This window comes from Thalassolituus sp. (assembly GCF_034111725.1).
In the GTDB taxonomy this organism is placed as follows: Bacteria; Pseudomonadota; Gammaproteobacteria; order Pseudomonadales; family Oceanobacteraceae; genus Thalassolituus.
The window spans coordinates 1-57,671 of record NZ_JAWUWR010000043.1 but is presented as its reverse complement, the minus strand read 5'-3'; the positions used below and the strand labels follow the sequence as shown (position 1 = coordinate 57,671).

The window sequence follows — 57,671 nt, the reverse complement described above, 5'->3', positions numbered from 1 at the left end:
TTGTCGACGACGAACCCGCTATCTGCGATCTGATCTGTACCAGCTTAGAAATGGCGGGATTTAAATCTCGTCGATCTGCAAACGGTATGCTGGCGCATCAGATGATCGTAAACGACCGTCCTGATTTAGTCTTACTGGACTGGATGATGCCCATGCTATCTGGCATTGAATTAACACAACGTTTGAAACGTGATCCTCGCACCCAGGATTTACCGGTTATTTTACTGACCGCTCGTGGCGACGAAGATGACCGCGTACGGGGTTTAGAGGCTGGCGCCGACGACTACATCGTCAAACCTTTCTCCCCCCGCGAGATGATTGCTCGCATTCGCTCAGTCTTGCGACGGGCAGGCATTACCGACAACGAACAAGCCCTTACCGCAGCACAGCTAATGCTCATGCCTGCCGAACAAAAGTGCCAAGTCAATAAGCAAGATGTCCCTCTAGGCCCGCTTGAATTCCGCCTGTTAGAATACTTCATGCGCCATCCCAACCGTGTGCACTCGCGTGCGCAATTGCTCGACAGAGTATGGGGCGGCAACGTCTACATTGATGACCGCACCGTTGATGTTCACATTCGGCGTTTGCGTAAGGCCATATCCATCGATGGCCATGAACACTTAATCCAGACGGTTCGCGGTGCAGGCTACCGTTTTGCACCGACCGCCGATCTGAGCGAGGACTAACGTTTGCATCAAAGTGCGTGGCAAAAAGAACTCTTTCGAGTAGGTGCCTTAGTAGGTACCGGACTAGCAGCAGGTTGGTCTGTAGGCTATCCAACCGTCGGGTTACTCACCGGCCTGACAGTTTCCCAGCTGGTCAGCTTACACGCCGCTCAAGCACTCTATCGTTGGAGCTACCGCTTAGGCCCACCGCCACAAGACAGTGGTTATGTCGGTTACAGCGTTGATAAGCTGCTACGACGCGAAAAACAGTTACGCGCGCGACTTGCCAAACAAGCCATGGAATTACAACGCTACAACCAAGGTATTGAATCACTGCAAGACGGCGTCCTCATTCTTGATCAAGAAGGTTTCATTACCACCATCAACGGCGCTGCGATCCGCCTGTTAAGCTTGCGCAAGGACGATGCAGGGCAACACGTTAAGAACCTAATTCGTCACCCATTATTTGTGCGCTATTTCGATCAAGGCGACTTTCGTGAAGCCTTACAATTCGACATGCGCAAATTCAGTCTGCAATTACAAATTACTGAATTTGGTTACGAGCAAAAGGTCATGCTGGTGCGCGATGTGACCGAGCGAAAGCGTGTCGAGTCGATGCGCCAGAACTTCATCGCCGACGTATCGCACGAATTACGAACGCCTCTGACCGTACTCAATGGCTACTTAGAAATGATGAGCGACATGGAACTGCCCAGCTCCATGAACAAAGCCATTTATCAAATGGACAGTCAAAGTAAGCGCATGACCATGCTGGTAAATGATCTTATTGAATTATCGAAACTAGAAAGCGTTAGTAGCGAGCGCAAAGGCGAGTGGTTTAGTTTTACTCAGCTATGCCACGAGGTTATCGATCAGCTACGAGACTTTGCCGAAGGTCATATCACTATGGATGACCGCGCTAAAGCTGAGGTTGAAGGCTTTCCCGATGAGATCCGCTCCATATTAACTAACTTGCTAACCAATGCTCTAAAATACGGCGGTGGCAAAGATGTGACCTTAAAAATTCACACCTCAATGAAAGGTTTAAAAGTAAGCGTTATAGATCAAGGCGATGGTATTCCCGCCGAGCACATCAATCGAATCACAGAACGCTTTTATCGCGTTGATGAATCACGAGAATCTGAAATTGGTGGCTCTGGATTAGGCCTTGCTATTGTTAAGCATGCACTTGAGCACCACGATGCGACATTGCTCATTGATTCAGCCGTAGGTGAAGGCAGCACTTTTAGCTTCATAATTCCAACCTATCGCGTTCGCTGATATCAGCTCAGCGTCGATAAAACCAGTATCCTGAGAGCAATAAAAAAGGCGCCTAATTAATAAGCGCCTTTTTCTACTTCAGTTAGATCTTAGAATTTATATTCTAAGCCACCACCAATGTAAGTCGCATTCAATGACTCATCGTCAGAATCTTCTTGAGTCACGTATACGAAGGTTTTAGCAGTTTTTGCTAGCTTGTAATCCGCACCAAGGCTCATAGTAGAAGCGCCTTTCTCGCGGATATCTGATTGGCCGTACTGAGCATTCAGAGCGATTTTGCTGTCCAGTTTGAACCGTGCAGACGCCAACCAGCCGTCTTCTGAGCTATCAGCGTTATCTTGGTTTTCAGCTAATACGCCTAACTGCAACGCATCAATCGTAATCTGAACAACAGCACGGTAGGCGTCAATTTTTTCGCCTTCGACTTCGTTATCGTAAGCTGCCGCAACATAGATATTTTCTAACGTGTAAGCAACAGAAGTAGACAAACCGTTATTAGTATTTTCGTTTTCAGAGTTGATGTGATCAACCGTAACAACTGCGCCGCCCATATTTGGCGAGGTGTACTGAACGCTATTTTCTTTACGGTTTTCACTGTTACTGATGAAGTTTTTGATATCACCCTGAAGATCATTGAACAAATCAATTTTGTTTTGGGTCGCTTTAAATGGCGTATCAAACATACCAACAATCACTTCACCGAACTCGCCTTTAACGCCCGCAAACGTATTACGTTGAGTCAACGTGTTACCACTTCTGCTCTCGGTACCATCATCCGCATTCACTTCGTATTCAATCTGATAAATACCCGTTAAACCATGATCCAATGCGATTTTACCTTTTAAGCCCAAACGTGATGCATTTGAGTTTAACTGGCTGTAGTTACCGGCATTTTCTGGCTGCACAAACTCTTGGGTCACATTCAACTTGCCATAAAAAGATGGCTTTTCGATCTCAATCGTTTCTGCTTGAGCGATAAAAGGTGCTGCGGCAACAGCCAAAGACAAAGCTAATTTTTTCATTGTGGTAGTTCCATTCTGGTTGTGTAACCGGCGATTATTCGCCCAGTTGGCAATCAAGGTTATTTTTTTCTAATTTCGATCTTCATGACCGAGTGATGACAAATCTATGTCATCTTTATTACAGAAATATGACATGAACACAAAATATGACTGTTCGATGACAATTTCATGAATGCGAAGCCTTGAAATTGTAGCTGGAGATCAAGAATTGAATAGGCGGGGATAAAATAAAAAACGCCACTCAATGAGTGGCGTCAATTCAAACAGGGAAAATTCCAGAATATTACGTCTTCAGCTAAGTGATCGACGCAAAAAGTCTTATTCTTTTGCTTCTTTGTGAGCTTGCTCTTCAATTTCAGTTAATGAACTGTGACGTACGTCAGCGCCGCTCACTAAGTAGATAACTTGCTCTGAAATATTACGTGCATGGTCACCAATACGTTCGATGGCGCGTAAAATCCATAGGATACTGATCGCTTGCCCAATGGAACGTGGATCTTCCATCATATAAGTGATTAACTCACGCAATGCTGAAGCGTATTGCTTATCCACTAACTTATCATTACGAACGACTTCAATGGCACCATCAACATCGTGACGAGCAAAGGCATCTAAAGCCCCAGCAATCATTTTCACAACTTCGGTTCCCATATAGCGCATTGATTGCTGGCACAACTGTGGATTTTTCGCATCGCTAACTTCTAGTGTATGGATCGCAATTTTACTCGCTTCATCGCCCATACGCTCAAGGTCACGCACAACACGAGAAACGGCAAGCACCATACGCAAATCAGAAGCTGCCGGTTGGCGACGCACAAGAATTTGCGTACATTCGCGATCAATCGCTACTTCCATTTTATCGACATCATCTTCACGACGAATTACGTCGTCGGCAATACGAGTATCGCCATTACAAATCGCTTCGATGGCATTTGCTACTTGGCGCTCTACCAATCCACCCATACTCATCATATGACTGCGAATGGCTTCAAGATCAGCATTAAACTGACCTGATATGTGCTGATTAAAATTCATTTCCATGGTATTTCCCCTTACCCAAAGCGGCCGGTTATGTAGGCTTCTGTCAGTGCGTGTTCAGGAGTGGTAAACACCCGATCCGTAGAGTTCACTTCGATCAACTGACCCAAGTGAAAATAAGCGGTGCGCTGTGATACACGAGCAGCTTGCTGCATCGAGTGCGTCACAATCGCGATGGTGTAATTTTCCCGCAACTCGTCAATTAACTCTTCTATCTTAGCAGTTGCAATTGGATCAAGGGCGGAACACGGCTCATCCATTAAAATAACTTCAGGATCAACCGCAATCGTGCGAGCAATACACAAGCGCTGCTGCTGACCGCCCGACAAACCAGTGCCTGGTGAATGCAGCCGATCTTTAACTTCACTCCAAAGACCGGCACGCTGCAAACTTTTTTCGACGATTTCATCGATATCAACCCGCGAACTGGCCAAACCATGAATGCGCGGTCCGTAAGCGACGTTGTCGTAAATAGACTTAGGAAATGGATTCGGCTTTTGAAATACCATGCCGACACGAGCACGCAATGGCACAACATCGATTTTCGGGTCATAAATATTTTCGCTATCCAGTAAGATTTCACCCGTTACTCGACAAATATCAATGGTGTCGTTCATACGATTTAGACAGCGCAAGAATGTCGACTTACCGCAACCCGATGGGCCGATTAGCGCGATAACTTCGTTGGCACCAATATCCAAACTCACATTTTGAATGGCTTTTTTCTCGCCGTAATAAACACAAACATCGCGAGCGCGCAGCTTTGCATCATCGCAATATGGCGTGCCATCGGTCGTGTGGTTTTCAATAAAGCTCATAAGTCATGATCCAATTCTTAATTCGTTCAGTTTGCTCGTTATGCATTATTGGGGAATTCATCCTTAGATGATTACCAGCGACGCTCTAGGCGGCGACGAAGCATAACGGCAGTTGTATTCATGGTGATTAAAAATGCAATTAAAACCATAATTGCGCCGGATGTACGTTCCATAAAGCCACGTTCAGGACTGTCCGACCATAGGAAAATTTGCACTGGCAGCACTGTCGATGGATCGTTAATAAAGGCCGGAACATCCACCACAAATGCCACCATACCAATCATAAGCAAGGGCGCTGTTTCGCCCAATGCTTGCGCCATACCAATAATTGTACCGGTTAACATACCAGGCAATGCCAACGGTAATACATGGTGAAAAACCACCTGCATTTTAGAAGCGCCTAGGCCAAATGCGGCTTCTCGAATCGACGGTGGCACGGCTTTAATGGCTGCACGCCCAGAAATAATAATGGTCGGCAATGTCATTAAGGTTAAAACCAAGCCACCCACAATCGGCGTCGAACGTGCAACACCCACCATGTTAATGAAAATCGCCAAACCCAATAAACCAAACGTGATCGACGGCACTGCAGCCAAGTTGTTGATATTGATTTCAACGATTTCGGTTAAGCGGTTACGCGGCGCAAATTCTTCCAGATAAATTGCGGCAGCCACACCAATTGGAAATGACAACAAAAAGGTAACCACTAAGGTTAGCAAAGTACCCGTAATAGCACCGCGGATGCCCGCCAATTCAGGTTCACGTGAATCACCATTAACAAAGAACTGTTTATTGAAACGAGTGAATAAACGATCTTCTGCAATCCAGTTTTCTAACCAAGAAATCTGTAAATCTGAAAGGCGCGAACTGCCTTCCTGCTCGCCACGATCATGTTTAAACCACTGATCAACATCGTCGTCTACGATTAAGTCGATATTTATTTTCTTGCCGATAACGCTTGAATCAGCAAGCACTAAAGCTTGCAACTGCCAACCAGCACCGACGCTGAGCAAACCGTATAACTGGCTGCGCTCTTTGCGCCCATCAGGCTGAATGGTTTCTTTGAAATGCTGTTTGATTAAGCCTTCAAAGTTAGCGTTCATTATTTCTTTTTCGGTCGATTTTTCATTAAGACCTAAATAACTCGCATCAATCACAATATCGGTATTAAGGACTGTCTGACTAAAAGCCGACGCTCCTTTATAGATAATGTCACTAAAGAGTACGACTAAGCACAACAGACCAAACAATACCGATGCCATACCATAAGCGCGAAAGCGCATTTCGCCAGCACGGCGACGCTTCATGCTCTTTTCTACTTTTTCACGAGTACTTAAATTATTGTTAGTCATATTGCTCTCGGTATTTCTGTACGACTTTCAAAGCGACAAAGTTTAAGGCCAAGGTAACTAAGAAAAGCACCAAGCCTAACGCGAATGCGGCTAATGTTTTCGGTGAATCAAACTCTTGGTCACCAACCAACAAGGTTACAATTTGCACTGTGACCGTGGTTACGCTGTCGAGTGGGTTGGCGGTTAGATTGGCTGCCAAACCTGCCGCCATAGCAACGATCATGGTTTCACCAATGGCACGGGAAACAGCGAGCATTACAGCTCCAACAATGCCCGGCAATGCCGCTGGAATAACCACTTGTTTAACCGTTTCACTGCGCGTAGCACCTAAACCATAGCTACCATCACGCAGTGCCTGCGGCACAGCATTGATCACATCATCAGACAACGACGACACGAACGGAATAATCATAATCCCCATGACTAGACCTGCCGCCAAGGCGCTTTCAGATGAAACGGCCAAACCCATGGATTCACCGACTTCACGAATAAATGGTGCAACGGTTAATGCCGCAAAGAAGCCGTAAACCACAGTCGGAATACCCGCCAGAATTTCTAATGCCGGTTTCGCGTACTGGCGTACTGTTGAGTTGGCATACTCCGACAAGTAAATAGCAGCCATCAAACCGACCGGCACAGCAATAAACATAGCGATCGCAGAAATCAGCAAAGTCCCCGTAAATAACGGAATGGCACCGAAGCTACCCGATGATCCCGATTGATCAGCACGTAAAGCTACTTGTGGCGACCAAACTGTGCCGAATAAAAAGTCTAGGGCATTTACCTTGCCAAAAAACATCCATGCTTCGTACAGCACACTGGCAAGAATACCGACCGTCGTTAGAACGGCGACGGCAGAACTCGCAAACAAAAGACCGCGGACGATGCTTTCGACCTCAGAACGGGCGCGCATTTCCGGCTGAATTCGACGCCAAGTAAGCGCAATACCGATAAACAACATGGCGAGGATTACCCCACCCTGTAATAGATTAATACGCGACTGAAGGTCACGTAGATGATTAACCGCCGGCATCAAAGAAGCATCGGCGGTAACTCCAGCATTAATAGCTAGGTTATGAACCGTACTTAAGGCGAGCTGAATATCAGTAGCACTACCTTCTTGAATGGCTGTTGGTAATTGCGACACCAACAAGGAATCGACGATGCCTGGTTCAACTAAGCTCCAGATCAACAACAACAAAAGTGCTGGAAGACCGGTCCAAAGCGACATCAGGGCGCCATAGTGAGTGGGCAGAGAATGCATTTTCATTCCCTGACTGGCAATAGATCTTGCTCGGTTGCGACCTAAAACATAGGCCCCAACTAAGGCGATCAGTACGGCGATTATCAGGCTACTGTAATTCATGACTCGTCTGTTTTGCTCAGTTGATTAAACACGCAAAAGCCGGAACCCTAGGGCCCGGCCTTTGGCAATGCGCTTGACGCATTGTTCTGTCAGATCTTACTTAGAGATCGTTTTCAGATTCTTCACGGTATCCATTACCTTAGCGGCTTCTTTTTCAGTCATCGGGATCAAACCCTTGTCTGCAAGATAACCATCTTCACCCATCGCTTTCTCAGAGGTGAACTCAGCCAAGTACTCTTGAATACCTGGGATTACACCGATGTGAGCCTTTTTCACGTAGAAGAACAATGAACGGCTAACTGGGTAATCACCAGAAGAGATCGCTTCGAAGGTCGGCAGTTTACCGTCAATCTTCGATCCCTGCACTTTATCTGCGTTCTGTTCTAAGAAGCTGTAGCCGAAAATACCTAGGGCATTTGGATTAGCAACCAATTTTTGTACGATCAGGTTGTCGTTCTCACCCGCTTCGATGTAAGAGCCATCCTCACGCAAACCATGGCAAACTGCCTTGTACTTACTTGAGTCTGCTTTTTCCCATGCCTTAATAAATGGGAATTGTTTACAGCCACCTTCCATACCCAGCTCAACGAATGCGTCGCGAGTACCAGACGTCGGTGGAGGACCTAATACTTCAATTTTATGAGCAGGAAGCGTTGGATTAACGTCTTTCCAAGTCTTGTATGGGTTTTCGATTAGAGTGTCTGTGCCATCAGTATTAGGAACCATTTTAGCTAAAGCTAAGAACACATCTTTACGAGTCAGACTATAGGCTTCAGCTTCTTTCGTATTAGCCAGAACAATACCGTCATAGCCAACCATCACTTCGATGATGTCTTTTATTCCGTTTTGCGCACAAAGTTCAATTTCTGATGATTTGATACCACGAGATGCGTTGGTGATATCAGGAGTCGCTTCACCCACACCTGAACAAAACAACTTTAAACCACCGCCGGTACCGGTTGATTCAACCTTAGGTGTACGGAAGCTAGAAGACTTACCGAAACGCTCCGCCACAACGGTAGAGAACGGGTATACAGTCGATGAACCAACAATGCTGATGTAATCGCGATCTGCGTGTGCTTGTGTGCCCACAATCGATGCCATCATAGCAACGCCAGCTAACAATACTTTTTTCATGTTGAGTTTCCTCTTATGGTTATGCTGTAAACCAGCAACAACTCGTTTGCTTTGTTATGGCGCTATTATTTGCGGTTCATGTTACAGAAATATGACAGAGGCTAAGTTTATTACATTTTGGTGACATCGTAGACCGTTTAAGCGAGGCAATAAGGGACTCATAGCCGCAGCGCCGTCGGGGTTACCCCGCGACGCCAGCACAGCTATAATGCCGCCATCCCATACAGGCACCACCTCATGCAGCAGTTAATCAACATACTTGACGGCATTACCCTAAGAACCGGGCAGGCGATACGCTGGCTAGCACTTCTTATGGTGCTTATTTCATGTGGCGTTGTTTTATTACGTTATTCCTTTGACCAACCATCGATAGCGATGCAAGAAGCCGTCATGTATCTCCATGCGACTATATTTATGCTCGGCTCAGCGTACACCTGGCAGCAGGGAGGACATGTGCGCGTCGATGTTTTTTACCGTGGCTGGTCAAAACAACGGCGACGCTGGGTCGACCGTCTTGGCATTCTCTTTTTAGTGTTACCTACCTGTTTGTTTATGCTGTGGGTAAGTTGGACGTACGTTGGCAATGCTTGGGCGATCCAAGAACGTTCTCAAGAAGCCTCAGGGTTACCTTATATTTATCTTCTCAAGACACTCATTTTAATGCTGCCAATTACCTTAATATTGCAAGCAATTGCCGAGCTGCTGCGCAGTTTGACCGCAACCGATACAGGCGCAGCGCAACATGACTGAATGGATGCCCATCATACTTTTCGCGGTCATCTGTCTAGTTCTTATGGCAGGCTTTCCCGTTGCCTTCACCCTAGCCGGTACATCGTTACTCTTTGCTGGAATAGGCTTACTCACTAATACACTTGATCCGGCTTTTTTGAGTGCCTTTCCCAATCGCTTATTTGGCATCTTGAATAACCAGATTTTAATCGCGGTACCCTTATTCGTATTTATGGGCGTGATGTTAGAAAAGTCTCGAATCGCAGAGCAACTTCTGCGCAATTTAGGCCTACTATTTGGTCCGGTAAGAGGCGGTCTTGGCTTTTCCGTTATATTGGTAGGAATGCTGCTTGCCGCAAGCACTGGTATCGTCGGCGCAACCGTAGTGACAATGGGATTAATCTCATTGCCGGCGATGCTGCGCACGGGTTACAGCCCAGCACTGGCCAGCGGCACTATTTGCGCAACAGGGACCCTAGGGCAAATCATTCCGCCATCAACGGCCTTGATTATCTTAGGCGACGTACTTTCTAGCGCCTATCAGCAAGCTCAGCTCAATATGGGCATATTCACCCCCGATACCGTCTCCGTGGCCGACTTGTTTGTTGGTGCGCTGATACCTGGCCTGTTATTGGTTGTAGCTTATCTACTTTACACCGGCTTAGTGGCGCTCTTTCAACCAGGTGCCGCACCCGCTGTCGCCGATCGCCCAACAATGTCACCGCGCTTTTTACTCGAACTGCTGAACGGCCTATTACCGCCACTAGCTTTGATTATTGCAGTGTTAGGCTCGATTTTAACGGGCATAGCAACACCCACCGAAGCCGCTGGCATTGGCGCTTTAGGCGCTTTGATCTTGGCCATTCTTTATCGCGAGTTTGACTTAAAACGCTTGCGTGAAGTTGTGGATTCAACTCTGCAAGTCACCAGCATGATTTTCTTAATTTTCATCGGTGCCGCATTATTTTCATTGGTATTCCGCGGCTTTGGCGGCGAAGAGCTAGTACATGAAGTTTTTAACGACCTACCCGGCGGCGTCTTCTCCGCGATGCTGCTGGTCATGGTCGTTATCTTCCTGCTCGGCTTTATTCTCGACTTTATTGAAATTACTTTCGTTGTTGTACCCATTGTCGCGCCCGTACTACTAACCATGGGAGTCGATCCCATATGGCTTGGCATTATGATCGCCATCAACTTACAAACCTCGTTCTTAACACCGCCCTTTGGTTTCGCGTTGTTTTATTTACGCGGTGTAGCACCAGCAAATGTGCCAACACGAACCATTTATCGCGGTGTGATTCCATTCATCCTGATTCAACTAGCATTACTCGGATTACTGGCTATATTTCCCGAATTGGCAACTTGGCTACCCCATGAAATCTACGGGTAACATAGGAAATGCTATATTGCCTAACAGACACCTGTAAACGAGCGTAATTTACAGTACACTCGCCCAAAATAATGAATAATCAGGCTAGCTCTATGGATGTAACGGAAGATAACCAACCCACGCCGGATGGTGAACTCGCACTGAAACTTATCCCTAATCGTTCAGACACTAATACCCATGGTGATATTAGTGGCGGTTGGGTAGTTGCTCATATGGACCATGCTGCAGAAAGTGTCGCCAGCAGAATTGCGCAGGGGCGAATTGCCAACGTGGCGCTCGAATCTGTCGTGTTTCTATCCCCAATTCGTATTGGCGCTGCGGTGTGTTTCTACACCAAGTTGTTAGACATTGGTTCGTCGTCTATTCGCATAGGCATTGAAGTTTGGACACAAAATCCGAATGAAAAAGCACGACGTAAAGTCGTTGATGCCATATTTGTTTATGTGGCGATTGATGAGTCAGGGCGCATTCGTAAAGTGCCGCGCTGAGTCGAGCCTACTAATTCAGTAAGCTGATTTTCGAACGCCCATAGAAAAGGCCGCTCATCCTAAGCGGCCTTTTTCATACAACGGGTGCTGCATAAAGCGAATATCAAACCGGTACTAAGTCAGTACTCATGGCATCTTTCAGCTTTTTCATTGCATTCTTTTCTAACTGGCGAATTCGCTCAGCAGATACTTCATAAATAGCAGCTAGATCATGCAGAGTCGACTTCTCTTCTGCCAACCAGCGGTGCTGCAAAATCGCTCGACTACGCTCATCCAGTGAGGCCAAGGCAATATGCAAACGATCGCTAGAATCTTGTTCGCTATTATCAGCTTCAACTTGTAAAGCAGGATCGGCACTGTGATCTTCAAGAAAGTACGCAGGTGCCTTATAGGCGGTTTCGTCGTCATCGTCGGCACCGGCATCAAATGCGGCATCATACGAATTTAGGCGACCTTCCATTTCAAATACGGTCTTCATTTCTACGCCAAGATCATCGGCAATAGACTGAGCTTCAGCTTGGGTCAACCAACCTAAACGCTTCTTTTGGCTGCGCAAATTAAAGAAAAGCTTGCGCTGAGCTTTGGTCGTAGCAATTTTCACGATGCGCCAGTTGCGCAGAATAAATTCGTGAATTTCGGCCTTGATCCAATGCACCGCAAAAGACACAAGGCGTACACCTACTTCGGGATTAAAGCGCTTAACCGCTTTCATCAAACCGACGTTACCTTCTTGGATCAAATCAGACTGGTTCAAACCATAACCCGAGTAACTACGGGCAATGTGAACTACAAAACGCATGTGCGCCATAACCAACTGACGAGCAGCATCAAGATCTTCATGGTAATGAAGACGCTCTGCTAACGATTTCTCCTGCTCGGGAGTTAATACAGGAATAGCATTGACGTTAGCAATGTAGGATTCCAGGTTAGCCCCTGGTGACAAAGCATATGCAGCTTGCAAACCTTTGTTCATCGAACACTCCTAAAAAAATTTCGCCTCTGAGAGGTCTTTAACGCGGATTAGTGTAGCACCGGATTCTTATGACATCCAACCGTTGTGAAAGTTCTATTCTGGAACAATCAAAACCAATTCTGTTGATTATGGTTCAATTTGATCCAAATGCCTGTGAACTGACCACCAAGCCCCCAACCAACCCAAAAACATAGCACTAAAGAGTAAAAATAACGCCGCGCTCGCCGATAATGGCGCCAAAGAGAAGGTGGAGCCGTATAACTGAGCAAGATCTTCGACGGGTCCACTGACCAACAACCAGCAGATTGCCAATAAAACCCACGCCATCAATCCACCGACCATGCCAAACCACAAACCGGTATATAAAAATGGCCGACGCACCCAAGCATTGGTGCCGCCCACCAGTTTAACTACTCGAATTTCATCAACCCGCGCGGCAATCGATAAACGAATGGTATTACCCACCACCAGCACAATAGCCAAAGCGAGCAAGGCACCCATCACCCATATGATGCGCTCACTCAAAGCAAGTAAGGCGAGCAAACGCTCAAGCCATGCGGTATCGAGTTCAACAACATCAACAAAAGGTAATCGCTCTATGCTTTTGCCCAAAGCCAACACTTGAGCTTGTGGCGTACCTAACTGCGGCTCGACCACAATAACCGGCGGCAATGGGTTACTCGGTAACAGATCCAAAGCATCCTTTAAACCGCTCGTCGTGCGAAATTCTTCCAGCGCTGTATCCGCATCAATAAAGCGGGTATAAACCACATGACTTAAACCTGCGATTGTTTTTTGGGTCGTCTGACCATCTTTAATTGCCGTGCCCGGCACTAAGTAAACGGTAATGCTACCTGAGGCCTGAAACCGACCACTTAGCTGACTGAGATTATCGAGCGATATCCACAATGCCCCAGGCAAAGTTAAGGCAATCGCAATCACCAACCAAGTAAGCACACTGCTCATCGGGTTTGCCCACAAGCGCATAAGTGTTTCGACGGCGACTAATTGATGATGCGCAGCGTAAGACGAGACTTGGTCGCGAAACCCCATATTCTGTATCGAAGCGCCAGCATTATTCTTGCCGCCTTTACTACCTGTTGCCGGTGCCATTTTAGCGATGGCACTTTTCTTTGCTGTTGGCGTATTACGCGAAGCACCGGGCTTAGCCATGGTCATCTCCCAGTAAGTCACTGGAATCTGACTTACGCGACTGACGCTCACTGCAATGCAGTTCGCCATGATCAAGAATCAGACGGCGATGACCCATACGCTCGATCAAAGCAATATCGTGGGTGGCGATCAATACGGTTACACCCACTTGCTGGAAGCGTAAAAAGAGATTCATGATTTCTTCGGATAACTCAGGATCGAGGTTGCCGGTTGGCTCATCCGCCAAAAGTAAGGCTGGTTTATTAACAACAGCACGGGCAATGCCAACACGCTGTTGCTCACCGCCCGACAGTTCAATCGGGTTGCGACCTTCCATACCGAGTAAACCCACAGAATCCAATGCAGCGCGCACACGTCGTGCCGCTTCAGCAGGCGTATAACCAGCAATCTGTAAGGGTAAGGCTACGTTTTCAAAGACAGTGCGATCAAATAACAGCTGGTGATTCTGAAACACCACACCGACCTTGCGCCGATGGTAAGGAACTTGCCCTGGGCGCATGGTGGTTAAATCTTGATCATCAACAATGATTTTGCCGCGAGTCGGTCGCTCCATCAGCATCATTAACTTCAACAGCGTACTTTTACCGGCGCCGCTGTGGCCGGTTAAAAAGGCAAATTCGCCCCGAGCAAGCTCAAAGTTAATATTACTGAGCGCGTCTTTACCAGCGCCATAACGCTTACTGACTCGCTCGAAGCGTACCATGGTCATACTACAAGGCCTTGGAAGTTAATCTTCTTTTGTATCGTGACGGAATAAGGCGCGGGTAAATTCATCGGCATTAAATGGCCGTAAATCGTCAATTCCTTCACCGACACCGATATAGCGCACCGGCAAGCCAAACTGTTTTGCTAAGGCAAAAATAATCCCACCTTTGGCGGTACCATCGAGCTTAGTTAAGGTTAAGCCGGTTACACCAACCGACTGTAAGAAATGCTTGGTTTGGTTGATGGCGTTTTGACCCGTTCCGGCATCCAGCACCAACATAACCTCATGAGGTGCGCTCGGATCGAGCTTTTGCATCACACGCACAACCTTCTCTAACTCTTGCATCAGGTTATCTTTGTTGTGCAACCGACCTGCAGTATCAGCAATCAAGACATCGACTTTACGCGCCTGTGCAGCTTGCAAGGCATCAAACAATACCGAAGCAGAGTCCGCTCCTGTGTGCTGGGCAACCACAGGGACATTATTACGCTCGCCCCAAACTTGTAGTTGCTCTACCGCCGCGGCACGGAAAGTATCACCCGCCGCTAGCATCACGCTCTTACCGCGTTTTTGAAATTGTTTGGCCAACTTACCAATGGTGGTGGTTTTACCGACACCATTAATACCCACCATTAAAATAACGTACGGTTTTTTGCTGCTATCAAGCACCAATGGCTTCTGTGATACCGACAACATGTCTTGCAGCTCGTCGATTAAGGCTTCGTAAAGAGCATCGGAATCCTTCAATTCTTTGCGACTCACGCGTGCCGTAAGACGCTTGATGATTTCGGTAGTGGCTTCCACCCCCACATCGGCCATGATGAGCTGAGTTTCGAGATCTTCAATAAGATCATCATCAATCTCTTTTTTGCCCAGCAGTAGCGAGGCAAGGCCATCGGTAAAGCCCGAGCGAGTTTTACTTAAGCCACTGCGAATACGGCCAAAAAATCCCTTTTTCTCTTCTGGCGCTACTTTAATAGGGACATCGACCATAACATCGACATTGATTTCAGCAACTGCACTATTTTGCGTGCTATCCAGCTCGTTTGGAACAACAACCGGTGGAATTTCTGTAGGTGTTGGCTCAACGATAATTTCTTCAACCACAGGCGGTTTAATCATGGCCTTTTCTGGCTCAGTGATCACATCCACTGGCAGTGGCTCAATCTCAGGAATTGCTGGTTCGGGGCTTATTGGCTCAAACTCTTGCTCAAGCTCCGCCGATTCAGGTTTTTCTGATTTGTTTTTGTCTTTCTTACGTTTAAAAAAATCAAACATCGGTCTTCTCAGACTAGCTACAATGGCGATGAAGTAAGATACATTACTGGAACTGATCTTACTTAGGATGCAATATCCTATCATTAAACTAACGCAACGAGCGTATTTCCATGTCTTGTTTTTTGGAGCCCTACAATGCGGCAAGGTTTCAGCAAAACAACCCTCAACGTAATAGTACTCGGTTGTCTTGTTTTGATTGCATGGATCAATTTAGCTCATCAAAATCCGGAAGACACACCACTCGACGCGCTTAATCAAGCACCGCTATCCGAACGCCCTTGGCACTCATGGCAAAGCCTCGAAGGTACTTGGCTTTATTGGCAGAACATTCGTAGCGAGAACGTCGTCGTTAAAGTACGCATGGAGGGCGAGTCATTCTCTGCTCCGGTCGATATCAACAGCGAATTACCGTTAGATCAGTGGGCACAGTTACTGATTGAACAACTGAAAGACGCCCCAACCAATCGTGCAGGTATCTTGTTTATCCAAGGCCCGCTTGATGAACGCAGCCTACAAACCGCTGCTGCGTATGTCATTAGAACGCTGGCCTTGCGCCCGTTAACACAACACCAAACCAATGCCTGTTTAGAACTCTATCCCGCAGGGGGACTCTGGTTTAGTGCTGCACAACTACAATCATGGGCAATAGCGTCTGCTGCTACGAACGCGTTGCCTGATCGCAGTCAATGGCAGGCGTTTCGTATTCAACGAAGCAGCGAGCTGCGCGATTTATGGTTTAGCGATGCAGGGCAAGTCGACATTCAAGCGGATCTTGCCTACCATTCGCTGCCTAATAACTTCTTCAGCTTGCTGTATCGGGATCTGGGTGAAAGCCAAAAGACGGCAGCCTCTGATTACCAAGACTGCATGGCAAAAATGGCGACACCGGAATCATTGTGAGCAAAATTTCGCATCATCAACTTCGTATCATTGGCGGTGAATGGCGCTCTCGTCGTTTACGCTTTCCTGCAATTGATGGCCTACGCCCGACGATGGATCGCGTGCGCGAAACCGTATTCAATTGGTTGCAACATGACGTAGAGGGCTGTCGTGTGTTAGACGCCTTTGCGGGTAGCGGTGCACTTGGATTCGAAGCGCTATCGCGTGGCGCAAAAGAGGTTGTTTTTTTAGAGAAGCACCCTGCAGCCGCAATGCAATTGAAAGAAAACCTACAGACCTTAGGCGCTAGCAATGCACAAGTATGGGCCGGTGACGCATTGATATGGCTGACGCAGAATCCAGAACCCTTTGATTTGGTATTTCTAGACCCCCCCTTCGGTAAGAATCTATTGCAACCGGCAATGGATAGCCTGCAGCTCCTACCGGGCGCTTTGATTTACATCGAACATGAAGCCACCTTAAAACCTCAGTTCCCGTCCCATTGGGATGAATTGAAGTGCAAGAATACCAAGGAGTTTTATTTTCGCTTGTTTGAAGTTGCGGAACATCCAGCAATTACCGTTAAGCCAGATTAAGGGTAACGCACGCGCCTTTTTTCGAGTTGTTAGTCAGCACTACAGAAGCTCCTTGAATAGATGCTTTGTGGTGCTCAACAATGAGTTTTACAAAATACAAACCTAAGCCCGTACCATCGTCATGACTACTATGTTCATCGGCACTCTCGCCCTGAGTTTCTAACATCGTTTTTGAAAACCCAGGGCCATTATCGATCACTTGAATGCACAAACGCCCGGAATCTTGATCAACTTCTTCGGCCTTCAGTGTAATGCTAGTCGCCCCAGCTTGAGCACTATTAGTAATTAATGTCATTAGGGCTAGGTGGATTAGATTTTCGTTATAAAATCCTTGGCAATCTTCATCGATGTCATTGACTAACTTAACGCTAGGAAATTGAATGGCAGCAGCCTCAATTGCGTCGTTAGCGGTGTCTCTAGGCCAAGCATCATCCATAGGAAATGGGCGGTTTTGACCAAGGCGAAACAAAATCACCAGTTGCAAAGCGTCGTCTTTTAAACGGCTGGTGCGCTGCAAAATGGGTTCAACAATACTGCGGTATTGATCAGGCAACTGCTCTAGTGCTAGTTGCTCTTCATCCATCAATGACTGCAACTGGTTTTTCACATCATGGATCACCGCCGCGGCCAATTGCTCAAATTTCATAATTTTCCTTAGGGCCAATCACAATACTTCGCATCACACGCCCGCCCCCTACAAAACACACTCTATAATCCAGCGGCGCGTTTTAACCGAATGCAGGTGGTTTTCAAACGGTCATAACGATCATAGCGCTCATCCAAATGGCCTACGTTCCCAATCCGTTTAAAAAGCGTGTAGCAATCTTTTAACTGGCGTATATCCAACTCAGTACGTTCAATATGACTGACCTTAGCCTGAATCGCGTTCAGTAAGACACTCACGCCAACTTCATCGTACTTCACTGCTTGATCGAAGACCTCGATGGCTTCCATCAATTTGCCTTGCTCGTACAATGACACACCTTCGGCATTTAACTTGGCGGTATGTTCACGAATCGTCATCGCATTAAGTTTATCTTCTAACGCTCGTAATTTATCCAACGCATTTTGCGCTAGGTTACTTGCCTTAGAATCACGCATGGTATTCATCAAGTCTTTAGCTTTTACATGCTGTCCAGTATCAATAAAAGCTTCCGTCATCGATAACCGCTGATCAGGTGTTGGCGTTTGAATTCGAGCTAGCATACTTTCGGCGCGATCAACGGCTTCTTTAGCCTTGTCGCTTTCAGCTACCGCTGTATAGGTTTTGCCTTCAACGATACACGTGTCAAACATAATGGAAACATGGCCCGAGTACTCTTGACGCAACTCATCAATCGCACGCAAAGCTTTATTGCGCAGGTTAATATTATCTCGAGTTTTTTCTGAGGTAAGACCGTGTTGTAGTTCACGGGCAAACTGTAAATAGTTGCCCGAAGCTTTATAGCAGGAGTGACGGCCTAAACGTATCGACTGCTCAAAAGCAACTTCAGCAATTTTGTGGTCACCATTTTGCGATGCTAAATAACCAAGCTCCATTTGCCGCAATACGGCACGCGGCGAGATGGCAGCTGCTAGCTCCAGCTGCTCCTGGGCTTCTTCTGGTTTGCCTAGAGCCAATAAAATACGCGCAGCCCAGTCGTGGCATTGCACATACATCGGGTAATCAACCAAGGTTTGCCGTATTAACGCAAGTGCGCCCAGAGAGTCGCCTAAATAATGCATACAGATGGCCTGGCCTAACCGCGCCCATGACACCATGCGAGTATTGAGCGGTTGCGAATATACATACAGAGCCTCTTCATAACGCTCCTGTCGCATATACAACTTACCTAGAATACGTGACACCGGCAGCAATAAACGTGGCTTACTTTCCAGCAAGAAGTTCGCTATCTCAATAGCTTGACTAATGTCACCGCTCTCAATCGCTTCATTAATCGGACGTAGCTCTTCTTTGGTATGAAAAATACGCTTTAAGCGCTCGCGCAGCATGCTGAGAGTAAATGGCTTGGTAATATAGGCATCCGGTTCATATTCCAATGCGCCCATTACGCGTTCGACCGCATTTTCACCAGTAACTAATATAAATTGTGCCGTTGCCTTTAGCCGATTGGAGAAACGCGCTTCTTCTAGTATTTGCTGACCATCTTTGCCCTTTCCAAGGTTGTAGTCAGACAGCACCAGGTCGTAATCATTTTCTAGAATCAACTCCATAGCCTCACGACCATCGGTGGCAGTATCGATACTCTGCGCGCCAATAATCCCCATCATATTCTTCAGCGACGATCGTGCTTGCACCAGATCATCAACAATGAGAATGCGTTTACTACTGAGCGAGCTTTCGATATTAAGCATATAAAGGCCATGTTTTTGTTCCAATTCAGTGTAGCAGAGCTATATGACACTAACGGGCCAAATGGAAACAGTGGCATACCTTGCGCATTTGTCACCAAACCGTAAACTTCCAGCTCCTGCTAAAGAGACATGCCCGTGAAAAATATAATTGGTTACTTAATGATCGCCGTGATCAAGCTACTCGGACGAGTATCACTACCCACGGCTCAGAAGATTGGTCGTCGAGTCGGGATCTATCTTTGGGGGCGTCGCACTCGTGCCCGAGAAGTTGCACGCGTGAACTTAGGTTTGGCTTACCCAGACAAGTCGGTTGCAGAACGAGACCTACTGGTACAAGAAACCCTAATCCAAAATGGCATGGTCGGCGCCGAAATGGGCCCGATGTGGGGTTATGAAACGGCCAAAGGATTAAAACTGGTTCGTACTGTATACGGAGAGGAATTGGTCGAAGCAGGCATCAAAGATGAGCGCGGGTTACTGATATTGGCTCCACATTTGGGCAACTGGGAAATTCTGAACAATTACATTTCCAGCAAGTGCCCTGTCACTATCATGTACCGTCCAGCTAAAAGCCCAGTTTTTAATGAGTGGATGGTGGAGCGCCGAGAAACCGTTGGTTGTAAGCTTGTTCCCACCACCAGAGACGGCGTTGCGGCCTTGTTTTCTGTGTTAGAACAAGGTGGCACAGTCGGCTTCTTACCTGATCAAGAACCCCGCCTAAAAAGCGGAGTATTCGCGCCATTTATGGGAGTAGAAACCCTGACGCCGAAATTGCCGCATGAAATGATTCAAAAAACGGGTGCACAGGTGATCTACGCGTTTGCCAAGCGACTCCCTAATGCCGAAGGCTTTGATTTGCATTTTACCGCTGCGGAAGACGGTATTTACTCCGACGATGCCCGCACCTGCGCCACATCAATGAACCAATCTATCGAAGAGTTAATTAAGATAGCACCAGCTCAGTATCAATGGACTTACAAACGCTTTAAGCGTCGGCCCGAAGGGCAAAAGAACCCGTATGCGGAAGCAAAAGTACCGTAACAATCCAACTCGATACCAGCAAGCGCTTAGCGCTTTGCTGGTAACACTCCAGCAAACCGCGCAATCCAATAATCAATGCTGGTGTAGCGACCACCACCATTAGTAATCAACACCAACAACATAAGTGCATAAGTAGCGGCGAATTCAATACCGTTATTTAAAATCACCACGCTACCACGACCCGTTAACCAATCGTAATTGCCGTATTCTTGCAGAATATCTTTGGCGCGGCTTAAACGCTCTCCTGCCTCAAGTACGCGATCATTTGCCAACCAACTACTACCATCAGCAATCGCCAACCATCCATTTTCCCAATGCACCGAAAACGCAGCAACCAGCATGGTGAATAGCAAAGGAATACTCACCCAGCGTGTAGCAAGGCCAACCACCAATAAAGCCCCGCCGATTAATTCTGTACCCGTTGCTAGCGCCGCCATCAGCTCAGGAAAAGGCAAACCCAACCCCCAATCTGGATTACCGAACCACGCAGCTGTGTCAGAAAAATGCGACAGCTTATTCCATCCTGCCTGCATCATAATCGGTGCAAGATACAAGCGCAGTAGTAATGGCGGCAAGCCATCCAGGTGCTGTAAACGCTGTCCAACCGCTTGAATATGACGGTACTGCTCAACCAAAAAACTCATAGATATTCCTTATCAATTACGCACGGAGACAGGCCCTGTGCGTAATCATTGACTAAGCCAAATGCTCAATTATTTAGCAGCTCCGCACTTACCTTCGCCGCACTTACCTTCCTTCTTTGCTTTGTCGCCGCCACATTTACCTTCAGCATCAGCTTTGCCTTTCATTTCAGCCTTACCGCCGCATTTGCCTTCAGCTTCTGACTTACCGCCGCACTTGCCTTCGGCTTCCGACTTACCTTTCATTTCTGTTTTACCACCGCACTTGCCTTCCATCTCTGCTTTTTCAGCAACCTGATATCCACTAGTAAGTGATTGAGAAGCAAATGGATTTTCAGCTGCAAACGACGCCGCAGATGCACCAAGAAGAACAGCAGCAGACAAAGCAGACGTTAGGGTACTAGTATTTTTTTTCATGATAAGACTCTCTATTCGGATTAAATGGCCAGACGCACAAGGCGTATTTAGGTTCTGGTACTTACTTAATCGCAAGCGCCTGAAGTTTCTTACAGATTTTTTTATTTTTTTTCTTCCGGCTCATCAGAGCTATCTTTAGTCGCTCGAATAATAGTACGCAATTGCTGCACATGCTGGCCAAATTGACGACAGCCAGAGCAGATCAAAAGATGCATTTTCAGCTCAGCTTGCTCCTTTAACTTTAGCTTTCGTTCCATCCCGACGGATAAAAGCTGAGTGGCTTGTTCGCAATTCATCATGATCTTTTCTCTCCAGCCTTGACCCAGCTATCTTCTAAACATTCACGTAAACGTAAACGTGCACGGTATAGCAACACATGAAGGTTGCTGGTACTTAGCTGCAGCGCAGCGCAAATCTCGTCGCTATCCAGTTCAATAAATTCGCGCATCATAAATACTCGACCTTGCTCTGGCGGCAATCCAGCTAAGCACGTATCAAACACTCGCCAAAATTGCTCATCATGAACCATTCGATCAGCATCTCCCCAGCGCTGAGGCTTTGCGTCCGCATGCCAATGGCCACGATCATCAAACAATTCGTTATTAAATATTTGGTCGTCTGAATGACCACAATTCTTACACTCATCTAATGAGTCTTGCTGTGGCTCACGATATTGGCGGCGCAGGTGATCGGTTATTTTGTGTTTTAGAATGGCAAAGACCCAAGTCTTTAAGTTCGCTTGGCGAGTAAAGGAAGCCGCGTTTTTTAAAGCGCCGGCAAGCGCTTCTTGCACAATGTCTTCAGCAGCGAAATCATTAGCTAATTGCAGCCGAGTAAACGCCAGCATCTGCTGACGCAACTCTACGACTTCGCGCTCGCTCACCTGCAAGAAATCCCCCGTCACCCAAGCTCTCCAACAAGTAAGTTGGCATCAGACACCGAACAAACCATAAAAGTCACCCTCAATAACTGGCGAATTCGATTAACGCAGTAGCAACAGGGGAATTTGGCTTTCGCTCACCATTTTGCGCGTATGACTACCCACAAAGAACTGACGAATACGAGAATGGCCGTAAGCGCCCATCACCATCAAGCCTATATCGTGCTCAGCTTGATAGGCGGCTAATGCCGGCTGAACATCGCCACTTAAGTGCGCCACAGTAACGTCAAAGTCGCGACTACGAAGCAGAACTGCCGCGGACTCTAATTTTTGCTGGTGCGCATCGTCATCATGTCCAACCATAACGAGATGACACGGCAAACCAACCAGTACCGTACTGTTGGCATAAGCATCTAATGCTCGTTGTGCTGTTTCACTACCATCAAAAGCCACCATGAACGATTGTGGTGCTTTGAAATCGTTCATCGCGACTAAAATGGGCTTGTGCAAACTACGAATCACATCATCCAAATGACTACCAATCGTATGCGCTAACGGCTTATGGCTATTACCTTGGCGCCCGATTACCAACAGGCGAATATCATCTTGACCTTCCATTAAAGTATTCAGCAAATGACCGTGGCGCTGTTGCTTAGTTACTTCGATCGCGCCATCAGCTTTACTGCGTATCTCAGCGTCATCTAACAAGTCACGGCCATGCTCAAGCGCTAACTTATTGCGTTTTTCATCTAACTCAGCCAGTTCTAGCAGCAAACTTTCGCGACTACCCAAACCGATATTACCCGCCAAGGTAGCGGCAGCCGGCACGTCGTTTTTTTCCAACACATGCAATAACTTCAGTGGCGCCTGCGCACGTTGACTTGCCCACGCAGCCGCATCACACACTGCACCCGACATTACCGATCCATCAATACACGCTACGATCTGAGTCATTATTGTTATCCTTGTTATTTATGCGATGGCCACGACTTAGTGGCCAGCCAAGAGCTTTTCTACTTCTTCTGGTTTGTCGTGTACACCAAATCGATCAACAATCGTGGCACTGGCTTCATTTAAACCAATTAGCTCGACATCCGCACCTTCGCGACGGAACTTGATCACCACTTTGTCCAGTGCGGATACTGACGTGATATCCCAAAAATGCGCATGCGTTAAATCAATGGTGACGCGGGTAACCACTTCACGGAAATCAAACGACTTAGCAAACGCATCTGACGAAGCAAAGAAAACTTGCCCTACCACACGATAAACACGTTCGTCGGCATTAACTTGCTCCTGCTTAACCACCATAAAGCGGCCAATTTTATTGGCAAAAAACAGTGAGGCCAGTAACACACCCACCAGTACACCTAACGCTAAGTTGTGAGTCGCAACCACCACCACAACCGTTGAAATCATCACGATATTGGTCGATAACGGATGTTGTTTTAGATTACGGAAAGATTCCCAAGAGAAGGTACCAATCGACACCATAATCATTACGGCCACCAAAGCAGCCATAGGAATCTGGCCAATCCAGTCATCTAAGAACACCACCATAATGAGCAATAAGAAACCTGCAAAGAAGGTTGATAAACGCCCGCGACCACCCGATTTAACGTTAATAATCGACTGCCCGATCATGGCGCAACCCGCCATACCACCAAGTAGCGACGAGCCTATGTTAGCGACGCCTTGGCCCTTACACTCACGGTTTTTATCACTTTCAGTGTCGGTTAGTTCATCAACAATCGTCGCCGTCATCATAGACTCCAGCAAACCGACCGCCGCTAGCGCTACAGAATACGGCAGGATAATCCACAAGGTTTCAAGTGTCAGCGGTACATCCGGCCATAGGAATATAGGTAAGGTATCGGGTAGTTCGCCCATATCGGCAACGGTGCGCACGTCAATTCCCCAAATGATGGCAATTGCCGTAATGGCCAAGATGCACACCAGTGGAGATGGCAACCAGCTACCGATTTTCGGTACATACGGAAATAAATAGATAATAGCCAATCCACCTGCCGTCATGGCATAGACGTGCCAAGTAACATCGGTAAGCTCTGGCAGCTGCGCCATAAAAATCAAAATCGCCAGCGCGTTCACAAAACCCGTAACCACCGAACGTGAAACGAAACGCATTAAATCGCCGAGCTTTAAATACCCAGCAAAAATCTGAATAACCCCGGTCAACAAAGACGCAGCCAGTAAATACTCTAGGCCGTGATCTTTAACTAAGGTCACCATTAACAATGACATCGCACCGGTAGCCGCCGAAATCATACCCGGACGACCACCAACAAAAGAGATAATGACTGCGATACAAAATGACGCGTACAAGCCAACTTTCGGATCGACACCGGCAATAATAGAGAAGGCAATGGCCTCAGGAATCAAAGCCAAAGCAACCACAGTGCCGGCCAATAAATCACCGCGAATATTGGCAAGCCAATCGCGTTTGATGCTGTTTAACATGACGTTTGTAACCTAAATGACAAGCGACCAAACGCAATGCAGTGCGCTGGCAACAAGATTACGCCCTCAGTGGGCAAGGATTCGTTATAAAGCGGCATTATACGGGGGTGAGTAGGCATGACAACCAATCACCCTGACCGTGACGAAGCAGTTGTGCTTAACTGCGCCAAAACGTCGGGCTGAGTAGCACCAACAAGGTGAAAATTTCCAAACGGCCTAACAGCATGGTTAATGCGAGCAACCATTTAGCGGTATCACTAATACCACCGTAGTGAATCGCCACATCACCCAAACCTGGACCTAAGTTATTTAAGCAAGAACCTACCGCAGAGAAGGCCGTGACTTGATCCAAACCCGTCGCCATCAGCGCTAACATCATCACCATAAAGGTAACAACATAGAGAGCAAAGAAGCCCCAAACCGATTCCAAAATACGATCACTGACCGGCATGCGACCCAACTTCACCGGTATGATCGCATTCGGGTGAATCAAACGACGAATTTCACGCACACCTTGTTTGTAAACCAAAAGCACACGAATGACCTTCATACCGCCACCGGTAGAACCGGCACAGCCGCCAATAAAGGCCGCCATAAACAACATCACAGGTAAAAATACCGGCCAGCCAGAAAAATCCGCCGTGCCAAATCCAGCGGTTGTAGCAACCGATACCATCTCAAAAATGCCATAGCGAATCGATTCGGTAATGCCATACGTATCGGTAATCCAGAGTGCGGAAATAGTAATGGTGATCCCGCCGACGATAATGAAGGTGAAAAAACGAACCTCTGAGTCGCGCCAATAATGTGTAATCGAGCGATTGCGCCACGCATAAAAATGCAGTGAAAAATTCAGTGCCGCCACCAGCATAAAAAATACCGCGATCATTTCGATTAGAGGACTATCGAAATGCCCCATCGACGCATCGTAGGTCGAGAAACCACCGATCCCCACGGTTGAAAAGCTATGGGCAATGGCATCAAAGGTATTCATGCCGGCAAGCCAATAGGCTAGCGCACATGCGATGGTTAACGACAGATAGATATACCACAAGGCTTTTGCGGTTTCAGTAATGCGCGGAGTCAGCTTGGAATCTTTCAATGGCCCTGGCATTTCGGCACGAAATAACTGCATACCACCAATGCCCAACATCGGCAGAATGGCAACGGCCAATACGATAATCCCCATACCACCCAGCCATTGCAACTGCTGGCGATACCAAAGAATCGATTTTGGCAGGTATTCAAGCCCGGTCATCACAGTCGCACCGGTCGTGGTCCAACCTGAAAGAGACTCAAAAAACGCGTCGGCAAAGCTTAATCCGGGATCTTCAGCCAATATAAATGGCAAAGTACCCGCTAGGCCTAAGGTAAACCAGAACAGCGCAGCAATTAAAAAGCCATCGCGGGTGCGCAATTCTTGGCGTACAAAACGCACCGGCATCCAAGATAGGAAACCGATACCAAAAATCAACCCCATTGCCATAGAGAACGCTTGAGTCGCACCGTCGTTGTACCACATCGACACCAAAATTGGCGGCAACATGGTCAAACTGAACAACATCAAGAAAATACCAAGAACGCGCGCTATAACGGTAAGGTGCATGCCATCGTATCCTAGAAAAAGCCCAGACCGACTTGGAACAAGCGCTCAACATCCGAGATGTGACGTTTGTTCATTACGAACAAGATCACATGGTCGTTTGATTCCACAACCACATCCGACGTCGCCATAATAACTTCTTCACCACGCACAATCGCACCAATGGTGGTACCCGGTGGCAAGCTAATATCTTTAATGCGGCGACCTACTACTTTTGATGAGTGGCTATCACCATGAGCAATAGCCTCGATGGCTTCAGCAGCACCGCGACGCAAAGAGTGAACATTGACCACATCGCCACGGCGCACGTGAGTAAGCAAACTACCAATCGTTGCTTGCTGCGGTGAAATAGCAACGTCGATCATCCCACCCTGCACTAAATCAACATAAGCCGCTTTATTAATCAGGGTCATAACCTTGCGAGCACCCAAACGTTTAGCCAGCAAGGACGACATAATATTTACTTCATCGTCGTTGGTAAGCGCGCAAAACACGTCGGTATTTTCAATATTCTCTTCTTCTAGCAAGGCTTTATCCGTGGCACTACCCAATAATACAACCGTGCTAGTCAGATTTTCGCTCAGATAATGGGCACGCTCTTCACCGTGCTCAATCAACTTCATTTTGTAATCTTTTTCAAGGGTCTTGGCGAGACGATAACCAATGTTACCGCCACCAGCGATCATGACTCGCTTGTACGAATCTTCCGCACGGCGAAGCTCGTTCATTACCTTTTTGATGTGTGCCCGCGCGGCAACGAAGAAGACTTCGTCATCGGCCTCGATCACAGTATCACCCGTAGGTTCGATGGCTTTATTGCGGCGAAATACTGCAGCCACTCGTGCGTCGATATTGGGTAGGTGATCTTTTAACGTGTGAATCGCCTGCCCCACCAATGGGCCGCCGTAGTAAGCTTTGACCGCCACTAACTGTACGCGCTCATCAGCGAAGTCGAGTACCTGCAATGCACCTGGGTACTGCAATAAGCGACTGATGTAGTTAGTAACAACTTGCTCTGGCGAAATTAAAACGTCGATTGGGAAGGCATCGTTCTTAAACAACTCAGGTTGTTTAAGATAAGCGTTTGAGCGAATGCGACTGATTTTGGTCGGAGTACGAAACAGAGTGTAGGCAATCTGACAAGCTACCATATTAGTTTCGTCAGAGTTGGTCACCGCAACCAACATATCGGCGTCATCCGCCCCAGCATCGCGCATCACCTGCGGATAGGAGCCATGGCCGTATACGGTTTTAATATCAATACGATCCGCTAACTCACGCAACCGCACTTGATCGGTGTCGATCACGGTAATGTCGTTTTGTTCATTGGCTAAGTTCTCAGCCAATGTGCCACCCACTTGGCCGGCTCCCAAAATAATGATTTTCATACGATTCCCAAGCCTTTGCGGCCCGATTTATGAATTATCAAGAAACAATCACTTATGCTTATTCAAGAGGGCGTAGTAAAAACCGTCATGCCCTAAACGCTGCGGAAACAGCTGACGCCCGGCATTACAGGCCGTTCCCCAGTCTTTGTCCAGCGTTGTTAGTGTTACATCGGCATTCGCATCAACAAATCGACGAATTTGCTGGCTGTTCTCTTCTGGCATCACCGAGCAAGTGGCATACAACAAGCGACCTCCGGGCTTGAGCATTGCCCACGCGCTGGCTAGTACCGACTGCTGCACCAATGCCAATTGCTCAATATCTTCACGGCGACGCAAAAGTTTAATATCAGGGTGACGACGAATCACACCGGTGGCCGAACAAGGCACATCTAAAAGAATGGCATCGTATTGCTGGCCATCCCACCAAGACTCTATCGCACACATATCACCGCAGACGACATTGGCACTGAGTTGTAAGCGCGCTAAATTTTCGTGCACGCGCGGCAAACGCTTCTCTTCTAAGTCAACCGCCGTCACGTCCGCATTGGCGTATTCCAGAATATGGCAAGTCTTACCACCTGGAGCAGCACAGGCATCAAGAATGTGCTCACCATCTTGCGGAGCTAATATCGACGCTGCTAGCTGAGCGGCTTCGTCTTGCACACTGAAATCACCTTCAGCGAAGCCGGGCAAGGCGGTTACGTCACAGCTCTCGACTAAATAAATTCCGTCGGCAGAATACGGGGCTGCGCTCGCTTCAATACCGACGTCGTGCAAGCGCTGCAAATACTGATCACGGCTGCCATGACGACGATTAACCCGCAAACACAGCGGTGGACGCTCGTTGTTTTCGGTCAGAATGTTTTGCCATTGCTCGGGCCAAGCCTTAGTCAGCATTTTCACCAGCCACTTTGGATGGCTAGTCGCGGTGACTGGATTGTCATCTAACGGAGGACGCAGTTCTTCATACTCGCGCGCATAGCGGCGCAAGCAGGCATTCACAACCGATTTGGCGTAGCCTTTACCCAACTCTTCGCAGGTTTCAACCGTGGCATGCACGGCGGCGTGAGGCGCCTTCTTTTGAATTTCGAGCTGATACAAGCCAACAATCATCAGGGCGTGCAGATCTTGGTCTTCTTCACCAAACGGACGTTTGAGCAGCATTTTGGTAATGGCATTGAGGCGGAAGTAATGACGGCAGCTGCCCAACGCTAAGTCGCGTAAAAAACCACGATCAGCACCGTCCACTCGCGCTTCTAATGGAGGCAATAGCTGATTCAACGACTGCCCTTGCATTACCCCCAATACCGCATGAATAGCAGCAAGACGAGCGCTCAATACGGTTGTCGACTTACTTTCAGCCTTCGACCAAGGCGAGTGATCGCCGCTCACAGGTCAGCAGCCAATACATACAAAGGCTGAAATAACTTAGGTTGGCCGTTAATTACATCGGCTACCGACATGGCTTTTTTGCCCGCCAACTGCACTTGCGTTAAGCGCAAAGTCCCTTCACCACAGGCAACATCAATGCCTTCGTTAGCAACGCTGGCAATGGTTCCGGGTTGTAGAGTTGTCATAGTGTCTCGTGCTTCAGCAGCTAACACCCGAATACGCTCGTCGCCAAGCAGGGTATAGGCCATAGGGAAAGGATTAAACGCACGAATGCGCAATGCGAGTGTTTCGGCCGATTGCGACCAATCAATCAAGGCTTCTTGTTTACTCAACTTGTGGGCATAACAAGCAAGTCCATTATTCTGTACTTCAGGCTTTAATGTGCCGGCTTCAACATCCGCCAATACCGCCAGCATTGACTTAGGCCCCAGCTGCGCCAATCTATCGTGCAAACTACCACCGGTATCCGTGGCAAAAATTCCGGTCGTGATTTTCGCCAACATATCGCCGGTATCTAGGCCCGCATTCATTTGCATTATGGTAATGCCGGTAACTTTATCACCCGCTTCTATGCAGCGCTGAATAGGCGCGGCACCACGCCAGCGTGGCAGCAAGGAGGCATGCACATTCAAACAGCCGTATTTCGGCGCATCCAGTACCGCTTGAGGCAGTAACAACCCATAGGCAACCACGACCATCACATCCGCATTAAGCGCTCGCAGATCAGCAATATCGGCTTCTTGTTTGAAATTTAACGGCTGATAAACAGAGATGTCATGTTCAAGGGCGACTTGCTTCACCGGGCTTGGCTGTAATTTTTTACCACGCCCTGCTGGACGATCTGGCTGACTATATACAGCAACAACTTCGTGCTCAGAAGCAACGAGCGCGCGTAAATGATCAGCGGCAAAATCCGGCGTACCGGCAAAAACAATTCGTAATGGCATGGTTTAGCGTTTTCCCTGGCGGGCGTCGAGTTTGTGTTTCTTTTCGAGCTTATCTTTGATGCGATTACGCTTAAGTGGCGAAATATAATCGACCATCAACTTCCCTTCGAGATGGTCAATTTCGTGTTGAATGCATACTGCCAGCAGACCGCGGCATTCCATTTCGAAGGCATCCCCATTGCGATCAAATGCTTTTACTAAACAGTGCTCGACACGCGTCACGTCTTCGTAAAAGCCTGGCACCGAGAGACAACCTTCCTGCATCGTCTCCATTTCACCCTCTAAAACAGTTATTTCAGGGTTAATAAAGACTAACGGCTCGGTTTTCTCTTCCGACACGTCAATGGTAATGATACGTTCGTGGATATCAACCTGAGATGCGGCGAGACCAATGCCCGGCGCATCGTACATGGTTTCGAACATATCATCGACAATGCGATGAATGCGGTTGTCAAATTCAGTTACCGGCTTGGCAACGGTACGCAAACGCTGGTCTGGATATTCAAGTATTTCAAGTATGGCCATAAGAGATATGCTGTGCTTATAGAACAAAGTGGTTGTGACTTGCTAAGATTGCTGCCATGCAGCGATACTCAGAACATATAAATCACCCGATACGCCAATAATAAAGGGAATACAGGATGAGCAAAACCATCAAACGCCTTCTAATTGCTGGTTTGATGTGTCTTTCGACCACAGCCATAGCGTTAGACCTGAAAACGGACGCTCCTCAGCGCTACACAGTTCAGAAGGGCGACACCCTTTGGGACATATCCGAACGTTTTACCGATGAAGCTTGGCAGTGGCCCGAGATTTGGTATCTCAACCCGCAAATCGAGAACCCTCACCTTATTTATCCGGGCGATGAAATCGGTCTCATTACGGTGGGCGGTCAGCAACGTGTTGGTGTAACCCAACGTGGTGATACTAGCCGCACAGTGAAGCTATCTCCTGGCGACGTCAAACTCATGGCGACCGCCCGTGTAGAGCCCATAGAGTCTGCAATCCCAGCCATTCCAATGGATGCAATTCGCGGCTTTCTGCGCAACCACCGCGTAGTTGATCCAGCAGAATTAACGGCGGCTCCTCACGTTATATCTGGCGTAGATGAGCACTTATTGATGGGCGCTGGTTCTGCTATTTATGCACGCGGAAAAGTCGATCAAGTCGCTTCTGCATACAGTATATTCCGTAAAGGCCAAGTGTATAAAGATCCGGAAACCGACGAAATTTTAGGTCTGGAAGCGACCGACGTTGGTCTGGGTCGTGTCACCAAAACAGACGGCGATATTATGACGTTGATGCTAGAAAAAACCAATCAACAAGTCGCCGTTGGTGACCGTTTGTTAGAAACTGAAGATCGCTCACTCGCTTCTAGCTTCATTCCTAAAGCTCCAGCACAAGAAGTAATTGGTACCATCCTAGCCGTTTCTGGCGGTGTGTCGCAGGTTGGCCAATACGATGTGGTTGTTTTAAACCGTGGTAAACGTGATGGATTAGAGCAAGGTTCGGTTCTGCTGATCGAAAAAGCAGGCGTTATGGTTTATGACCGCGAAGCAAAAGAAAAAGTACGTCTGCCACGCGAAGAAGCTGGCAGCATGATGGTATTCCGCGTGTTCGACAAAATGTCATACGCGTTAATCATGCGTGCGGTTCGTCCTCTACGTGTGGGTGACATGTTCAATTCACCAAAACAGTAAAAAATATGAAATTTGGAGAACATCATGCTCATGGATGAGCTACTCACGGATGAACTCATCTCAGCGTGGTGGCGACTACGACAACTGCCCGGTTTTGGCACCGTCACCACCAATGAACTCCTAGATCAACTCGGTAGTCCACGCGCCCTATTGCGCTGCGACCGGCAACAGTTGCGCTCATTAGGATTGAGTGATGCTGCGATTGAACGCTGGCAATTCGATAAAGACCTAAGCAACGGCCTAGATACTCTATTAAATTGGCGCCGCCAGAGCGGTAGCGGTGTACTCATGGTGGGTACCAAAAACTACCCTGAGGCATTAGCCAACCTACGCGATGCGCCCACTTTTTTGTATTACAGCGGCGATATTCGAGCTTTGCAACGCCCCATGATTGCGATGGTGGGCAGTCGTCATCCCACACCTTATGGACGTCAGTGGGCACGAGAGTGTGCAGCAGAACTGGCAGCATCCGGCATTACGGTTGTCAGTGGCCTTGCTCTTGGAATTGATGGCGAAGCTCATGAAGGGGCCGTAAGACGGGGCAGTACTATTGCCGTTATGGGCAGCGGGCCTGATCAAATTTATCCGGCACGTCATCTTGGTTTAGCGCATCGTATCTGTGATCAGGGCATGCTGTTGTCGGAGTTTGCTCCTGGCGTCACGCCTCAACCTCGTCACTTTCCATCACGCAATCGCATCATCAGTGGTATGACATTGGCGACCATCGTGGTCGAAGCCGATATCAAAAGCGGCACCATGATCACCGCACGCTTAGCCGCAGAGCAAGGACGTGAAGTATTTGCCTTGCCTGGCGTGGTCAGCAATCCTTTGAGTCGCGGCCCACACCAGCTTATTCGTGAAGGAGCCGCCCTAATTGAGAACGCAAATGATGTGCTGGGTGAACTTGGGCTGGATATCCCCGCGCCACAAACAGACGCTGAGCAACAAAATCTTGATCTAGAATCCCCCTTATTTGAAAACGACAAAGCCAATACTGAATTTGTCGAAACCGAAACCATCACCTTACGCGAGGCCTTGAGAGTAAAATCGCCAGCGCCCAAAACAAAACCCAAAGCGCCTCGCGCCGTAGAGTCGGTCCATGTTACGAGTAAAAGCCAAAGCTCAGTAGAAGCACCCGAATTAGTGACCTGCATTGATTACACCACTACTAGCATTGATCTTATTGCCATACGCTCGAATCTGCAGATGGCACGCTTACTGCCAGAATTATTACAACTAGAACTCGACGGTTGGTTACAACAACAGCCCGGCGGCTACGCCAGAATCAAATAAAGAAACAACTTCACCTGCCACTTACACCGCAGCTCTTGTTGAAATTCGGTCCTTGTTGTACGGTTCTGCTCCTGATCAATTCCCTAAGTATTTTGAGTAACTTCCTTGAACAGTTGGCACATTCAACAAGCCATACGCTGCGTGCGTTTAGGCGGCGTTTTAGCGTATCCCACTGAAGCGGTATGGGGTTTAGGTTGCGATCCGCGCAATGCTAAGGCCGTACGCAAAATTTTAATGATGAAATCACGCCCAGAGCATAAAGGTTTAGTGCTCGTAGGTTCTTCATTGGATCAATTTGACGATTGGATTAAACCGCTATCACCAGCAGACCTTGCTCAAGTACAAGCGACTTGGCCAGGGCCAACGACCTGGGTATTGCCGTGTGTCGACAGTGTCCCTATTTGGTTACGTGGGCATCACGAAAGTCTTGCCATTCGTGTCACTGATCATCCATTAGTCAAAACGTTGTGCGCTACAATCGGCCCCTTGGTATCAACATCCGCCAATCCTGCGGGCAAAGAACCCGCGCGAACCGCTTTACGAGTACGCCAATACTTCGCTCAGCAGCCCGATTACATTTTACAGGGCGCTTTAGGTGGCAGAGATAAGCCATCGGAGATCCGTACACTTGATGGCAAGCGCATTCGCTGAACCAAGTATGCGTAAACAAGTCGAACAAAGCGCCAGCAAGGTTAACAGCAGCGCTAATAAATTTTTATGGTGATCGACATTTAAACCGAGCACTAATGAACTGGAGAGATGAATGAGTCAGCCTCAGCACGGTTGTGATATTGCCGCCGTAAAAACCTTTTTACTGGATCTTCAAGATCGTATTTGCAGCGCAATCGAGAAAGCTGATGGGCAGGCCACATTCGTAGAAGACGCGTGGGACAGAGACCATGCAGAAAGTCCGCTTGGCCTAACAGGGGGTGGCCGCACCCGTGTAATGACCGAAGGCGCCGTGGTTGAAAAAGGTGGCGTCAACTTCTCGCATGTTCAAGGTGCCATGCTTCCAGCATCCGCAACCGCAAGCCGTCCCGAACTCGCCGGACGTAGTTTTCAAGCATTGGGCGTGTCGTTAGTGATTCACCCTAGCAACCCTTATGTTCCAACATCACATGCTAACGTGCGTTTTTTTGTTGCGGAAAAAGAAGGTGAAGAATCGGTTTGGTGGTTTGGCGGCGGTTTTGACTTAACTCCATTTTATGCCTTTGAAGAAGACGTTATTCATTGGCACCAAACCGGTAAAGATTTATGTGCACCATTCGGCGACGATGTGTTTCCAAAATATAAAAAATGGTGCGACGACTATTTCTTCTTAAAACATCGCAATGAAACTCGCGGCGTGGGTGGATTGTTTTTCGACGACTTAAATTCTTGGAATAACGAATTAAATTTCGATAAAAGTTTTGAATTTATGCAGGCCGTCGGGAACGGCTATATTGATGCCTACATCCCTATTATTGAACTCCGTAAAGATACGCCATACGGCGAGCGCGAGCGTAAATTTCAATGTTACCGTCGCAGCCGTTATGTCGAATTTAATTTAGTTTTTGATCGCGGCACTATCTTTGGTTTGCAAACTGGCGGTCGTACCGAATCAATTTTAATGTCTATGCCTCCAGTGGCTCATTGGGATTACGATTGGCATCCCGAAGTCGGCAGCCCAGAAGCCCGTCTTTACACTGACTTTTTACCTCATAAAGAATGGGTGTAAAGGAGTAAATCATGACCGATCTTTATGCAGTAGTCGGCAACCCTATCGGCCACAGTAAATCGCCGCGAATTCATTTGGAATTTGCGGCAGAAACCAAACAAGACTTATTTTATAAAGCTATTTTGGTGCCACTGGATGGCTTCGATACTGAAGCAAAACGTTTTTTTAAACATGGCGGACTAGGAATGAATATAACCGTTCCTTTTAAAGAAGATGCCTATCGCTTTGCGGATGAATACACACCACGCGCTGAACGGGCACAAGCGGTTAATACACTAAAGCGTCTGGATAATGGTCAGTTATTGGCCGACAATACCGACGGCGCTGGGCTAGTACGTGATATTACAGTTAATAATAATATCGCCCTAAAAGATAAGCGTATTTTGTTGTTGGGCGCTGGCGGGGCTGTGCGTGGAGTTTTGCAACCGCTGCTTGCAGAACAACCTAATTGCATCGTGATCGCCAATCGTACGGTAAGCAAAGCGGAACAACTAGCCGAAGATTTTGCCGATTTAGGCAAGGTATCCGGTTTAGGATTTGCTGATGTAAATAAGCCCTTTGACGTTATTATTAACGCCACCTCAGCCAGTTTGAGTGGTGAATTACCGCCGTTAAATCCCAACATTATTTCACCTGAAACTGTTTGCTACGACATGATGTATGGCAGCAGTGCGACTGTCTTTAATCAATGGGCGACAGAGCAAGGTGCCAAACTTACAATTGATGGCTTGGGTATGTTGGTGGAACAAGCGGCCGAAGCCTTTTATCTGTGGCGCGGGGTGCGACCAAGTACAGCGCATCTCATGAAGACCTTGCGCAGTGAACGTCGCACACGTTAATTAATCGCGGCTTTGACTAACGTCAATGAGTCTATTTGGGCAAAAAAGCCTAAATAGACCATCTGTAACAAATTGGTAATGCATTGGTACTAGTTTCTCTGTCATTAAAACTTAATGGAGAAGCAACAATGCAAGTATCAATTCTACGCGCGGCCTGCTTAGCGGCAACATTAGGCTTAGTAGCTTGTGGCGGCGACGATGGTAAAGACGGCAGCAATGACCTTAATGGTTTAGACGGCACCACAACCACAGTAACTCAAGATGGTGCACCTGGTTTAGCCGGTAATGATGGCACAAACGGATCTAACGGCACCGACGGCAAAAGCGCACCTCGCGACCTACAGCTTGATGTTGTCGGTCGTTATGCCAGCGGTTCTTACGGCAAAAGCGCAGCCGAAATTGTGCAATTCCACAAAAATTCAAACTCAGCAATGGCAATCAATGGCGCCGACAATCGCATCGACGTTATTAGCCTTGCCGGCTTGCCGACTGTTGCCGTAGCCAACGCATTTAATGACAACAGCCTAAGCTCAACGCCATTTAACTTGCCGACGGAAGTTACCGTATCTGGTGACGAAGTAATTGCTTTAGGTGCGGTTGACTCCCTAAGTGTTTATGGCGATTTATTAGCGGTTGCCATGGCATCAGCGAACAAAACTGACCCTGGTGCCGTGTTGTTTTACACATTGGATGCCGCCGGTGCAGGTACCTTGCTTAAAGCGGTAAAAGTCGGCTCATTACCGGACATGGTGACCTTCACGCCAGACGGCAGCAAAGTCGTAGTTGCTAACGAAGGTGAGCCTGATACTGATTACGTCGTGGATCCTGAAGGTTCGATTTCTATTATTGCCATCACTGCAGGCGTCCCAGCGGATACAGCAACACATATCGACTTCGACGATATGATCTTTGCCAGCGCCTTACTGGATCCTGCAGATTACGATACCGATGACGAGCGTCGCGCATTACTGCAAGCTGAAGATGTAAAATTCGCTTCACCTGCGGGCACCACCGTTTCGCAAGATCTTGAGCCAGAATACATTGCCATCTCAAGCGACAGCAAAACCGCTTACGTTACTCTGCAAGAAAACAATGCCATCGCTATTCTTAATCTTGAAAATAACGAAGTAAAAATCCGCGGCTTAGGTTTAAAAGACTGGTCACAATACGCTCTCGATTACACAAATAAAGACGAAGTGCCGCTATTCAGCAAAGTGGATAACGTATTTGGTTTATATCAGCCGGATTCAATTGCCGCTTACGACTGGAATGGTGCTACTTTCGTTGTTACAGCGAACGAAGGCGATTCGCGCGATTGGAATGCCTACTCCGAAGAAGTAAGAGTAAAAGACTTAACGCTCTCTGCTGAAATGGAAGTCATTTATGATCAACACGGCGGTAAAAACGGCTTAGGGCGTCTGAAAGTAACGGATGCGATGGGGGATGCTGACGAGGACGGTGAATACGAAGCGTTGTATGCCTTTGGTGCTCGTTCTTTCTCTATCTGGGATCAAAATGGTACGCAAGTATTCGATTCCGGTGATGATTTCGGTCGTATTACGGCAAGTGTTTTAGGTTCAAACTTCAACTCTGCGCATACAGAGAACAAAGGCGATAACCGCTCGGATGATAAAGGCGCAGAGCCAGAAGCCATTACTACCGGCGAAATCAACGGGCGCACATACGCCTTCATCGGTCTGGAGCGCGTTGGCGGTCTTTTTGTTTACGACATCACCAACCCATTTGCCGCGACGTTTGTGGCTTACACCAATAATCGCGACTTTAGCACCACGTTTGAAATGGACGACGATTTAGCCGACCCATGTGACGTTGCTGAAGGCATGGATTGTACTCAAGTGCCAAACACGGGCGACCTTGGCCCAGAAGGCATTAAATTCATTAGTGCGATGGAAAGCCCGAATGGTAATCCATTAATCATTATCGGCAATGAAGTCAGTGGCTCGGTAACGGTTTACCAAATCACTGAACTTTAATTTGCACACAAAAAATAGTTAGCCGACTGGTTGCGCACGCTTATAGCGTGCGTAACCACTGCAATAACGCCGCTTTGGTCGGCAACCCTTGTAACGCACCAACATCGTTATGCCCGTTAATATCAGAGCCTTGCAAGGCTGGCGGGCCAAACACCTGCCAATCGGCTAATACATCCGTTTGATCCTTATTGCCCGCGGTAATGTCAAAACGCATAAAAGTCATACCTTCCATTTGCTTTGCCACATCAGCATCCGCCAATAAATGATCCATCTCTTTGCAACTCGTGCACCAGTCAGCATAAACATCGACAACCACAAGACTCTGCTCGGCATTGGCATTCGCTATTGCTCGTTCTAATTCGGCCCGTGTTGTATAGACGTTTGAACTCTCGTGTGAGCTGACTAAACCACTGCTTACGGTAGATACAACTAACGGTCGCAATAAATTGCCATTCCCCATACCGGCACCGATCAACCAACCGGTACCGCAAAGTAAAGCTATGAGAGCAATGACACGGGTAAATTTCGCCTTGTTCGTTACTGCCGATTCGAACGCGCCTAAGTAGACGGCTATACCAATCGCCAAAGCACCACTCATCGCCAGTAACGCTGGAGGCGGTAACAAACGGGCCAACAAGCTAACCGCGACGGCCAACAATCCCACTCCAAATGCACCCTTAATGGCAATCATCCAAGTGCCAGCGCGAGGTAGCAACTTACCGCCACTCAAACCAATCAAAAGCAACGGTGCGCCCATTCCCATACCTAAAGCAAACAAAGCCGAACCACCAGTTAATACATCACCGGTACTGCTTAAATAGATAAGAGCTCCCGCTAATGGCGCACTCACACATGGCGATACAACTAAGGCGGCTAAAAACCCCATGACATATGTACTAAGAAAAGCACCGCCTTTTTGCCGTGACGACATATCATTTAAGCGATTACGCAGACCTGCAGGGAGTTGCAACTCAAATACGCCAAACATAGGTAAGGCCAAGACAATAAATAGTACCGCAGCAAAACCTATCACTAACGGTGTTTGAGTAAAGGCAGCGAGATTAACTTGTGCACCAAAAGCCGCGACTAAAGCACCAATTAATGCATAAGACGACGCCATACCAATCACATAAGCGAGCGCTAACGACAAGCCCTTTGCCGGTGACATATCGTCGCCTTTTTGGCCCACAATAATACTGGATAAAATCGGGATCATTGGAAAAACACACGGCGTTAACGACAACCCTATGCCCAAGCCAAGAAAACTAACGATAATCCAAAACAAACTTTTGGAACCTAAATCACCGCCATTAGTGGAATCTACTATCTTAGCTTTCGGCTCGCCGATGTGGATTGTTAAATCAAGTTTCTGCGGGGGATAACATAACCCCTGCTCAGAACACCCCTGATAGCTCAGTACCCGATCGATATCAGCGCCATTCATCACTTCAATATCTAAGCTGTGATGAAATATATCCACTCTTCCAAAGTTTTTATCCAGTTTACTTTCTGCTACTTGACGAAAAACAAGATCGTCACCGTCTTTTTCGTCTAATAATCGAATTCGACTTTGGTATAGATAGTAATGCTCCGCTATATCGAAATGCACTAACCAGCCGCGATCAATAGTGCTTAATTGAACGCTAAAAGCATCGGCGGCACTGAGGAACTCACTTTCGTTAGTATCAACACCCGACAAGTCTGGAATAGCATGAGCAGAAAGACTTGTTGTTATACCAACAAAAAAAAGGAATAAAAAAGATCGTAATGCGTTCATGTATTTATCCAGTCGCTGTTACCTAAGTTTTCAGATTGACATGCTCTTCTTAACGCTTTCTTAACAATCATGTTAAGAAAGCGTTAAGACAACAGGATTAAGGTTCTACATAGACAATTGAGAGGCATGACCATGCGCATTCTACTAACCACAATTTTTTGCAGCTTACTGAGTTTTCCGGCAGTGGCTGAAATAGATTTTGATGAACTAAAGGGACAAGTTGTTTACGTCGACTTTTGGGCATCTTGGTGTGGTCCATGCAAAGCATCTTTTCCTTGGATGAATAAAATGCATCGTGTCTATCATGACAAAGGCTTAACTATTATCGCTATCAATCTCGATCAAGAGCCTGAGTTAGCGCGTAATTTTATCGCTGAAATGGACCCGGAATTTCGCATTGAATTTGATCCATCAGGAAAGCTCGCAGAAGAATTTAAAGTCGACACTATGCCAACGAGTTTTTTAATCGATCGCAGCGGCAAAGCTCGATTTAAACATAAAGGCTTCCATGACGAAAAAGGCCGAGAATATCAGCATGAAATTCAAGTGTTACTCAAGGAGTCATTATGAATAAAAAAATAACGATTTCAGTACTAACACTTGCCGCACTGGTACTTAATGGCTGCAGCACCGTCAAACCTTGGGAACGTGATTTACTCGCAAAACCGCAAATGGCATTAGATAGCGACCCCTTAAAAACCGCATTTGATGATCATATTTATTTTAGTAAAGAAGCAAGTAGCGGCGGCCGTGGATTTGGTGGTGGAGGTTGCGGATGCAATTAATTAACAAAAAATTAAGTTTTAGTGCCAGTTTAGCATTAGCGACATCGACACTATTGGGTGCCAATACTCAAGTTAATGCCGAAGAAGGCTGGCAAGCCGATAGCGCTGTATTAATTTATAACGAGAATAACGGTCGCGTTAGTGCCATAGAACCAGCCGTTAATCTGCGTCGTACTTACGAAGATGAAAGCAGCATTAATTTACGTGTTGTTTATGATGCATTAACGGGTGCATCTCCTAATGGTGCCGCATCTGCATCAGTCGCGCAAACATTCACTTCGGCATCAGGAAGCGCTGCGCAAACAGCAAATGCACAAGCGATGACCTCGTCTTCTGGCAGTACGTCGCGCCAAGTAACGCCATCGCCCAACGTTAACACCATAGTGACCCATTCGTATGACGATGACGATGACGATGACGAGGGTGAAGGTCATAGCACTACTTACACCATTGCTCCCAGTGACATACCACTCGATCCATCATTTGAAGATTCAAGAACAACCGTCTCACTAGGCTGGACCAAACCCTTAGAAGATAATTATACCGTCAACTTAGGTGGCAGTTACTCTACTGAAGGAGACTTCACATCGTTTAGCGTTAATGGTGCAGTAGCAAAAGATTTTAATCAAAAGAGCACCACTCTATCGGCCGGTCTTAACTTAGAATTCGATACTGTAACGCCTAATGGTGGTTTGCCCGACCCGCTAACGTCCTACGCAACACGTAACACGATTGGAGAAAGCGATAGTAAGAACGTGGTGGATACGATTGTTGGGCTCACGCAAGTTATTAATCGCCGCTGGATAACTCAATTTAACATCTCGTTGAGCCAATCATCAGGGCATCATTCAGATCCCTATAAAATATTAACCGTTGCAGACCAAGGTAATTTAATTACTGATCCAGAGAATGCCGGTAATTATTTATATCTATTTGAGAGCAGACCTGATAATCGCCAAAAACTCAGTCTCTACTGGCAGAATAAATTTGCCATTATGAGTAACAACGTATTGGATTTAAGTTATCGCTATATGACCGATGACTGGGGAATTAATTCACACACTGTCGACGCAACATTTCATTGGCAACTGTCGGATAGCTTTTATCTTGAGCCGCATGCTCGTTACTACGAACAAACCGCTGCCGATTTTTATACGCCGTTCTTGAGCCTTGGTGATGATGTCGTTATAAATTCTGGTGCGATCACAGCTCTCGTCGACTATGCATCGTCTGATCCACGGCTCGGTGCATTTTCAGCCAATACTTATGGCCTGAAAATGGGATTCCCATTAAGCGATACGCGTGAACTATCTTTAAGTGTTGAGACCTACCAACAACAAGATAAAAACATTCGTAAAGAAGTCGCCGCCGGTAGTCATCTGGATGGTCAATCGCAGTTTGCTGAATTGTCCGCTAATTGGGTACAACTCGGATATTCGGTGCGATGGTAGTGGCGAGAAAGTAGCGAGAAAGTAGCGAGAAAGTAGCGTGGACTACTGCTTACAATTAACACAAACCTCAGACCTATGCCGAGTTCGCTTTCCGGCTATGGCTAGTACATGTGAAGTTATATTCGACACAACAGATTCTACGCTGGCGCTCGCTTTGGGGCAGCTCGTGCAAGCAGAAACACAGCGTATAGAGCGACACCTCAGTCGCTACCGCGATGATAATATTATTTTTCAAATCAACAACGCCAACGGCGTTGCTGTCGTTGTCGACGATGAAACCGCCGACATGCTCGATTTCGCCGCCACACTTTGGCAGTTATCAAACGGACTGTTTGATATTACCTCGGGGAAATTACGCGCAATTTGGCGCTTTGACGGTTCTGACAATGTCCCAGAACAAGCTGCTATTGATACCATACTGCCATTAATTGGTTGGCAAAAAGTGCAATGGCAACGACCCACACTAACTCTGCCTGCCGGTATGGAAATTGATCTCGGCGGAATAGGAAAAGAATACGCGGTCGATAAAGCTTACGACTTAGTTAAAAGCCAATTCAAAGACGCATTTTTAGTTAACTTTGGTGGCGACTTACGCGTACAAGGACCACGTAAAAATGGTCACCCATGGCAAGTCGGTATAGAAACCGTAACGGACGAAAATAACAATAATATGCAGCAACAAGAAACAATAATTGATATTTCCAATGGTGGCTTAGCAACCAGCGGTGATTCACGTCGTTATCTACTAAAAAATAACCAACGCTACAGCCATATACTTAACCCATTAACAGGATGGCCTGTCGTTAGCGCCCCACGTTCCATTACGACCATTGCCCCAACCTGTGTTGAAGCAGGGCTTTGCAGTTCGCTGGCGATGCTAATGGGTATTGATGCGGAAGCATTCCTTGAAGAACAAAACGTTACCTATTGGGGCATCCGCTAATGCGCCTACTCGTCGTGGAAGACGATCCAATGCTTGGGGAAAGCTTAGTCACAACTCTGCGCAACATGAGTTATGTGGTCGATTGGGTGAAAGACGGTCAGCATGCACTTAATGCATTAATAAAAGAAGATTTCGATCTGGCGATTATGGATATCGGATTACCGATAATCGACGGAATTCAAATCATTAAAGAATTGCGTGCCCGCGGCTCAGAGTTACCTATATTAATTCTGACTGCTCGTGATAGTTTACACGACAGAGTTACAGGTCTTGATGCCGGTGCAGACGATTATCTATTAAAGCCATTTGAACTGGACGAGTTAACGGCAAGAGTACGCGCGCTATTACGCCGCCGAAAAGTACGCTCAGAATCAGCACTCGTGTTCGATCTTGTTCGTCTTGAGCCTAATAGTCATCAGGTTTTTTATAAAGGTGAAGAAGTCAGCCTATCTCGCCGAGAATATACATTGCTAGAAATATTTATGACACGTCCAAAACAAGTATTTACTCGCCAACAGCTTGAACAAGCTATTTACGGTTGGAGCGAAGATGTAGGCAGTAATGCTTTAGAAGTACATGTGCATCACTTACGGAAAAAGTTTTATCCGGAGTTAATTCGTACCATTCGCGGCATTGGTTACACATTAATTGAGTCAAGCAAGGCTTCGAACGATGATTAATTCGATTAAGTATCGTTTGCTATGGTCGGTTATTGCAACGGTATTATTAGCACTGGTTATTAATAGCGTACTAAGTCATTACATTGCTCGTCACGAAGTTAATGAAGTATTTGATGCCGAGCTACTAACGATTGCCCGAATAATTAAAGGCGTTATCGATCAACCCGACATTCAAAACTATGCTAAAAATATCGGCAAAGCTTTGGATGAAACCATATCAATTAATGAGCCTATGCCGACAACTCTGCAGGTTTATGAAAAGAAAATTCTACTGCAAGTTTGGAATCATGATGGCAGCGAGTTAAATTTCCGCTCAGCCAGCAGCCCCGAATTTGCACTAGCACCATTAGAAAAAGGTTTTTATTACCAATCCAAAAACCAGCAAGACTGGGTTGTTTATGTTGATAAACTTCCCAGAAGCAATAGCTGGTTATTGGTTGCTGAAATCCCTGTCGCTCGCGCTGAGCTAAGCGACTCTTTATTTAACATGTTCATATTTTCAGGATTGCTGGCGCTCATTTTATGCAGTTTCATCGCTAACACAGTCATTAATTATGGCTTAGCAAAGCTTGACGAGCTAAATTGGATGATTCGGGGGCGCACCATGAATAATCTACAGCCCATTCATTTTGACCCTATGCCCAACGAACTCAAACCCGTCGTAGAAGAAATGAATCTACTATTTAATCGACTACACAATGGTATTGATAAAGAACGCCGCTTTGTCGCCGATGCAGCGCACGAGCTACGCACTCCATTAGCAGTGATGAAACTACGGACTCAAAGCCTGCAAAAAACCGCCGATAGCAGCATGCAAGACGAATTAAGTAAGCTATCAGATAGCGTGACGCGCAGTCATCGCGTGGTTGAACAATTATTATTACTGGCTCGGTTAGACGACGATGCTCCTAACCACATAGGCGAAGCGTGTGACGTCAACGAACTCTGCCGCCGATTACTTGCCGACTCGTGGGGAATGGCAGAAGCCGCTGGAGCGGAGCTTGTCTTAGAGAGCTCTGCACCCGATCAACCACTACTGCTAAACATTAATCCGACATTGTTTAATATCGCCTTACGGAACCTAGTCGATAACGCTATTCGTTATGGCGATAAAGAAAATATTATTACCTTAAGCGTTACGGCAGATATAGAACAAATAATAATTAAAGTAGAAGACAGAGGTCGCGGAGTAAGTGACGCCGATCTTCATCGACTCAGTGAACGCTTTTATCGTGCCCACGGCCAAGATAAACCAGGCGCTGGGTTAGGGCTGTCTATCGTGCAGCGCATTGTCGAAACACTACACGGTGAGGTCAAATACGAACACAGGTCCGGTGGTGGCTTAAGTGTCACGTTAACGCTGTCGGGAATGCCTCAATAAATGCTAGCAATAAAAAGGGCGCCGTTAGCGCCCTTTTTATTTACTTAGATTCAACTATCAAAAGTACCGTTATGATAGATTTCTTGCACATCTTCTAGATCGTTAATCAACGCAGCGAAACGCTCAAACTGGGCCACATCGTCACCAGTAATTGGATGTTCCATCGTTGGCAAATAGGTAATTTCTTCAACTTCAAAATCGATCTCAGGATTCATTTCCTGCAATGCCGTTTTGGTTTTAAAGAAATCAGTCGGCGGTACTAACACTGTGATCATGCCGTCTTCGCAATCAATGTCAGAAACATCAACATCAGCCATCATCAACGCTTCTAGCGCTACTTCTTCGTCGTCACCAGCAAATACAAACATCGCACGATGATCAAACATATGAGAAACCGAGCCCTGAGTACCCAGCTTAGCTTTACACTTAGAGAACACACCACGAATCTCACCGAAAGTACGGTTGTGGTTATCCGTTAAGGCGCTGATCAATACCATGCAGCCACCAGGTGCAATACCTTCGTACAACGCAGGAACGTAATCTTCACCGATGCCGCCCTTGGCCTTATCGAGTGCTTTCTCAATCACATGCGAAGGCACCTGATCTTTCTTCGCTCGATCAATTAAGCTACGCAATGAAAGGTTAGCGGAAGGATCAGTACCACCGGCTTTCGCGATAACGTAGATCTCGCGGCCATATCGGGAATAGACCTTGGTTTTTGCTCCGGCCGTCTTGGCCATTGATTCTTTACGGTTCTGGTACGCTCTGCCCATGGGAATTGCTTCTTAATGGCTATATGAAAGGGCCAGATTGTAACCGCCAAAGGCCACTCTGTCTCGCTTCAGGCGCGGAAATCACCAGCAATTTCTTGCGTTAAAGCATAAAGAACTAAGTAATCTTGCGACACATTGACCTAACCCAGTTATCCCGCAGCTCTGCATCCAGTATGCTGATTTCAACAAAGCTAAGTAAAAATTGGCTGATACCGCATCCATCATTACAGGGAGAGACCCATGTCTATGCTATCCAATAGCACTATCACCAAGTTGGTTGGTGTGCTTATTCTTGTACTTATTGCCTATTTCCTATGGCCGACGCCGCGCACTCTACACGAAGGCCCAGCAGACTCTCTCCCCCAATTGATGTCACCAGTAACCGGGGAGCCACTATTGACCCCTGATGTCATTGAAACCCTCACCGACTCTCCCTGTTACGCCTCATTATTTTACCTAGCACAACAATACGTAACCGACGAAAAAACCTACCAAGCGTTAGAGGCCGTCGATACCCAAATGCAAGAGCTGCCCGCCTCTTACCAAATGGAAAACCCATGGAAAGGCAATATCACCGTCGATGGCTTAGTGGTTAACATGCTGACGACTTTTCGCGATTGGTGTACCTTTTTACCCAGCATCAGTGGCGACCAAGATAATGGCCTAAAGTACATTCAGAACTTTGCTTGGTATTACTATAAAAACCCAGCCGCGCAAGCCTTTGTGCAAGGCTATATGCCGGATCATTTAACACCTTTAGAAACTGGCTTTAAATTTACTCGTGATTTTAGCATGCAGCGCGGGGCCTATATGAATACTCAAGCCTCCGCGGCTCTAGTGCCAGAATGGGTAGAAGATCCGCGCATTGAAATCACCGATTATATTCCACCTGCAGGTGATGAATACAATTACAACTCGTGGAATGAGTTTTTTGCGCGGCAAATTAAAATTGATACGCAAAATGAAGTTATTCCTAGCCGCCCCGTCACCATGCCAGAAAAAGACTATGTAGTGTCTTCGCCAACCGACTGTATTATGAACCCTTTAGTACAAGTACTCGGTGGCACAATGGAAAGTGAACGTGCCTTCATCAACAATCCACTACAAGCCGATACCGTACTCGACGTAAAAAACATCCCCATCGATTTAGTTCATCTACTCGGTCACACCCCCGACGATATCAAACAGAAATTCGTCGGTGGTACTGGACTGTCTTGCGTATTGATGCCAAATACCTATCACCACTTTCATACCCCTGTTAGCGGTGAGGTAGTGCATGCAGAAGTCATTGAAGCCGGAACCTATGGTTACATTGACTGGCCAAACTGGGTGCCACAAGACGGTAACGTTGGTCGTGCAGGAACCGATTTCGGCCAATTCGAAGTATTTCAACGCGGCGTCGTCATTATTAAAGTGACTTACAAAAATGTCTTCGGCAACGAAGTCGAAGGCTATGTTGCCTCTATTCCAGTGGGCTTAGATACCATAGGCTCAGTTGTGCTTGATGAAGATATCGTGCCAGGCGCACAAGTGAAGCGTGGCTATACTCGCCTCGGAAATTTCTTCTACGGCGGTTCGTTGAATATTTTATTATTCTCGAAAGGTTTAGCAACGGGAGCGGTGCAAACACGAATGGGCAATCAAATAACCTTATTTGATATTGGCAATGCACCTGAATAAGTAATCATTTAAATATAAAAAGCGCCGCTATTGGACGGCGCTTTCTATTTGCTATCAATTCACACTATCGTCCGTCGTAAAGTGATTCGCTCGTCCAGCTAAATAACGATCTTTAAATAACTCAAAATAGGTCGATAGATTATCTGCACACTGGCTTTCGCCCATGCGCTGTAAAATATCAATTGCCACTTCTGCTGTACCCAACTGATGCTCATGAAAGGCTTCGCGTAAGCGATAATTCGACGCTTGTGTTGGCTCAATCGCAATCACTGGATAATTAGCCAGCCAAGAACTGCGAAACATTTTGCGCGCCTCGCGCCAAGTGCCATCAAGAAAAATCAGCAAAGGTTTGCGCCCTGCCAAATAGCGCTGCAAAGTCTCGTCGTCTTTCATATGGCGTTCGGGCAGAGCGTAGTTGTAAGGGAATATCACCAGAGGCGCATAGTCTTCACGCTGCATCACAGCCAACATATCTGCATCTGGCTCAGTACGATTCCACAGAAAGGCATGATTGTCAGCCAAAACATCAGCCACTAATCGGCCCGTATTACTGGGTTTGAATACCTCGCCTTGATAATAAACAAGACAAACAGCCACGGCACCCGATGGGGCTGGACGTAATGAACACATGCACAGCGACTTAGCCAACATGCAATCAGTGCAGCGTTTGACACGACTGCCTCGCGCGAGAAACTCACGGCGAGATCGGGCCAGCTCGCGCTGACGCAGTAAGGTGACAGAATTTATATAGATAGATGAGACTCGAGGCATAAAAGTAAGCGTTGAAGTGTATGTTACTAGCAAAGTTATCTCTAATACTAAAAATCGACTATCAGTGCGCTTGACGCGCCATAGAAGTGATCTAGCTTTAATAAGCGAACAACCCAATTCCCAATAAGGTAAGGCGAATGAACATCTTCGGCAACTCAAGTAAAAAGCCCAGCCCCGACAAGGGGCCTGATACATCTACTGTTGAGGCGGTCTACCGCTCTATGGCTGTTGCTGAGTTTTCGCCTTCTGGAGAAATTTTGTTCGCCAATGACAAATACCTAAAAATGGTAGGGTATCAAGCCCAAGACTTTATTGGCCGTCACCACCGCACAATATGCGAACCTAGCTATATAGATTCAGCTGAATATAAAGATTTTTGGCGATCGCTCGCCAATGGCACCACGATGCACGGTGAATATAAGAGGATCAAAGGCAACGGTGATATCGTTTGGCTTGAAGCATCCTATGCGCCAGTGATTGATGCGAACCATACAATTATCAAGATACTAAAAATAGCCCATGACGTAACGCAACGAGTAGAAACGGAGAATGATAATAGAGCCAAGCAAGAAGCAGTCGATCGCTCCAGTGCTGTGATTCGCTTCGACTTAAAAGGCAATGTTGTTTCTGCCAATCGTAATTTTTTAAACGTAATGGGCTACTCGGAGCAGGAAATTATAGGTAAACATCATAGAATATTCTGCGACAAAAATTATGCCGATAGCGACGACTATAAAAAGTTCTGGGATCAGCTCAAAAGTGGCCGATATATATCTAACCGCTTCGAACGAATTGCGAAAAACGGTAATACAGTTTGGCTAGAGGCTTCGTATAACCCTCTCCTTGATAATAAAGGCAATCTATTTGGCTTTATAAAGTATGCCACCGATATTACTGATGATATTAAAAAGAATCGGCAAGAAGCTGAAAATGCATCTCGTGCATATCACATAGCGGTCGAAACAGAAAAAGCCGCAGCTCTTGGTACTGATGTTGTACAAGATGCAGCAAAAGAGATGTCTCAAATATCTGAGGCTGTCGATAAATCTGCAACCATCATTGCCGAATTAGGCAAGCAATCGGAACAAATCACATCGATCGTTAATACAATCCGTGGCATTGCCGATCAGACCAACCTGCTGGCGTTAAACGCCGCGATTGAAGCTGCACGTGCAGGAGACCAAGGGCGAGGCTTTGCCGTTGTTGCCGATGAAGTTCGTCAATTAGCAGGACGCACCAGCCGTTCAACCCAAGAAATTTCTGACATGATTGGAAAGATTCAAACAGGTACTAATAGCGCTATAACAAGTATGGCAGCTTGTAAATCTCAGGCATCTCATGGTTTAGACTTAGCTCAACAGGCAGGTGCTGTTATATTGCAAATTAGAGCTGGCACTAAAGATGCCGTCGACGCTGTTAGTATTTTCGCGGACGTGAGAGAGAAATAAAATTAGTAAGCGATATAGCCACGAAAAACTTAGGCCTAACTATTAGTGCATTACAGTCACAGCAATGTCTTTTATTCTTACCAAGCAAGTTCGTAACGCTCAGGAAACGGTCCATCTTTAAAATCCATTGCTGAAATTGCATGTACGCCATCTAGTGCTAATACTTGGCGTACCATTTCAGGCAGCATCGCCATACCGATATATTTACCCAAACAATCATGAGCACCGAAGCCGTAGGTGAAATTGTGATACCAATTTCGGTCTTTATTAAATTCATCGGCGTTAACGTACGCGTACTCGTCAAACATCGCCGACTGAGTTAGGGCCAATATTGTGGTACCTTTTTTAACAGTAGTTTCGTGTTCAGTACCTTTGGCGATAGTGTAATCTTGTGTCGCTTGCCTAAACATATAAGCACCTATAGGAACGAAACGTAGCGCCTCCCAGACAAGGCTCTCGATTTCCTCCGTATTTTCCAGCAACGATGCCGCTTTTGCTTGGGCTAGTAATTCGGGACGTTCTAAAAAGAAACGAATTACTTGAGCGACCGCTTTAGAAGTGGTTTCGACTGTACCGATAAGTAAGCCCCCCACATTTCGCCCTAAGCGAATCAATGGAAAATCAACTTCGTCAGGGAAAGATGAACGCAGCATACGCGTAACTATATCGTCTTCATGTACGTCTGGTTCTTTACCAACTAAACCTCTAACAGCATTTTTCACTTTTAACGCTGGTTTCAACACACGATCTTTCACCTTCACCGCAAAAAGCTTGCGCAGAATCATTGCTTTGAGATATTCAGTCAGTTCGGCAGTACACTCCTCATGACGCTGCACAATATGATCATGTTTTTCTTTCGGGTTCAGATCGAACGGTTGATTATGAAATGTATTGTACTGATTCCAAAACGACCATTTAAATAATTTCTCTGGCCCAATGCCATCAAAACCAAAATACTCTTGCACCAAAATAACAGGAACCATACGGCAATAACTGTTAATAATTTCTATCTGACCATCTGCATCGTCGAGAATCTTTTTTGACGTTTCACTAATCAACTTTTTAATACGTGGAATATCATCGCGATTCAGCATGCTCTGCATGATGGATTTCTCACGATAATGTAAGGCATCGTCATCATGGGCCATTAAATAGCCTGGGTTGTCATCAGTAACGCCCATTTTAGACTTGTATAAATCCACTGAAAAAATGGTCGGCATTTGCAAACAATCACGCACATCGGTGGACCTTGCCAACAAGGTACACTCAGGTGTCACAAGTATTGGGCGCTCTGCACGTAACTGCTTAAAAAATGGTAAAGGGTTTGTTTTAATCCACTTTCGAACCAACGAACATTTTTCTACATCTGGAGCTACATCGAACTCGGCCAAAAAATCCATAGTCATAACGTCTGTCTTTGTTCCTTTATAAGGTCTTTAAATACTCAACAAGATCCCAGCGCTGTTGCTCATTCAAAGCAGGTAACACCGATCCATTCAACTGGGGTGTTTTACCCGCAGCATATTCATGCCCAGCATTGTCATTACCCTCCATAGGACGATCTATAGTAATGCTCGTATTATAAGTAAAACCATCGTAACCCGTTGAGATAAAACCTACCTTGACGGGATCAAACTCACGCGCGCCAACAACGAATGAATCTGGGCGATATTTGCCATCATCAGGATCTCTTACACGTTTTTTAGGTAATAATAAATCGTATAACGTAGGAACGGAGCCATTGTGCAGATAAGGTGCCGTCGCCCAAATGCCATTCAGCGAGCGACCTTTGTAAGCCAATAATGAATTATATGGACTAGACGTAGTATCCGACTTGTAGTTGCCGCTCTTCACCGTGTTCGGAATATCATTGTCGAAAAACGACAAACCTAACGTGTATAAGCGATCGAGCCATCGACGTAAAAACCACTTATCAGCATCTGGTGTCGCAATCACACCCTTGGTAGCCGAGGTAAGAATTTGAACAACCGGAGCATCCTCACGAATCACAACATTGCCGACATCGGTAGATTGTACCGTGTCCTTTAAGTTGCCCGACTTGCCCGCATATTGAACACCGTTTAATGCCATTTTTTTATCCGTACCAACGATATTAATATCAACCATACTGGCAACGACCAAACGTTTGCTATTAGAACGATCAACAACGACATGGCAAGTCTGGCAATATTGAGCAAACAAGGTTTGTCCTCGCTCTGCTTTCCCGGTGTCAATCTTGCCCAAAATCTCTTGTGGCCAAACGGGCGACTGTAATCGTTGTAATTGTGCCTCTAAGCGCCGAAGGTTCGTTAAATCAATTGACGATTTAAAATTAACCACTTTATTCTTGTTTTTTTGATCTGTAAGTAACGACGACAAATCGAAGTAGCTCGGCGTTTCAGCCGTCCAATCAAGAATACCAAAAACGCCAATTACTTCACCGGTATTGCGACCTAGCGGACCCAAAGCATAATTTTGTGCAAGGCCATTCCACTGCACATAATCTGATTGGCCAATATCCCATAGAAATGGATAGCTTACTGGCGCATCGGCTTCATTAAAAACTTGATCTCGAACACGCAATAAATCGCGTAAATTTAAGCTAGGATACCCCTGATCATTCGATGCTAAACGATTTATTATTTTAGAGAACTGGCTATCAACAATAATATTCTCACCAACACTGGCTAACACATTAGTGATTTGTTTATCGGTTAAAAGTCGAACGCCAGTCGGTGAAACCGCCAACTTCATTGCATTAGACAATTGCTCCTTATTAATCATGTGCTGCAACACTCGATTGTATATACGACCAAATGCATCCAAGCGCGCATAGCCATATTTAACATGACTATGGTTAACGGTATTGTACAAATGAATTGTGCCCGACCACTTTTTCAAATCGGCAACAACTTGGTCTGCATTCTCATAGTTGTTTTCTAACGCCAGTACACTTGCGATAAAACGCTGCTGCTTTTCTGAATCGGTAAGGATAGCCATCATCGACTTTTCGAGTTCGGCGAAAAAACCGGAGATGTCTGACATGGCTGGGCCGCCGTCGATGCGAATCGCCTGACCTTTAAAATTAACTTGAGACGTATGGCAAGCTGCACAGGTAAAACCAACGTAATCCTTACCTTGGTATTCGTCCTTAACAAAACCTACAGCCAAACCATCGGGATTAAAGAATGTAGGCTTCTGTGGCAAGTAGCGATATTTATCCATATTCGCGTTATCGCGCAGTAAGCGCTGAGAACTAGACTCCTCTAACGAGAGATATAAATCATAAGGAAGTAAACCCGAGCCCTGCGTGGTGTTGTAAAACCAGAGGCTTTCAGATTCAGACCAACCTTGATCTAGATAAATAGGCGTAGAATAACTTTCACCGAACGCTCCATTGTCCATCGCAACAGCACCGCGATCTGGATCATCGTCCCAATGCTGATAGAGTTTGCCCAGCAGCAGCGAGATAGTCATCAAACCGATCACTGAACCAAGCAGACGCCATTTATATTTATATAGCCAAACGATAATAGCGAAGAGCTTCTTAAAAAAAGCAACCATAGTCTAATCCCTTAGATGGTTTTTAAGGTTGGTGTGCGCGAGATAGCAATAATAGAGACGAGATAAGCCATCAAATAACACCAATATCTATTACGCTGCAACCTCTAAAAATTCTCTTTCATGTCAATTCGACGCAAAAAAATCGAATAGTATGGAATTAGACAGGTATTTACACACTTACGAAAGATGTCTCAATATATTTGCTAGATTAGGCCAGTGATAATTTTACGCCATCACTGTCTTTTGGCGCTATCAGTGGCTCTTTGCATGATTTTATTGGTTCGAGAGTTGTCGTATCAACGTTATGGAAAGGAAATACAGACTTGGCTATTCTACTACAGCCAACTGGTTTACTATGCACTCATATTCAGCATTCAAGGTATTTTGCTTCTAGTATTTTGGTGTATTAGAGTTTTGGGGCATTATTGACTTAATTATCGCGAATTAATCGGTCGCTAAAATACCAATTATTTAGATATAAAATTGGCAGCAAAATTATATAACTACGATTGCCTTAATCTCATTAAATTCACACTCGTTAAATATCGAAAAATAACCTATAGGCTTTATGAACCATTCCTACCTGCACCTGTCAAACTGTAAAATGACAAAAGAGGAACATCCCATGAATGATAAAGAATTGTATCAAGAAAAAATTAAAGCTCATATTGACGAGATGAAAGCCGACGCCCAAAAACTAAAAGCTAAGGCTTCAGAAGCATCTGCAGACACTAAAATTGAACTCAGTAAAAAAGTCGACGAGCTACAAGACAGTATTGAAAAAAGTGAGAATGAACTCAAAAAACTGAATGAAGCGTCTGGTGAGGCATGGCAAACGTTAAAGTCAGGCTTGGAGTCGTCATGGGCGAATCTATCATCGTCCGTTAAAGACGCAGTTTCTAAATTCAAGAATTAATCTCTTCAGATTCCCTTGTGTACAATCAATAACAACGGTTGTATCGCGACCTACTTTCCGCATGTCTATTGCATGTATTTAATAGCAGAGGAAAAGACCATGTTAACCATCGAACAATTCAAACAAGACCCTAAAGCCGCTCTCTGGAGCCAGCTAGACGCCGAGACAGCAGTATTACTTGGCATTGATGGCATCACGACGTTCATGAAACCAATGTCTGCCAAGCCAGATCATGATGCTGATATCGTTTGGTTTTTCACCGATCGTCGCAGTGAAACGTTTGGAATACTCAATGGCACGAAATCCGCCAATATTTGTATAGCAAACGGCCAAGACAATTTCTGGGCTGAAATTAAAGGGACAATAACAGTGGCCGAGAACGCCGAAGCCATTGCAAATAAATGGTCGGCGACCATAGAGTCTTGGTACGAAAAAGGTAAAGATGACCCGAATTTATTACTGCTTGCATTTAAGCCCGACTCAGCAGAAATCTCCGTCTCAACCTCCAACCCGCTCAAATTCAGTTGGCAAACAGTTAAGGCGATACTTGGCGATCAGAGTAAACCAAATATCAGTGAGCAACGGCGCGTTTCGTTCGCATAGACCTCGGTTTAAAACGGCTGATCATACCCCGCGGCCATATGTTTATCCTTCAGCCGCACATAATTCCCTGCACCATAGGTAAAAAAGCTGCGCTCTTTATCGGTAATTGCCCGGACTTTTTTCGCCGGTGTACCCATATAAACGAAACCGCTTTCTAAAACTTTTCCCGGCGATACGGTGGCTCCAGCAGCGACGATGACTTCATCTTCGACGATGGCGCCATCCATAATCATGGATTTCATGCCGATGAGTACGCGGTTGCCGATGGTGCAGCCATGCAACATGGCTTGGTGGCCGATGGTGACGTCGTCGCCAATAATCAGGGGATAGCCACCGGGATTATAATCAGACGCATGGGTGATGTGCAGGATCGAACCGTCTTGTACGCTGGTGCGTGCGCCAATACGAATGTGGTGCATGTCGCCGCGAATCACGGCCAGTGGCCACACCGAGCAGTCGTCGCCCAATGCTACGTCGCCAATGATCACTGAGCTGCGATCGACAAAAACGCGTTCGCCTAACTGCGGGGTAATGCCTTGGTAACTGCGGATGTCTTTGTGGTTGCTGCTCATGCGCTATCTCTTAGTTAAATAAATGGGTCTTTTGAAATCATCTAGGGCATGAGGGGATTTGTCCAGCTATCAAGGGGCATCATTTATCCGCTGGGCAGGAATCGCAAAATAGGCAAAAAAAAGCCAAGACATTGGTCTTGGCTTCAGGGCTTTTAATCACACTTTAACGCGAAATAATAACACGCTGGCCGTTAACCAAATCCACCGCCATTAATGCATCGTCGTCTTCATCAACCACCAGCACTCGATTATTAGTGCTGTCGACGGCCATGCGAAACGGTGCATCAAATACGTTTTCCTGATTCGGTATCCCACCACTTGAGAGGATCGTCCGCACTCCACTGGTGAGGTCTACAGCGATAATAGCCCCAAGAGATTCATCGGTAACCAAGGCGCGGTTATTGGCGATATCGAGGGTCACGCTGCGTGGAAACTCAAACGGAATTTCTGCATTTGGCGTGCTTTCATCCGAAACAATCGTACGTTCGCCACTGCTAAGATCGACGGCGATTAAAGCCGCGAGGGTGTCGTCGATAACCAACACACGATTATTGGCACTGTCGAGTGCAATCCCGTGTGCACTTTCAAACGGATTGTTGGTATTGGGCGTATTCGCGTCTGAGATGATGGTGCGTTCGCCAGTGACAAGATCAACGGCAATCACGGCTTCCAAGTTTTGATCCAACACTAAGGCGCGGTTATTGGCCGTATCGAGCGCTAAATCCAAGGGGAAATCAAACAGGTTCTCGTTATTTGGGGTGGTGTCATCAGAGACAATCGTACGTTCACCCGTGGTGATATCAACGGCAAGTAGGGCTGGCCGGCCTGCATCAATGACCAGCACACGGTTGTTAGCGATGTCGAGCATGATGCCACTGGGTGACACAAATGGGTTAGCGTCATTGGGTAGATCATCATCAGAAATAATGGTGCGCACGCCAGTGCTCATGTTCACGGCAATCAGTGCGTCCAAACTGCTATCGACCACCAAGGCACGGTTGTTGGCACTATCAATTGCTACGGCCTGCGCATTACGAAAGCGGTTGTTTTTATCAGGCAGTGCATTGTCGGAGATGATCGTCCGAGCCCCTGAGGTAAAATCAACGGCGATTAATGCCTCCTCATCAAAATCAACCACTAAAGCACGGTTGTTGGCACTATCAAGCGCAATCCCATTCGGCGAGCTAAACGTGTTGACTGTATTCGGTGTGATGTTATCCGACAGCACCGTACGCGCTCCTGTGGTCAGGTCAACGGCAATAATCGCGTCTAGCCCAATATCAGAAATCAGAGCGCGATTATTACTGCTATCGAGGGCCACTTTTTTCGGCGAATTGAGGCTATTATCCGCATTCGGTATGCTGCTACTGGAAACAATGGTGCGCGCACCGGTGGTTAGATCCACGGCCAATAAGGCTTTTTTTCCTCCGTCGGCAACCAAGGTACGGTTGTTCGCGCTGTCGAGTGCCAAGCCAATGGGGTCACCAAACGGGTTCTTGTTATTTGGAATGCTATTGCTTGAGAGAATAGTGCGCTCGCCAGTAACAAGATCAACCGCGACTAAGGCTTTAAGATTGCCGTCCGTCACCAAGGCACGGTCATTGGCACTATCAATTACTGCTGTCTTGGGAAACTTAATGAGAACTTCATCATTCGGTATGCCATTCCCTGAAAGGATCGTACGTTCGCCACTGGTAAGATCAACCGCCACCAAGGCTGACAGGCCAATGTCGGGGACAAGCACACGATTGCGACCGCCATCCAGTATCAAATCTTGCGGGTTATCAAACCGGTTGTTTGCGTCTGGGATGTTGTCGCCAGAGAGAAGCGTCCGCCCACCGCTGGTCAGATCCACGGCAATTAACGCATCAAGACCAGGATCTATCACCAAAGCGCGATTACTGGCGCTGTCCAGCACCACCCCTCGTGGAAAAGAAAAATGAAAACCGAAGGCATTAATTTGTGCACTGGTCGCAAAGGTATCGACGTTAAGTTCGCTGTCGGCTGTTTCAACGACAAGGGTACTCAGCCCGCTCGGCAATTCAATCGCCACTTCCCAGGTCGCAAAATTATCTGAGCTGGTCGCGTCTACATCATTTACCCGCACACCCGTAATGGCGCTTTGGCTATCGTTCGCGGTACCACGAACAATGATACTACTGCCTTCGGTTCCTGAAAATGCGGTTGGAAACGTAATTTTGGCCGACGGGGCAGTGGTATCAACCTCGTCGACTTCGTTATCTGCACCGTTATCTGCACCGTTATCTGTACCGTTATCTGTACCGTTATCTGCGCCGTTATCCGTACCGTTATCTGTACCGTTATCTGTACCGTTATCTGCACTGTTATCTGCACCACCCGCATTAGCGCTGCCACCGCCGCCACCGCCGCCACCGCAACCACTAAGCCAAGCAGACATAAATACGATCAAGATGGTTGTTAGCAGCCTTGTACGTTGAAACATGATGATTTCCTTTTAAGTTATTCAAATAAACCAAACGGGATACATACGTATACGGAGCTATTTTCAGAAAAGTTTCAGCAATGCAGAAAAATATTTCGAAAAAACTCAAATATTCGATTTGATAGATACATTCAAGGCTAACGGGTCTGAATCGCCCCTAGTTATCTAGACACTCTTTAAAGTTACAATGTATTTAAAGAGGAGGCCGATATGGCTGGTGAACGATATAACGAAGAATTCAAGATCGCAGCAGTAAAGCAAGTGACCGAACATGGTTACTCCATTGC

Annotated in this window: 54 protein-coding genes (1 of these 54 running past the window's edge); 24 read left to right on the top strand and 30 right to left on the bottom strand. The window is 46.7% G+C overall.

The features are described from left to right. Both phoB and phoR read left to right on the top strand, forming a co-directional pair. Window positions 1-686: the 3' portion of a phosphate regulon transcriptional regulator PhoB gene (gene phoB / locus UXZ23_RS06465; RefSeq protein ID WP_320819810.1), read on the top strand. The gene continues 22 nt to the left of window position 1, outside the view; the window shows 686 of its 708 coding nt (coding positions 23-708); its start codon lies off the left edge, out of view; it ends in the stop codon at window positions 684-686. Between the two features lie 3 nt (window positions 687-689). After that, on the top strand, window positions 690-1,946 hold the full coding sequence (gene phoR / locus UXZ23_RS06460; RefSeq protein ID WP_320819809.1) for a phosphate regulon sensor histidine kinase PhoR: 1,257 nt from the start codon (window positions 690-692) through the stop codon (window positions 1,944-1,946). A gap of 89 nt (window positions 1,947-2,035) precedes the next feature. Here the strand turns inward: phoR and UXZ23_RS06455 are convergent, their stop codons facing one another. The 6 genes from UXZ23_RS06455 to UXZ23_RS06430 form a co-directional block, all read right to left on the bottom strand. Further along, a complete protein-coding gene (locus UXZ23_RS06455) occupies window positions 2,036-2,968 on the bottom strand; it encodes a porin (protein WP_320819808.1) in 933 nt (310 codons plus the stop codon). A 318-nt stretch (window positions 2,969-3,286) separates the two neighbouring features. Then, the gene (gene phoU / locus UXZ23_RS06450; RefSeq protein ID WP_320819807.1) at window positions 3,287-4,009 is read right to left on the bottom strand and encodes a phosphate signaling complex protein PhoU; all 723 of its coding nucleotides are present in this window, start codon (window positions 4,007-4,009) and stop codon (window positions 3,287-3,289) included. 11 nt (window positions 4,010-4,020) lie between these two features. Next, on the bottom strand, window positions 4,021-4,824 hold the full coding sequence (pstB, locus tag UXZ23_RS06445) for a phosphate ABC transporter ATP-binding protein PstB (RefSeq protein WP_320819806.1): 804 nt from the start codon (window positions 4,822-4,824) through the stop codon (window positions 4,021-4,023). Window positions 4,825-4,895: 71 nt separating this feature from the next. Then, window positions 4,896-6,176 (bottom strand): phosphate ABC transporter permease PstA, encoded by a 1,281-nt coding sequence (pstA, locus tag UXZ23_RS06440; RefSeq protein WP_320819805.1) that lies wholly within the window; start codon window positions 6,174-6,176, stop codon window positions 4,896-4,898. Continuing rightward, the gene (pstC, locus tag UXZ23_RS06435) at window positions 6,169-7,542 is read right to left on the bottom strand and encodes a phosphate ABC transporter permease subunit PstC (RefSeq protein ID WP_320819804.1); all 1,374 of its coding nucleotides are present in this window, start codon (window positions 7,540-7,542) and stop codon (window positions 6,169-6,171) included. The genes pstA and pstC overlap by 8 nt, the downstream gene beginning before the upstream one ends. Window positions 7,543-7,638: 96 nt before the next feature. Next, on the bottom strand, window positions 7,639-8,679 hold the full coding sequence (locus UXZ23_RS06430; protein ID WP_320819803.1) for a PstS family phosphate ABC transporter substrate-binding protein: 1,041 nt from the start codon (window positions 8,677-8,679) through the stop codon (window positions 7,639-7,641). Between the two features lie 237 nt (window positions 8,680-8,916). On the opposite strand from UXZ23_RS06430, the gene UXZ23_RS06425 reads away from it, so the two are divergent. The 3 genes from UXZ23_RS06425 (at window position 8,917) to UXZ23_RS06415 (ending at window position 11,286) form a co-directional block, all read left to right on the top strand. Then, complete coding sequence (locus tag UXZ23_RS06425; RefSeq protein WP_320819802.1) at window positions 8,917-9,429, top strand: TRAP transporter small permease subunit; 513 nt, start codon at window positions 8,917-8,919, stop codon at window positions 9,427-9,429. Continuing rightward, window positions 9,422-10,798, top strand: a complete 1,377-nt coding sequence (locus UXZ23_RS06420; protein ID WP_320819801.1) for a TRAP transporter large permease subunit — start codon at window positions 9,422-9,424, stop codon at window positions 10,796-10,798. The genes UXZ23_RS06425 and UXZ23_RS06420 overlap by 8 nt, the downstream gene beginning before the upstream one ends. A gap of 92 nt (window positions 10,799-10,890) precedes the next feature. After that, window positions 10,891-11,286, top strand: a complete 396-nt coding sequence (locus UXZ23_RS06415; protein WP_320819800.1) for an acyl-CoA thioesterase — start codon at window positions 10,891-10,893, stop codon at window positions 11,284-11,286. A gap of 103 nt (window positions 11,287-11,389) precedes the next feature. Here the strand turns inward: UXZ23_RS06415 and rpoH are convergent, their stop codons facing one another. The 4 genes from rpoH to ftsY all read right to left on the bottom strand — a co-directional run bounded on the left by rpoH (window position 11,390) and on the right by ftsY (window position 15,416). Further along, a complete protein-coding gene (gene rpoH, locus UXZ23_RS06410) occupies window positions 11,390-12,259 on the bottom strand; it encodes an RNA polymerase sigma factor RpoH (protein ID WP_320819799.1) in 870 nt (289 codons plus the stop codon). A gap of 126 nt (window positions 12,260-12,385) precedes the next feature. Next, window positions 12,386-13,432, bottom strand: a complete 1,047-nt coding sequence (gene ftsX / locus UXZ23_RS06405) for a permease-like cell division protein FtsX (protein ID WP_320819798.1) — start codon at window positions 13,430-13,432, stop codon at window positions 12,386-12,388. Further along, on the bottom strand, window positions 13,425-14,141 hold the full coding sequence (gene ftsE / locus UXZ23_RS06400) for a cell division ATP-binding protein FtsE (protein WP_320819797.1): 717 nt from the start codon (window positions 14,139-14,141) through the stop codon (window positions 13,425-13,427). Before ftsE ends, ftsX begins: the two co-directional genes overlap by 8 nt. An 18-nt stretch (window positions 14,142-14,159) precedes the next feature. Next, a complete protein-coding gene (gene ftsY / locus UXZ23_RS06395; protein ID WP_320819796.1) occupies window positions 14,160-15,416 on the bottom strand; it encodes a signal recognition particle-docking protein FtsY in 1,257 nt (418 codons plus the stop codon). A 135-nt stretch (window positions 15,417-15,551) separates the two neighbouring features. Between ftsY and UXZ23_RS06390 the strand changes: the two genes are divergently transcribed. After that, complete coding sequence (locus tag UXZ23_RS06390) at window positions 15,552-16,316, top strand: hypothetical protein (RefSeq protein ID WP_320819795.1); 765 nt, start codon at window positions 15,552-15,554, stop codon at window positions 16,314-16,316. Further along, window positions 16,313-16,891 (top strand): 16S rRNA (guanine(966)-N(2))-methyltransferase RsmD, encoded by a 579-nt coding sequence (rsmD, locus tag UXZ23_RS06385; protein WP_320819794.1) that lies wholly within the window; start codon window positions 16,313-16,315, stop codon window positions 16,889-16,891. The genes UXZ23_RS06390 and rsmD overlap by 4 nt, the downstream gene beginning before the upstream one ends. Here rsmD and UXZ23_RS06380 read toward each other — a convergent pair. Both UXZ23_RS06380 and UXZ23_RS06375 read right to left on the bottom strand, forming a co-directional pair. Next, the gene (locus tag UXZ23_RS06380) at window positions 16,878-17,537 is read right to left on the bottom strand and encodes a HAMP domain-containing sensor histidine kinase (RefSeq protein WP_320819793.1); all 660 of its coding nucleotides are present in this window, start codon (window positions 17,535-17,537) and stop codon (window positions 16,878-16,880) included. The genes rsmD and UXZ23_RS06380 overlap by 14 nt on opposite strands. Window positions 17,538-17,599: 62 nt before the next feature. Further along, complete coding sequence (locus UXZ23_RS06375) at window positions 17,600-19,246, bottom strand: response regulator (protein WP_320819792.1); 1,647 nt, start codon at window positions 19,244-19,246, stop codon at window positions 17,600-17,602. Between the two features lie 135 nt (window positions 19,247-19,381). Between UXZ23_RS06375 and UXZ23_RS06370 the strand changes: the two genes are divergently transcribed. Further along, window positions 19,382-20,287: a lysophospholipid acyltransferase family protein gene (locus tag UXZ23_RS06370; protein WP_320819791.1), complete on the top strand. Its 906-nt coding sequence runs from the start codon at window positions 19,382-19,384 to the stop codon at window positions 20,285-20,287. A 26-nt stretch (window positions 20,288-20,313) separates the two neighbouring features. Here the strand turns inward: UXZ23_RS06370 and UXZ23_RS06365 are convergent, their stop codons facing one another. From UXZ23_RS06365 to def, 11 genes are all read right to left on the bottom strand, one after another. Continuing rightward, complete coding sequence (locus tag UXZ23_RS06365) at window positions 20,314-20,931, bottom strand: DoxX family protein (protein ID WP_320819790.1); 618 nt, start codon at window positions 20,929-20,931, stop codon at window positions 20,314-20,316. 69 nt (window positions 20,932-21,000) lie between these two features. Beyond that, a complete protein-coding gene (locus UXZ23_RS06360) occupies window positions 21,001-21,345 on the bottom strand; it encodes a hypothetical protein (protein ID WP_320819789.1) in 345 nt (114 codons plus the stop codon). A gap of 101 nt (window positions 21,346-21,446) precedes the next feature. After that, entirely contained in the window at window positions 21,447-21,644 is a 198-nt protein-coding gene (locus tag UXZ23_RS06355) for a zf-HC2 domain-containing protein (RefSeq protein ID WP_320819788.1), read from the bottom strand. Continuing rightward, entirely contained in the window at window positions 21,641-22,249 is a 609-nt protein-coding gene (locus tag UXZ23_RS06350; protein ID WP_320819787.1) for a sigma-70 family RNA polymerase sigma factor, read from the bottom strand. Before UXZ23_RS06350 ends, UXZ23_RS06355 begins: the two co-directional genes overlap by 4 nt. Window positions 22,250-22,327: 78 nt before the next feature. Continuing rightward, entirely contained in the window at window positions 22,328-23,179 is an 852-nt protein-coding gene (locus UXZ23_RS06345; protein WP_320819786.1) for a universal stress protein, read from the bottom strand. 36 nt (window positions 23,180-23,215) lie between these two features. Further along, on the bottom strand, window positions 23,216-24,703 hold the full coding sequence (locus UXZ23_RS06340; protein WP_320819785.1) for a SulP family inorganic anion transporter: 1,488 nt from the start codon (window positions 24,701-24,703) through the stop codon (window positions 23,216-23,218). Between the two features lie 157 nt (window positions 24,704-24,860). Beyond that, window positions 24,861-26,309, bottom strand: coding sequence for a TrkH family potassium uptake protein (locus UXZ23_RS06335; protein WP_320819784.1), 1,449 nt, complete (start codon window positions 26,307-26,309; stop codon window positions 24,861-24,863). A gap of 11 nt (window positions 26,310-26,320) precedes the next feature. After that, window positions 26,321-27,694 carry a Trk system potassium transporter TrkA gene (trkA, locus tag UXZ23_RS06330; protein ID WP_320819783.1) on the bottom strand — a complete coding sequence of 458 codons (1,374 nt, stop codon included), beginning with the start codon at window positions 27,692-27,694 and terminating at the stop codon, window positions 26,321-26,323. Between the two features lie 48 nt (window positions 27,695-27,742). Continuing rightward, entirely contained in the window at window positions 27,743-29,086 is a 1,344-nt protein-coding gene (rsmB, locus tag UXZ23_RS06325; protein WP_320819782.1) for a 16S rRNA (cytosine(967)-C(5))-methyltransferase RsmB, read from the bottom strand. Beyond that, a complete protein-coding gene (gene fmt, locus UXZ23_RS06320; protein WP_320819781.1) occupies window positions 29,083-30,033 on the bottom strand; it encodes a methionyl-tRNA formyltransferase in 951 nt (316 codons plus the stop codon). Before fmt ends, rsmB begins: the two co-directional genes overlap by 4 nt. 3 nt (window positions 30,034-30,036) lie before the next feature. Then, entirely contained in the window at window positions 30,037-30,558 is a 522-nt protein-coding gene (gene def, locus UXZ23_RS06315; protein ID WP_320819780.1) for a peptide deformylase, read from the bottom strand. A gap of 116 nt (window positions 30,559-30,674) precedes the next feature. Between def and UXZ23_RS06310 the strand changes: the two genes are divergently transcribed. The 6 genes from UXZ23_RS06310 to UXZ23_RS06285 all read left to right on the top strand — a co-directional run bounded on the left by UXZ23_RS06310 (window position 30,675) and on the right by UXZ23_RS06285 (window position 37,576). Next, on the top strand, window positions 30,675-31,733 hold the full coding sequence (locus UXZ23_RS06310) for a LysM domain-containing protein (protein WP_320819779.1): 1,059 nt from the start codon (window positions 30,675-30,677) through the stop codon (window positions 31,731-31,733). A gap of 24 nt (window positions 31,734-31,757) precedes the next feature. Further along, a complete protein-coding gene (dprA, locus tag UXZ23_RS06305) occupies window positions 31,758-33,026 on the top strand; it encodes a DNA-processing protein DprA (RefSeq protein WP_320819778.1) in 1,269 nt (422 codons plus the stop codon). Between the two features lie 105 nt (window positions 33,027-33,131). Next, window positions 33,132-33,677 (top strand): L-threonylcarbamoyladenylate synthase, encoded by a 546-nt coding sequence (locus UXZ23_RS06300; protein WP_320819777.1) that lies wholly within the window; start codon window positions 33,132-33,134, stop codon window positions 33,675-33,677. Between the two features lie 112 nt (window positions 33,678-33,789). Beyond that, the gene (gene hemF / locus UXZ23_RS06295; RefSeq protein ID WP_320819776.1) at window positions 33,790-34,743 is read left to right on the top strand and encodes an oxygen-dependent coproporphyrinogen oxidase; all 954 of its coding nucleotides are present in this window, start codon (window positions 33,790-33,792) and stop codon (window positions 34,741-34,743) included. An 11-nt stretch (window positions 34,744-34,754) separates the two neighbouring features. Next, entirely contained in the window at window positions 34,755-35,582 is an 828-nt protein-coding gene (aroE, locus tag UXZ23_RS06290; protein ID WP_320819775.1) for a shikimate dehydrogenase, read from the top strand. Between the two features lie 128 nt (window positions 35,583-35,710). Beyond that, on the top strand, window positions 35,711-37,576 hold the full coding sequence (locus UXZ23_RS06285; protein WP_320819774.1) for a choice-of-anchor I family protein: 1,866 nt from the start codon (window positions 35,711-35,713) through the stop codon (window positions 37,574-37,576). 40 nt (window positions 37,577-37,616) lie between these two features. On the opposite strand, the gene dsbD is transcribed toward UXZ23_RS06285, so the two are convergent. Continuing rightward, window positions 37,617-39,353, bottom strand: coding sequence for a protein-disulfide reductase DsbD (gene dsbD / locus UXZ23_RS06280; protein ID WP_320819773.1), 1,737 nt, complete (start codon window positions 39,351-39,353; stop codon window positions 37,617-37,619). Window positions 39,354-39,485: 132 nt separating this feature from the next. Here dsbD and UXZ23_RS06275 point away from each other — a divergent pair, with 132 nt between their 5' ends. From UXZ23_RS06275 to UXZ23_RS06250, 6 genes are read left to right on the top strand one after another with little or no spacing between them, the layout of a single operon-like run. Beyond that, on the top strand, window positions 39,486-39,923 hold the full coding sequence (locus UXZ23_RS06275; RefSeq protein WP_320819772.1) for a TlpA disulfide reductase family protein: 438 nt from the start codon (window positions 39,486-39,488) through the stop codon (window positions 39,921-39,923). Beyond that, window positions 39,920-40,138: a DUF4266 domain-containing protein gene (locus UXZ23_RS06270; protein ID WP_320819771.1), complete on the top strand. Its 219-nt coding sequence runs from the start codon at window positions 39,920-39,922 to the stop codon at window positions 40,136-40,138. Before UXZ23_RS06275 ends, UXZ23_RS06270 begins: the two co-directional genes overlap by 4 nt. Further along, on the top strand, window positions 40,129-41,589 hold the full coding sequence (locus UXZ23_RS06265; RefSeq protein WP_320819770.1) for a DUF3570 domain-containing protein: 1,461 nt from the start codon (window positions 40,129-40,131) through the stop codon (window positions 41,587-41,589). The genes UXZ23_RS06270 and UXZ23_RS06265 overlap by 10 nt, the downstream gene beginning before the upstream one ends. A gap of 37 nt (window positions 41,590-41,626) precedes the next feature. Then, complete coding sequence (locus tag UXZ23_RS06260; protein ID WP_414491463.1) at window positions 41,627-42,532, top strand: FAD:protein FMN transferase; 906 nt, start codon at window positions 41,627-41,629, stop codon at window positions 42,530-42,532. After that, entirely contained in the window at window positions 42,532-43,212 is a 681-nt protein-coding gene (locus tag UXZ23_RS06255; RefSeq protein WP_320819768.1) for a response regulator transcription factor, read from the top strand. The genes UXZ23_RS06260 and UXZ23_RS06255 overlap by 1 nt, the downstream gene beginning before the upstream one ends. Next, a complete protein-coding gene (locus tag UXZ23_RS06250) occupies window positions 43,205-44,593 on the top strand; it encodes an ATP-binding protein (RefSeq protein WP_320819767.1) in 1,389 nt (462 codons plus the stop codon). Before UXZ23_RS06255 ends, UXZ23_RS06250 begins: the two co-directional genes overlap by 8 nt. Before the next feature lie 50 nt (window positions 44,594-44,643). Here the strand turns inward: UXZ23_RS06250 and UXZ23_RS06245 are convergent, their stop codons facing one another. Then, a complete protein-coding gene (locus UXZ23_RS06245; protein ID WP_320819766.1) occupies window positions 44,644-45,366 on the bottom strand; it encodes a YebC/PmpR family DNA-binding transcriptional regulator in 723 nt (240 codons plus the stop codon). Between the two features lie 240 nt (window positions 45,367-45,606). Between UXZ23_RS06245 and UXZ23_RS06240 the strand changes: the two genes are divergently transcribed. Further along, window positions 45,607-47,046, top strand: coding sequence for a phosphatidylserine decarboxylase (locus UXZ23_RS06240; RefSeq protein WP_320819765.1), 1,440 nt, complete (start codon window positions 45,607-45,609; stop codon window positions 47,044-47,046). Between the two features lie 54 nt (window positions 47,047-47,100). Here the strand turns inward: UXZ23_RS06240 and UXZ23_RS06235 are convergent, their stop codons facing one another. Then, window positions 47,101-47,817, bottom strand: a complete 717-nt coding sequence (locus UXZ23_RS06235; protein ID WP_320819764.1) for a tRNA-uridine aminocarboxypropyltransferase — start codon at window positions 47,815-47,817, stop codon at window positions 47,101-47,103. Window positions 47,818-47,954: 137 nt separating this feature from the next. On the opposite strand from UXZ23_RS06235, the gene UXZ23_RS06230 reads away from it, so the two are divergent. Next, window positions 47,955-49,265: a PAS domain-containing methyl-accepting chemotaxis protein gene (locus UXZ23_RS06230; protein WP_320819763.1), complete on the top strand. Its 1,311-nt coding sequence runs from the start codon at window positions 47,955-47,957 to the stop codon at window positions 49,263-49,265. A gap of 77 nt (window positions 49,266-49,342) precedes the next feature. Here the strand turns inward: UXZ23_RS06230 and UXZ23_RS06225 are convergent, their stop codons facing one another. Continuing rightward, window positions 49,343-50,671 carry a cytochrome P450 gene (locus tag UXZ23_RS06225; RefSeq protein ID WP_320819762.1) on the bottom strand — a complete coding sequence of 443 codons (1,329 nt, stop codon included), beginning with the start codon at window positions 50,669-50,671 and terminating at the stop codon, window positions 49,343-49,345. A 19-nt stretch (window positions 50,672-50,690) separates the two neighbouring features. Beyond that, window positions 50,691-52,829, bottom strand: a complete 2,139-nt coding sequence (locus UXZ23_RS06220) for a di-heme-cytochrome C peroxidase (RefSeq protein ID WP_320819761.1) — start codon at window positions 52,827-52,829, stop codon at window positions 50,691-50,693. Between the two features lie 625 nt (window positions 52,830-53,454). On the opposite strand from UXZ23_RS06220, the gene UXZ23_RS06215 reads away from it, so the two are divergent. Both UXZ23_RS06215 and UXZ23_RS06210 read left to right on the top strand, forming a co-directional pair. After that, the gene (locus UXZ23_RS06215) at window positions 53,455-53,745 is read left to right on the top strand and encodes a coiled coil domain-containing protein (protein WP_320819760.1); all 291 of its coding nucleotides are present in this window, start codon (window positions 53,455-53,457) and stop codon (window positions 53,743-53,745) included. A 99-nt stretch (window positions 53,746-53,844) separates the two neighbouring features. Beyond that, the gene (locus tag UXZ23_RS06210) at window positions 53,845-54,348 is read left to right on the top strand and encodes a pyridoxamine 5'-phosphate oxidase family protein (RefSeq protein WP_320819759.1); all 504 of its coding nucleotides are present in this window, start codon (window positions 53,845-53,847) and stop codon (window positions 54,346-54,348) included. An 8-nt stretch (window positions 54,349-54,356) separates the two neighbouring features. Here UXZ23_RS06210 and UXZ23_RS06205 read toward each other — a convergent pair whose 3' ends face one another. Together UXZ23_RS06205 and UXZ23_RS06200 are read right to left on the bottom strand one after the other, a co-directional pair. Then, on the bottom strand, window positions 54,357-54,920 hold the full coding sequence (locus tag UXZ23_RS06205) for a gamma carbonic anhydrase family protein (RefSeq protein ID WP_320819758.1): 564 nt from the start codon (window positions 54,918-54,920) through the stop codon (window positions 54,357-54,359). A 163-nt stretch (window positions 54,921-55,083) separates the two neighbouring features. Beyond that, window positions 55,084-57,384: a hypothetical protein gene (locus UXZ23_RS06200; protein WP_320819757.1), complete on the bottom strand. Its 2,301-nt coding sequence runs from the start codon at window positions 57,382-57,384 to the stop codon at window positions 55,084-55,086. Window positions 57,385-57,671 lie beyond the last annotated feature (287 nt).

Excerpts from the sequence above, each read along its gene's own strand:
- hemF (WP_320819776.1), top strand. The coding sequence starts at position 33,790 with ATGAGTCAGCCTCAGCACGGTTGTGATATTGCCGCCGTAAAAACCTTT.
- UXZ23_RS06255 (WP_320819768.1), top strand. The coding sequence starts at position 42,532 with ATGCGCCTACTCGTCGTGGAAGACGATCCAATGCTTGGGGAAAGCTTA.
- UXZ23_RS06310 (WP_320819779.1), top strand. The coding sequence starts at position 30,675 with ATGAGCAAAACCATCAAACGCCTTCTAATTGCTGGTTTGATGTGTCTT.
- UXZ23_RS06200 (WP_320819757.1), bottom strand. The coding sequence starts at position 57,384 with ATGTTTCAACGTACAAGGCTGCTAACAACCATCTTGATCGTATTTATG.
- UXZ23_RS06240 (WP_320819765.1), top strand. The coding sequence starts at position 45,607 with ATGTCTATGCTATCCAATAGCACTATCACCAAGTTGGTTGGTGTGCTT.
- aroE (WP_320819775.1), top strand. The coding sequence starts at position 34,755 with ATGACCGATCTTTATGCAGTAGTCGGCAACCCTATCGGCCACAGTAAA.
- UXZ23_RS06235 (WP_320819764.1), bottom strand. The coding sequence starts at position 47,817 with ATGCCTCGAGTCTCATCTATCTATATAAATTCTGTCACCTTACTGCGT.
- pstA (WP_320819805.1), bottom strand. The coding sequence starts at position 6,176 with ATGACTAACAATAATTTAAGTACTCGTGAAAAAGTAGAAAAGAGCATG.
- UXZ23_RS06360 (WP_320819789.1), bottom strand. The coding sequence starts at position 21,345 with ATGAAAAAAAATACTAGTACCCTAACGTCTGCTTTGTCTGCTGCTGTT.
- UXZ23_RS06270 (WP_320819771.1), top strand. The coding sequence starts at position 39,920 with ATGAATAAAAAAATAACGATTTCAGTACTAACACTTGCCGCACTGGTA.
- UXZ23_RS06420 (WP_320819801.1), top strand. The coding sequence starts at position 9,422 with ATGACTGAATGGATGCCCATCATACTTTTCGCGGTCATCTGTCTAGTT.
- UXZ23_RS06210 (WP_320819759.1), top strand. The coding sequence starts at position 53,845 with ATGTTAACCATCGAACAATTCAAACAAGACCCTAAAGCCGCTCTCTGG.
- UXZ23_RS06455 (WP_320819808.1), bottom strand. The coding sequence starts at position 2,968 with ATGAAAAAATTAGCTTTGTCTTTGGCTGTTGCCGCAGCACCTTTTATC.
- UXZ23_RS06265 (WP_320819770.1), top strand. The coding sequence starts at position 40,129 with ATGCAATTAATTAACAAAAAATTAAGTTTTAGTGCCAGTTTAGCATTA.
- dprA (WP_320819778.1), top strand. The coding sequence starts at position 31,758 with ATGCTCATGGATGAGCTACTCACGGATGAACTCATCTCAGCGTGGTGG.
- UXZ23_RS06245 (WP_320819766.1), bottom strand. The coding sequence starts at position 45,366 with ATGGGCAGAGCGTACCAGAACCGTAAAGAATCAATGGCCAAGACGGCC.
- UXZ23_RS06215 (WP_320819760.1), top strand. The coding sequence starts at position 53,455 with ATGAATGATAAAGAATTGTATCAAGAAAAAATTAAAGCTCATATTGAC.
- UXZ23_RS06335 (WP_320819784.1), bottom strand. The coding sequence starts at position 26,309 with ATGCACCTTACCGTTATAGCGCGCGTTCTTGGTATTTTCTTGATGTTG.
- UXZ23_RS06285 (WP_320819774.1), top strand. The coding sequence starts at position 35,711 with ATGCAAGTATCAATTCTACGCGCGGCCTGCTTAGCGGCAACATTAGGC.
- UXZ23_RS06250 (WP_320819767.1), top strand. The coding sequence starts at position 43,205 with ATGATTAATTCGATTAAGTATCGTTTGCTATGGTCGGTTATTGCAACG.
- UXZ23_RS06275 (WP_320819772.1), top strand. The coding sequence starts at position 39,486 with ATGCGCATTCTACTAACCACAATTTTTTGCAGCTTACTGAGTTTTCCG.
- ftsY (WP_320819796.1), bottom strand. The coding sequence starts at position 15,416 with ATGTTTGATTTTTTTAAACGTAAGAAAGACAAAAACAAATCAGAAAAA.
- UXZ23_RS06380 (WP_320819793.1), bottom strand. The coding sequence starts at position 17,537 with ATGAAATTTGAGCAATTGGCCGCGGCGGTGATCCATGATGTGAAAAAC.
- UXZ23_RS06205 (WP_320819758.1), bottom strand. The coding sequence starts at position 54,920 with ATGAGCAGCAACCACAAAGACATCCGCAGTTACCAAGGCATTACCCCG.
- dsbD (WP_320819773.1), bottom strand. The coding sequence starts at position 39,353 with ATGAACGCATTACGATCTTTTTTATTCCTTTTTTTTGTTGGTATAACA.
- pstC (WP_320819804.1), bottom strand. The coding sequence starts at position 7,542 with ATGAATTACAGTAGCCTGATAATCGCCGTACTGATCGCCTTAGTTGGG.
- UXZ23_RS06365 (WP_320819790.1), bottom strand. The coding sequence starts at position 20,931 with ATGAGTTTTTTGGTTGAGCAGTACCGTCATATTCAAGCGGTTGGACAG.
- rpoH (WP_320819799.1), bottom strand. The coding sequence starts at position 12,259 with ATGAACAAAGGTTTGCAAGCTGCATATGCTTTGTCACCAGGGGCTAAC.
- UXZ23_RS06340 (WP_320819785.1), bottom strand. The coding sequence starts at position 24,703 with ATGTTAAACAGCATCAAACGCGATTGGCTTGCCAATATTCGCGGTGAT.
- ftsX (WP_320819798.1), bottom strand. The coding sequence starts at position 13,432 with ATGGCTAAGCCCGGTGCTTCGCGTAATACGCCAACAGCAAAGAAAAGT.
- ftsE (WP_320819797.1), bottom strand. The coding sequence starts at position 14,141 with ATGACCATGGTACGCTTCGAGCGAGTCAGTAAGCGTTATGGCGCTGGT.
- UXZ23_RS06355 (WP_320819788.1), bottom strand. The coding sequence starts at position 21,644 with ATGATGAATTGCGAACAAGCCACTCAGCTTTTATCCGTCGGGATGGAA.
- UXZ23_RS06415 (WP_320819800.1), top strand. The coding sequence starts at position 10,891 with ATGGATGTAACGGAAGATAACCAACCCACGCCGGATGGTGAACTCGCA.
- pstB (WP_320819806.1), bottom strand. The coding sequence starts at position 4,824 with ATGAGCTTTATTGAAAACCACACGACCGATGGCACGCCATATTGCGAT.
- trkA (WP_320819783.1), bottom strand. The coding sequence starts at position 27,694 with ATGAAAATCATTATTTTGGGAGCCGGCCAAGTGGGTGGCACATTGGCT.
- fmt (WP_320819781.1), bottom strand. The coding sequence starts at position 30,033 with ATGCCATTACGAATTGTTTTTGCCGGTACGCCGGATTTTGCCGCTGAT.
- UXZ23_RS06230 (WP_320819763.1), top strand. The coding sequence starts at position 47,955 with ATGAACATCTTCGGCAACTCAAGTAAAAAGCCCAGCCCCGACAAGGGG.
- UXZ23_RS06220 (WP_320819761.1), bottom strand. The coding sequence starts at position 52,829 with ATGGTTGCTTTTTTTAAGAAGCTCTTCGCTATTATCGTTTGGCTATAT.
- def (WP_320819780.1), bottom strand. The coding sequence starts at position 30,558 with ATGGCCATACTTGAAATACTTGAATATCCAGACCAGCGTTTGCGTACC.
- UXZ23_RS06425 (WP_320819802.1), top strand. The coding sequence starts at position 8,917 with ATGCAGCAGTTAATCAACATACTTGACGGCATTACCCTAAGAACCGGG.
- UXZ23_RS06225 (WP_320819762.1), bottom strand. The coding sequence starts at position 50,671 with ATGACTATGGATTTTTTGGCCGAGTTCGATGTAGCTCCAGATGTAGAA.
- UXZ23_RS06430 (WP_320819803.1), bottom strand. The coding sequence starts at position 8,679 with ATGAAAAAAGTATTGTTAGCTGGCGTTGCTATGATGGCATCGATTGTG.
- UXZ23_RS06375 (WP_320819792.1), bottom strand. The coding sequence starts at position 19,246 with ATGCTTAATATCGAAAGCTCGCTCAGTAGTAAACGCATTCTCATTGTT.
- UXZ23_RS06345 (WP_320819786.1), bottom strand. The coding sequence starts at position 23,179 with ATGACTCAGATCGTAGCGTGTATTGATGGATCGGTAATGTCGGGTGCA.
- UXZ23_RS06390 (WP_320819795.1), top strand. The coding sequence starts at position 15,552 with ATGCGGCAAGGTTTCAGCAAAACAACCCTCAACGTAATAGTACTCGGT.
- phoU (WP_320819807.1), bottom strand. The coding sequence starts at position 4,009 with ATGGAAATGAATTTTAATCAGCACATATCAGGTCAGTTTAATGCTGAT.